The sequence below is a fragment of the Methanoculleus oceani genome, assembly GCF_023702065.1.
Taxonomy (GTDB): domain Archaea; phylum Halobacteriota; class Methanomicrobia; order Methanomicrobiales; family Methanoculleaceae; genus Methanoculleus; species Methanoculleus oceani.
Genome location: NZ_QFDM01000003.1, coordinates 447,472 through 505,142, shown reverse-complemented (window position 1 = coordinate 505,142; position 57,671 = coordinate 447,472). Strand labels below are relative to the sequence as shown.

Here is a 57,671-nt window from a genome sequence, read left to right as displayed (position 1 = left end):
TCGGGCTCGCCCGCTACTGTATCGGCGAGGTCAAAGAAGGGATGGGCGCCGGCGGGGCCCTGACGCTCGCGTACCTCATGGGCCACGAGCCCGGGGAGATCACCCGGAAAGTCTTCGATTTCGTCAGCAAGTATGCCTGAGGGAAGGACTATACCCTTTTACATCCACCTATAAGCAATGCTTCCACTCTATGTGGTCAACAATCACGGACAGTTCAACCACCTGATCCTCCGGACGCTCCGTGATATGGATATGGAGGCCACAATGATCTCGAACGTTACGCCACCGGCCGAGGTCGCCCGGGGCTGCCGGGGCATCATCCTCGGCGGCGGCCCGACCCTGGACCGCGCCGGGGTCGCTCCCGCATACCTTGACCTCGGTCTTCCCGTCCTCGGCATCTGTCTTGGGCTGCACATCATGGCGACGGCCCGCGGCGGTGCGGTCCGCCAGGGTGCGAGCGGCGGGTTCGGTGCGGTCGAGGTTGAGATCCTCGAACAGAATCCTCTCCTCCGGGGCTACCCGGATCGGATGCAGGTATGGGCGTCGCATGCGGATGAGGTCTCGGTGGTTCCTGAAGGATTTATCCGGCTTGCAGAGTCGGCCATCTGCGGCGTGGAGGCGATGGCATCTCCCGGTGAGCGCCTCTATGGTATCCAGTGGCACCCGGAGGTCAGCCATACCGTCAACGGACGGCTCCTCTTTGAGAATTTTGACCGGATATGCTCGGAGTAGACGAAGTTGCGAGCCGGGTCGGGTCCTTCGGGTTCCGCTGCCGGGAGTGCGGTGCCTGCTGCCGGCGGGTCGCGGAGGACTCAAACCTCGTGATCGTGAGCCCGGCCGAGGTCCGGACAATCATGGCGGCGACCGGGATGGCCTGGGACGAGGTTGCCGAGCCCTACCCCGACTTCATCGATGCCGGGAACGGCGGGGCGTACACCCTTGCCTGGTGCATCAGGCGCACGGCCGATGCCTGTATCTTTCTCCGGGACGGGCGGTGCTCCGTCTATGCCCATCGTCCCTGGATCTGCCGCACCTACCCGTTTATGCTGATGGACGATGACCTGCGAGTCTCGGAATGCCCCGGCCTCGGCACGCCCCTCTCCCTTCGCGGCGCGCACGATGCAGCGGCCGACCTCTGCAGGCGGCAGGCCGCCGAGGCGGCAGAGGAGGCCGGTATCCGCGTCGTATACCGGAGAGCGACGGTGCCGCCGGGAAAGCGCGCCGTGATCGACAGCGAAGGCGTGAAGGTACTCCATGACTGAGATCCGTCTCGTCGGGACGGCTCATGTCTCGCAGAAGAGCGTCGAGGACGTCCGGTCCGCTATCGAGGAGTTCCAGCCCGACATCGTCGGTGTCGAGCTCGACCGGGGCCGGTTCATAGCGCTCACAGAGGAGGCGGCCGAGCCCTCGGTCACGGAGATCCTGAAGAGCGGGAACTTCGGCCAGCTCCTTGTCCAGTGGGTGCTCACCTACATCCAGCAGCGGATCGGCGCCGAGACCGGCGTGAAACCCGGTGACGAGATGCTGGTCGCCATCGAGGAGGCCCAGGCCCACCAGAAGCCCCTGGCGTTCATCGACCGGGATATCCGGATCACGCTGGCCCGGTTCTGGGGTATGATGGGGATCTGGGAGAAGATCAAACTCATCGGGGCCCTGATCTACTCTCTTGTGAGTGTCGAGGGCCAGGAGATCGACGTGGACGAGTTCACGAACCAGGACGTGGTGAGTGCCGCGATGGAGGAGTTTCGGAAGTTCTCCCCCCGGGGTGCCCAGGCCCTGATCGATGAGCGGGATGCGTATCTTGCTCACCAGATCCTGATGCTCGGGAGCCGTTATGAGCGGGTGCTGGCGGTCGTCGGTGCCGGGCACATCCAGGGGGTGCAGCGCTACCTTGACGCACCGGAGACGCTGCCGCCGCTCCCGGCCCTGACCGCCGGGGTGAAAGGCCTGCCGTGGGCAAAGATCCTCGGGACGGCGGTCACCGCTCTCTTCCTCCTCCTGATCGTCGCCATAGCCTTCTCCGGCGTGGGGTTCGACGTTCTGCTGACCGCTCTCCTCTACTGGATCGTGATCAACGGTGTCTTAAGCGCCGCGTTCACGCTGATAGCCGGTGGGCATCCCCTCTCGGCAGTCACGGCGTTTGCCGTCTCCTGGCTGACGTCGCTCAACCCGCTGCTTGCGGCGGGATGGTTTGCGGCCATCGTCGAGGCGAAGATAAGGAAGCCTGCTGCCGGCGAGTTGCGGCAGATCATCGAGGCGGAGACCTTCTCGGAGATGCGGAAGATCCCGCTCTTCCGGGTGGTGCTGGTTGCAGCCCTCGCGAACGTCGGGAGCACGCTCGGGACCGTCCTCTACTTCCTGTTCATCTTCCCGGTCCTCGGGATCGATCCGGCCGTGGTCATCGTCGACGGCTTCTCGAACATGCTGCAGATGATACAGGGCCTCTTCTAGGCCCGCTCCTCCGCCGGGGACATCCCCATCTCCGTTTCCCCAAGGTATTTAGGCCTGGAGTGCCCACCATCGTTGCATGAGTCCGATAGGTGGAACGGTTAATCTCGGTGTCACCGTGATACGGAGCAGGCACAGCGTGCGGAAGTACAAGGACAGTCCCGTCGAGGATAAGACCGTCAAAGACGCCCTCGACTGCGCGCGCCTTGCCCCTACTGCGAGAAACGAGCAGCCCTGGCTATTTGGGACCGTCAGGAACCGCGATACGCTGCGGGCGATTGCGGACCTGGCCGAGAATGCCCGGTTCATCGCCGATGCACCCATCTGCTTCGCCGTCTTCGGGAAGAGGGATGCGAAGTACTACCTCGAGGACTGCTGTGCAGCGACGATGCAGCTCCTCCTCGCGCTCCAGGCATGGGGGGTCGGGTCCTGCTGGGTTGCGGGAGAGAAGAAGGACTACGCCGAGGATGTCCGGAAACTCCTCAACGTCCCGGAGGAGTACGCACTTGTATCCCTCGTGCCCGCGGGATACCCCGAGGAGATCAAGATCACGAAGAAGAAGATTCTCGACGAGGTCGCGTTCTTCGAGCGTTATGAAGAAGAATAGGCTGATATAACACGAATTACCTCTTTTATTACGCTTCGGAAGCCCCGGTGATACTTATACTCACCTCTCAGACGTCGCTCTGTTTTGCCGGGCAGTAGGGGCAGAGAGCATTCTCGACGTCGTCGGCCTTCTCCCGGATGGGACAGAGGTACTCCCCGTCCCTGACCTCGACCTCGAGCCCGCCGGGAAACGGCGTGCCCGTCGGGTGGCCGGGGCGCCCGAGGACGAACATGTTGAAGGCGGCGAGAAGGAAGTAGAGGAGTTCGAGGTGCCGCTCACCCTCATCCTGTGTAAGGCACGTCTTTTCGACCATTCGAGCGAATTCCTGGAACTCCTCCGCGAGCGGCTCATCCGACATGTCCGGATTGCCCCGGCGCATGCTGGCGATGAGGGTATGATGCGTCTCAAAGATCATTTCGATCATCCGGGGATAGAGGCGCCGCCGGTATCCGGCGGGAACGGACCGGAGATCCTGCTCCACCCTTCCCCGCACCGCCTGGAGGTCGAAGAGCGAGTAGTCCGAAACCTCCCTGTAGAGAATCTCCGCAAGTTCCGCCCGGGTCGTTGCCGACCGCAGGCGGTCACAGTTCCGGCGGACGTCCGTCTCTCTTCTCCCCGTGCTCATGGCGTCCCAGATGATCTTTGATCGCGGGATGTATCAGTTCTTCCCGTGTGTACGCACCATTTAGAAAAATTTATAAATGTAGGAAGGCAACTTCCTTCCTATGGGTTGCGAAAACATCCTACGGGTTGACCGGAGGCCGGGGTATGATTGATACCGGCGCTACGGCGTTTATCCTCATCTGTACGGCTATGGTCATGCTGATGACGCCGGGAGTAGGGCTCTTCTACGGCGGGCTCGTGCGGCGGAAGAACTTCATCTCCATGCTCGCGCTAGCGTTCATCGCGTTCGCCCTCGTCAGCATCCAGTGGGTCGTCTTCGGCTACAGCCTGGCCTTCGGCACCGATATCAACGGGCTGATCGGGGGCCTGGAGTACGCCTTCCTGGAGGGCGTCGGGATGGAAGGCGACGGGATTCCGGACCTGCTCTTTATGGCGTTCCAGATGGTCTTTGCGGGCCTCACGCTTGCAATCGTGACATCCGGGGTCGCGGAGCGGATAAAGATCAGTTCGTTCGTCGTCTTCGGCCTGCTCTGGACGACGCTCGTCTACGACCCGCTTGCCCACTGGGCGTGGGGCGGCGGATGGGCCGCGCAGTTTGGGGCGCTCGACTTCGCCGGCGGCACGGTCGTCCACATCAGTTCCGGCTTCTCGGCGCTTGCGCTTGCGCTCGTCATCGGAAAGCGTCTCGGGTTCGGTTCGCACGGCATGGAACCGAACAACATCCCGATGGTCCTCCTCGGCGGGGCGCTCCTCTGGTTCGGGTGGTTCGGATTCAACGCCGGTAGCGCTCTCACCGCGGACGGCCTTGCAGCAAACGCGTTTGTCGCAACGAACATCGCGGCCGCTGCCGGGGCTCTCGCCTGGCTCTGCGCTGCCTGGATTCGCGGCAGGCCGGGTTCGGTCGGGATCATCAGCGGTGCCATCGCGGGCCTCGTCGCCATCACTCCGGCAGCCGGATTCGTCACGCCCATGGCTGCCATTCCGATCGGCGCCGCTGCCGGCCTCGTCTGCTACGGTGCCCTGCTCTTCCGGGTCCACAGGGGCCTGGATGAGAGCCTCGATGCATGGGCAATCCACGGTATGGGCGGCATCTTCGGCGCTCTCGCAACCGGGGTCTTCGCCGCCGCGGCAATAGGGGGCGTGGATGGTCTGCTCTACGGGAACCCGGGTCAGTTCCTCATCCAGCTCGCCGATGTGGCCGTGGTCGTGGCGTACTCGTTCGGCGCGACCTACGTCATCGCGAAGATCATCGATGCGGTGATGGGCCTGCGCGTCACCGAGGAGGAAGAGTATGTCGGACTGGACATCGCCCAGCACGGCGAGTCCGTGCGGGTGTGAGGTGGTGCGGATGAAGATGGTTACTGCAGTCATCAGGCCCGAGATGTTCGATGTCGTGCGAGCAGCACTCGAGGTGGAAGGCATAAACGGGATGACCGTGAGCGAGGTGATGGGTCGGGGGGCCCAGAAGGGTATCGCCCTCCGGTTCAGGGGGAAGACGATGCCGGTCGAGCTCATCCCGAAGGTGAAGATCGAGATGGTCGTCCAGGATGCCGATGTCGAGAAGGTCATCAGGACCGTCCGGGCGAACGGCCGGACCGGCAAGCCGGGCGACGGCAGGATCTTTGTTCTGCCTGTCGAGAGCATCTGCAGGGTGCGGACGGATCTCGATGATCCGGCCGACCCGTAACCTTTTTTGGGTTGTTCTGGAGTGGCTTTGGTCGGAGCAGTGTAGCGGAGGTGGGGGCAGGCGAGCAAGTATGGAGACGATATGAGTCGTGATAAATAGCACCCTCAAACGATGAAAAACCCGGTGCAGTGGACCGTGGGAGCATCGCCACGCACTGCCCCCGCCCCTTGGGGCGGGGGAGGAGCGCGAAGCGCGGGAGGGGTGGGGGCGATGGGGAGCGTGAGCATAGTGAGTTTGAGCATCAAATAAATGAGCTGGAGACAGGGGAGGGGGGAGCATCCCCCCTCGAAACTCTTCGAGTTTCTCATGCTCACTCCGTTCGCACCTCGCACCTAACGGTGCTCAAGCTCGCTACGCTCGCACCTCAAAGGCCTTCGGCCTTCTCGTGCTCCGCTCCTGTCGGAACGTCGCACTCCCCGTCAGCCCCACCCCAAAGGGTGATATCCACTGAAAAGCCGTGCGCGAGTTGTGCGATCACGAGTGGTAGGAATGAAAGCACCGTCAGGTGTGAGTGGCAACAGACAGAATGTCCAGAGTCTGAACCTTCTGTGGCACTAACCACCCCCCAGTGCATGGGGGTGAGCGTTAAAGCATGGAGCGGATAGAGGGCCGCTGTCTCTACCCCCGCGGCTTGCCCTCGCCCGGGTTTGTGCCTCCGAAGCCCTCCTGTAACGTCGTCACTCCCGGAAATGCGGCAGGACCTCGTTCGTGTAGAACTCCATGAACTCCCGCTGCTGGTGCCCGATCTGGTGGACACAGACATGATCGAACCCCTTTCGGACGTTCTCCTCGATCTTTTCGATGTGCGCCTCCGGATCGGGACCGCAGACTACGTGCTCCGCCACATCCTCCGGCGTCACCATCTTCGCCGTCTGCTCGTAGTGGACCGGCGTGGGGAGAAGCCGGTTGAGTTCCCCGGTGTTTGCTGCGATGGGCCACTGTTCGTAGGCAGTCGTCTGGCCCTCCTCCTCGGTTTCCGCCCAGCAGACCGAAGTCTCCACATATGCCGGTTTATCCCCGCCCCCGGAGTCGCGGAAGATGATGAGGTTCTCCTCCGCGTCGCTGCCCGGGTTAATGAACCCATCACCGACCCGCGCGGCCATGGATGCGCTGATCGGGCCTTCGGACGCGATATAGATAGGAGGGAGTTTCTCCGGGAGCGAGAAGATCTGGGCGTTCTCCAGGGTGTAGAAAGCGCCGTAATAGTCCTGCATCCCTCCCTTCCAGAGCAGCCTGATCACCTCCACCGCCTCCTCGAGCATCTCAATCCTGACCGGTGCCGGGGGCCAGCGGTCGCCGAAGACGTGCTCGTTGAGGTTCTCGCCAGACCCGAGGCCCAGGATAAACCGCTCCGGCATCATCGCTGCGGCGGTTGCGGCAGCCTGGGCAACGATGCCGGGATGTATCCGTATCGTCGGGCAGGTGACACCCGTCACCAGCCGCAGATCCGCCGTCACCTGCGAGATGCCGCCGATCACCCCCCAGACGAACGGGCTCTGCCCCTGCCGGTTCGTCCAGGGGTGGTAGTGGTCCGATATCATGGCAAACGCAAAGCCGGCATCTTCTGCCTGACGGGCGTTGCAGACCAGGTCAAGGGGTCCGTGCTCCTCACTCGCCAGTTTGTAACCTATTTCGACCATCAGTCATCACATCCGTGCCGCCGGTACGGCCGCCCCTGCCTTCCCTTCTCCGGGGCATGATAGGGGCGGGCGTGGGCGCCGGCTACCTCAAGCATTTCACAGTATATAGGTTTCCCCGGTCCGGCACCTGATAAATACAACCCTTGTCATACTGTACTGCATGGCAACGCCTACTCTCCAGGTGGCGCTCGATCTCCTCGAGCTCGATCGTGCGGTAGAGATCGCGGATGAGGCGGTCCGTGGCGGTGCGGACTGGATCGAGGCCGGGACGCCCCTGATCAAGAGCGAGGGGATGCAGGCCGTGCGGGCGCTCCGGGAGCGCTTCCCCGGGCACGAGATCGTCGCGGACATGAAGATCGCCGATACCGGGGCCGTCGAGGTGGAGATGGCGGCGAAATCCGGCGCCGGCATCGTCTGCATCCTTGCCGATGCAGACGATACCGTGATCGCCGAGGCGGTCCGCTCGGCCCGCAAATACGGCGTCCGGATCATGGCCGACCTCATCAACGTCGCCGACCCCGTCTCCCGGTCGCGGGAACTTGCGGCGCTCGGCGTCGATTACATCAACGCCCACGTAGGCATCGACCAGCAGATGATCGGCAAATCGTCGCTCGACCTCCTCCGCCGCCTTGCCGGGGAAGTGGGCACGCCCGTCGCCGTCGCAGGAGGGCTCGATGCAGAGACTGCATCAGAGGCGGTTGCTGCCGGGGCTTCGATCGTCATTGTTGGGGGCAACATCATCAAGGCTGCCGACGTGACCGGGGCGGCGCAACGGGTTCGGAATGCTATTGACCGGCCCGAGATCAGGCCACGGGAAGAGGAGAGTCGTGATGCCGTCATCCGCCGCCTCTTCGAAGCCGTCTCCGCACCGAACGTCACCGATGCCATGCACCGGAAGGGGGCTATGGCGGGGGTCGTCTCCCTCTGCGGCCGGAAGAAGGCGGTCGGCCCGGCGGTGACGGTTCGTACCGTCGCCGGAGACTGGGCAAAACCCGTCGAGGCGATCGACGTCGCCGGACCGGGAGACGTCCTCGTCATCAGCAACGACGGAAGGAAGGACGTCGCGCCCTGGGGAGAACTTGCCACCCACTCCGCGAAGAACCGGGGAGTCGCAGGTGTCGTGATCGACGGGGCGGCCCGGGACATCGACGATATCAGGGAAATGGGGTTTCCGCTCTTCGCCACGGCGACCGTCCCGAACGCCGGGGACCCCAAGGGTCTTGGGGAGATCAACACAGAGATCGCCTGTTGCGGGCAGGAGGTACGGCCGGGCGACTGGATCGTCGCCGACGAGAGCGGTGTCGTGGTGGTCCCCCGGGAGCGGGCTTATGAGGTGGCACGCCGGGCGATGGAAGTGAAGAAGACCGAGGAGCGGATCCGCGAGGAGATCCGGCGCGGAAAGACGCTTTCAGAGGTCTCTGAACTCCTGAAATGGGAGAAACGGCGCTGACCATGACCCCCGGGCGGGCGTTGCCCATACCCGGACGTATGACACACGTTACATGAGCCCCGTCTCTTTCGGACAGGAAGGAGTCGGGGCCGCGGCTCCTTTCGGACTTTGTAGGGTGAAGAGCGGCCTGAATACCGAGGGCTCGTCTGAAAGCCCGCTTCTACGCCGGATGAGATAGAGTCTCTCAGACAAGCTCATTTCTCCGCAAAAACTCCCGGATCTCCCGCGATTCTATCCATCCCCGGTCAAGTTGCCTGACGCGCGCATTTATCCGCAGGACCTGCTCCCTGATCTTCTCCGCGGTCTCTTTGTCCTCCATCAGATCGGCCCGGGCGAGCAGAACCTGCAGGGGATGGCGGACATGGTCTCCGAGGATTGCAAACTGCTCCATGTTGTGCTCGATCTGCTCAAACGCCCTCTTTCGGAGGGCCTCGTTCTCTTTGCGCCCGGTGATATCCTCGATCATGCCAATAACAAACCGAATCCTGCCTTGCGAGTCGCGAAGGAGGGTGGTGGCCAGGCGGCCCCATACCGTCCGCCCGTCCTTTCCGATATAGCGCTTCTCCAGATGGTCTTCGTCATGTTTTCCTGCAAGCGTCTCCTGAAAGTGCAGACTGGCTGAATCCAGATCCTCCGGATGGACAAAATCGCCGATGTTCTGGCCCTGCATCTCATGGGCCGGGTACCCGAGAAATCTCTGGAACGCCGGGTTCACACGCAGGAACTTGCCTGTTGTGTCTACAAGAGCAATACCGATCCCCGCTCGCTCAAAGACTCCACGGAACCGCTCCTCGCTGTCCCTGAGCGCTCGCTCTGCCTCTTCTCGACCGGTGATATCCTGGAAGACCCCGACCGCACCGAGTATCTCCCCGCTGTCGTTCATGATCGGAGCCGCATTCATCAGGATCTCCCGCCTTCGTCCTCCCGGCAGGATGATCGTCCGTTCACGGGCGGTGACGGCCTCGCCGTGTTTTACCGCCCGTGCCAGAGGAAGATCGTCGGGCTTGCACGGGTTGCCGTCCGTATCACAGACCATCATAGCGCAATAGGCGGCGTAATCCTCTCCCTCAGGGATGGGTCGGGCATGGATCTCCTCTGCAGCCCGATTTGCCAGCCGAATGCGGGCCTGCGCATCGACGACAAGGATCGCCTCGGGTGCGCTGTCTATGATCACCCGTAGCCGCGCCTTCTCCTCCTCAAGCATTCTGATGGTCCGGACCTGCCCGGTGATCTCCTGCCAGACGACGACCGCACCAGAGGTCTGCCCGTCATGGGTGAGGGGGGAGGCCGACGCCAGGATATTGTGGCGTTCCCCTGCTCTGTCCACGGCGTCCATCCTCTCGGCAACCACCTTCTCTCCCTGCAATGCCCGGGTACTCGGCAGATCCTCGACGGATGCCGCCCTCCCGTCGCCTGTCCGGAGCCCTGTACGCCGGATCAGTTCTTCCCCTGTCATGCCGATGGGATTTTGCTCAAAACCCTCGATTGCAGCCCAATTCGCCTGGATAATTCTCCCTTCGTTATCGTAGATGAGCACCCGCTGTATGACTGCCTCAAGAACAGCGTCGCGCTCCCTCTCGATCCGCTCCCCCTTCATCCGGAGTTCACGGTTTTCTTTAGCCTGTTTACGGTTCATGAGTGCGAGTTCGTCGATGCCGGCAGTGAGACGGGAGAGGACTTCATGCCGGGCTGCGGTATCCGTACTCAGGAAGAGGTTGCGCAGATCGCGATGGATCTGCTCGATGCGATAGTCCAGCGTCGTGTCGATCATACGGTCAGCCCTCCTGGATTCTTGTGTTCCTCCGTCTGTGCAGTCGCTCTTTTGCAGCGTGAGCCTGAATGTCGCACCCTCTTCTGGACGACTGGAAACCCGATCTTCGGCCCGGATCCGCCCACCATACCGCTCGATAAGCGTTTTCGTGATATACAGGCCGGGTCCTTTACCACTTCCTTCCTCCTGTCTCCGCTCAAAGCGGCACAAGATCAACTCCCTGTTCTCGTCCGGGACACCCGGGCCGGATCCTGCAACCGTCACCCATACTTCACGACCGTGCTATTCCACAGTCACGGTGACCTGCACTTCCGACCCGCCGAATTTGACCGCGTTGCTCAACACGTTGGCAAAGACCTCGGGGAGCAGCTCGTCTGCCCTGACATGGGCGGATGCTCCCGAATACCGGATCTCCGTATCGGGGTAGGCCTCCAGCTCCGATCGAACGACCTGATCCAGCCTCACCAGTTTGAGCGGAATTAGTTCTTCATGGATCTTTCTGATGGTGGCGACACTCCTTAAGATCTCAGTGTTTTTATCGATTCCGTTCTTGAGGTTTCTCGCATAAGGCTGTCCTTCCCCGGAAAGCGTCTCGATGAGAAGGCTGGCATACATGAGGGCGACGTTGTTGGCGTTCCTGGTGTCGTGAGTGATGATATCCAGACACAGGTTCGCTTCACGATGAGGGACTCAAGCTCCCGGTACAGTCTGTTCGTTCCGCTGCGGCTTGCTTTCGCTCCGTAATATCCCGCATCACCGTCAGGATAATGGGTTCGGCGAGGAGATCCGGCGCGGGCGGACGCTCTTGGGGGTCTCCGAACTCCTGAAATGGGAGAAGCGGCGCTGATCGGCGTCGAGCACCGCTTTTATCTGTGCTTGCGGCAGGGTACCTGACACCCGAAATCGCGAGAGGGATGTATCCTGTGGTGCAGGGTCTCAGAGAAACAGTCTTCGAGGTTCTCCGTGCAGTCCTCTCCATCACCCTCGTCGTCGCCGCCGCCGAACTGGACCGGCCGGGGATGGGTCTCGCATTCGTCATTCCGATCCGGCGCGTCGCAGGAAGGGTTCACATGTTCATCAAAGATGAGGCAGAAGAGCTTGAGGGCCCGGGAGTGCCCCGGAGCCCGGTCTGAGCCCCGGGATTACCGCGAGAGAGACGCTTTAAGGAGTTCTCCGCCGCGACCAAGGATCTGCCTGATGGCGTCCTCGACCTGATCCACGCGCAGGATCAGGACCGCCCCATCCTTCCCCGAGTAGGCGTAGGCATACTCGATGTTGATCCCGGCATCCCCGAGGATCGATGCGATATCCGAGAGGCCGCCGGGCTCGTCGCGCATCTTCACGCCGATGACGTCGGTGAACGAGACGCGGAACCCGAGATCGGTCAGCGTTCGGTGGGCGTCGTCCGGCCGGTCGACGAGCGCGCGGACCACCCCGAACCCGTCCGCCTCGGCGATACTGAACGCAAATATGTTGATCCCGGCATCCCGCAACGCACATGCGACCGCCGCGAGGCGCCCCGGGCGGTTCTCCGAAAAGATCGAGATCTGTTTGACGATATACGACTTCTCCATTACAATGACCTCCTGTCAACAACCTTCTTCGACTTGCCTTCAAACCGCGGCAGGGAGCCCGGTTCGACCAGTTCGACATCCACGCTCACGTTCAGCGAACTCCGCAGGCGGTGCTCCACCGCCCTCTTGATCACCATGAGTTCGGTGATCTTGTCGGAGAACGCCTCCTCGCTCACCTCCACCCGCACGAGCATCGAATCGAGTGCACCTTTCCGGTCGACGACTATCTGGAAATGCCTGCCGACCTGCGGGATCTCAAGCAGCACATGCTCTACCTGCGACGGGAAGACGTTGATGCCCCGGATGATCAGCATGTCGTCCACCCGTCCCCGGATCCGGCCGATGCGCGGATGGGTCCGGCCGCAGGCGCAGGCCCCCTCCTCGACGGCGGTGAGGTCGCCGATCCGGTAACGTATCATGGGGAGGGCTTCTTTCTGCAGCATGGTGATGGTCAGCTCGCCCTGTTCACCGGCCTCTAGCACCTCGCCGGTCGCGGGGTCAACGATCTCCACGAGCGCGAGGTCTCCCCAGACGTGGATCCCCTGCTGCTCGGTGCACTCGGTGAACATCGGGCCGGAGAGTTCGCTCGTTCCGTAGATGTCGTAGGCGCGGATCCCGAGCCAGTCCTCTATCCGGGTCCGCATCTGCTCAGACCAGGGTTCGGCACCGAGGAAGCCCATGCGAAGGTCGGTATCGTTCCTGATCGAGACGCCCATCTTCTCCGCCACCTCGCCCATATGGAGGAGGTAGGAGGGGGTGCAGGCGATGGCGGTGACGTGGAGGTCCTGCATGAGCTCGATCTGCCGCTCCGTGTTCCCGACGCTTGTGGGAAGGACGGTTGCTCCGACGCGTTCTGCACCGTAGTGGGCGCCGAGGCCGCCGGTGAAGAGGCCGTAGCCGTAACTCACCTGTATGACGTCCCCCCGTCCGAGACCGCAGGAAGAGAACCCCCGCGCCAGGGACTCGCTCCAGTTCTCGATATCGCGCTCCGTATACCCGACGACCGTCGGCTTCCCCGTCGTTCCGGAGGAGACATGGTACCGGACCAGTTCGTTCTGTTCGGCGGAGAAGATCCTGTCCGGGTAGCCGTCCCGCAGGTCCGCCTTGTACATGAACGGGAGTTTCGCGACATCCTCAAGCGTCCTGATGTCGTCGGGGTGAACCTCCTGCTCCTTCATCCGGCGCCGGTAGAAGTCGTTGAAGCTGTAGAGCCGGTATACCAGGGATTTTACGAGTTTGAACTGGAGCCGCCGCAACTCCTCGGGCGGCATCTCCTCCATCCGCGGGTTCCAGGGCGCCATCAGATCGCCCCCCGCCGGTCGATGACCCGCTTTGCCTTCCCCTCGAACCGGGGCAGCGACCCCGGCTCCACCAGTTTCACCGCGGTCCTGAGGCCGAGCGTATTGTGGAGCTCGTTGGTAATCTTCTTCTGCATACGGGCGAGATCCTGAAGTTCTCCGGAGAACCCCGCTCTGTTCATCTCCACTTCAATCGTCATCTCATCAAGATGTTTGACGCGATCGATATATACGATGAACTGCTCCCCGACCTCCGGGAGGGCGCGCAGCACGTGTTCGATCTGCGACGGGAAGACGTTGATCCCGCGGATGACCAGCATGTCGTCGCTCCGGCCCGTGATCCGCTCGATCTTCACCCCGCGCCCGCAGGCGCATTCGTCGTCCATCAGCCGGGTCACGTCGCCGGTGCGGTAGCGGACGAGCGGCAGGGCCTCCTTGACGAGCGGCGTGATGACGAGTTCGCCCCGCTCCCCGGGAGCGAGCCTCTCCCCCGTCTCGGGATCGATGATCTCCGTGAGGTAACAGTCGTGCCAGATGTGGAGCCCGTTCCTCTCCGGGCACTCGAACGCCACCCCCGGGCCGTACATCTCCGAGAGCCCGTAACTGTCGTAGGCCGTCACGCCGAGACGCCGTTCGAGCTCCGTCCGCATGCTCTCCGACCAGGGTTCCGCCCCGAATATCCCGGTCTTGAGGGTGTCCAGCGTCTTTCCCATCGACTCGGCCACCTCGGCGAGGTGGAGGGCGTAGCTTGGCGTGCAGTGGATGGCGGTCACCCCGAAGTCCTCGATCATCTCGATCTGGCGGCGGGTGTTTCCGGTCGCGCTCGGGATCACGGTCATCCCGATCTTCTCGGCGCCGTAGTGGAACCCGAGCCCTCCGGTGAAGAGGCCGTAGTTGACCGCGTTCTGAAAGATATCATCCTCTCCAAGGCCGACCATCGACATGTTCCGCGCGATCAGTTCCGACCAGTTCTCCAGGTCCTGCCGGGTGTAGCCGACGACGGTCGGCTTGCCCGTCGTGCCGGAGGTGGTGTGAATCCGGACAATTTCCTTCAAGGGGACAGCAAAGAGGCCGAACGGGTATCCGGCCTGGAGTTCTTTTTTGTAGGTGAAGGGAAGTTTCTGCACGTCGTCGAGCGTCTTGATATCATCCGGCGAGACGCCCGCTTCCTTCAGTTTTCTCTGGTATAGTCCAACTTTCTGCGCCTGATGCAGCGACCATTTCAGCCGCTTCAGTTGAAGATCCGCGAGTTCATCAGGCCGGATCGTCTCCATCGCTCTGTTCCAGAACATAGTATCCCATCGGTGTTTCGCCGGCCGGAGAGAGTATCCTCCGTTCCCGGCCGCATATTGCCCGGCATCGGTTATCCGGTTTCGGTACTCCCGGCGGCCGTCCGATGACATGCCTGGAGCCGCACCGCCGGGCATACGCTACCTCTACATGGGTGGCGGTGCCAAAAAAGGTTTGTCAGTCCGTAGCATGGTACACCGTGGCAGCCCCGGGTTCCTGTCCCATAGGAGTGGGCCATCCTGGCCGCTCTTCATAGAACGCGGCCAGAACAAAGTCCACAAACATCCGCGCTTCTTCCGGGTGGGGTGCATTGCGAGGCACGGTGACGGCGTAGACGATCGGCTGGCCGATCCGTTCGCTTCCGATTGACCCGAATCGCTGGAATCCGAGGGTCACGCGCACCTTCCGGTAATCATCGGTTCGCTCTGCGGAGCTGAGGTCTATCCCGGGTGGGAGGTCGATCCACCGGAGCCCATGCTCTTCGGCGACACTCCGGTATTCGAAGGCGTAGTCGATCCCCCCGGCATCCAGGAGCGAGAGGAGGTAGATACTCCCGTCCCGGATGGCGACCTTCTCGTCAGCAGGTCTCATCAATTCCGGCAGGGCGATCATCGTTACCCCGCCCGCGCGGACAGGTGCGAGCGGCGGATCGAAGGAGCTCCCGATGATGGCTTCAAAAAGGTCTGGCTCACCGTAATACTCCTCGCCAAGCGCCGTCACCATGAGTGCGCGGTAGCCGCAGGCGTCGAGCATGGGGTTTGAGAACCCGACTCGCACGTCCGGGCGGGCCAGGACCCGGTACCAGTTCTCCGCCGTTATTTCTTTCGCCCCGACGCTCCGGTCGGTGTAAGCGATCACGATCTCGTTTCCGGCGAAGGGGACATACCAGTCGGTATAATTCTCGCCCCCCTCGGTCATCGGGACGTACATCATATCCGGAATCAGCGAGGCGTCCGCAACCGCGACGACATCGATCTCCCTCCCGAGGTCCGTCACCTGCCGAACAGCCTGAATGCTCCCGTGCCCTTCGAGCCGGACATCGATATCCGGGTGCCGGCTCTCGAAGGCGGCCTCTATCTCCTCGAGCGGGTGAAGAAGGCTCCCGGCCGGAACCACCGTGAGGACGGTGCGCTCCGGCTCCGTATCGGTACAGCCTGCGGCCGTCGCCAGAACAACGAGGGCGAACATTGCGAGGATCACTGCCTGCCGGGTCATTTTCCACGGACCTCTATCCGGTCGACCCATTTCACCCAGGGGCTACCTTCGGTGATGACGTCGGGGCTCTCGGTGATGACGACGAGGCGGAGCGGCCCGCCCTCTTCGTATGCCAGGGGTTCTCCATCCCGGTCGTAAGCCAGAATCACATTGAGCGGCGGTGCGGGAATCTCCCGGAGGTTCTCGTCGAAGGTGAAGAACTCTTCCCCTCTCAACTGAGCCGTATCGAAGACCCAGAGGTAGCCGTCCTCTGCGGAGACGTAGATCAGGTCGTCCGCGCCGGCTCCGCCCGCTGTCTCGACGAGATCGGAGAGAAGAACGCCTCGGTAGCGGTTCGGGCCATACTTTATCCCGACCGTCGAAACCGAGTAACCGTAGCCCTCGACGGCAGGCAGCGCCCTGATCTCGGCGAGCGTGAGCACCGTCTCCGGGTTCCCGGCAAGCGTCAGGTTCCATGCCACCTCGTCGGCGGCGGCAGTCGGGCCGAGACATCCGGACACGAATGTCGCGGCCCCGATCAGTACCACGGCAAGAAGGATCGGGTAGGTCCGGTGCACCGGGATCATGCTCCTCTCCGGGCACGGAGCGTCGCTGCCCCGAGTGCCGCAGCGAGCGTCGCTACGAGAGAGAGCGGGGCTTTCGCCGGGTCCGTCGTCGCCTCTGCTGCCGGGTCGTCGAGAGATCCCGCAAGGGCCCCCCGCTCGCCGTGGAACCCGCCGGTGTAGACACGGACCTCATCGATCCACTTCACCGTGAGACCGCCGGTTGAGGGGTAGAGGTCGTAGAAGTGCTGGGCGGACTCCGGGAGCGTCTCATGCATGTCCCAGTTCCCGTAGATGTGGAGGCCATCTGCGTTTGTCGAGTTGTCGGCAAAGAAGACGAGGCGCATCCCGGTGTAGTAGTCGGGGACATAGCCGCACCCCTGCCGCTCGCCTGCCCCTGTCTCGGCGCCGTTGTACCAGCAGATCCCTATGGGTCCCTGGCGGGGATCGGGCGTGTAAACGTTCTGGTAGGCAAACTCGACATGGTAGCCGTCGGCCGCCCGGACCATGATCTCGTCCCCGGGTTCGACGCCGCCGACCAGTTCGGCGAGGTCGCGGACATCCGTTCCCTTCACGGCTCCCCTGTCCTTGAAGTTCGTCGTCTCCTCAGGGTCCCACTTGTCCCCCTCGAAGACCGGGCCCTGGTGGTAGTAGTGGGTCACGCCGTCCCCGAGGACCGGGAGGTTCGCCTCCATCCAGCGGTAGTCGACCGTCGTCTCCTCGAGGATCGTCTGCCCATCCGGTGCAATCTTTACGACGTGCAGTTCGGTTGTCGGTGCCGCCGCGGCGGCAACCGCCAGCATGCTCACGCAGAGGAGCGCGAGCAGCACCCATGGTAATCGTGTACGCATAATCTTCATCTCCGTAATCTGGATAGCGCCGCACCGCCGAGGAGGGCTGCCGGCACAACCCACCGCCCGACAGGCGCTTCCGGCGGCGGTGCGGCATCTGCCGGGAGGCGGACGGCGTCGATGACGGTCCCTGCCGGACACATCGTCACCTCGCCGTCCTCTGTGACCTCTGCAACCGCTACCATCTCAAGATCGATCGATTCCGGGCTGACGATGACCCGAACGTAACCGAGGGTCTGCCTGTGGCCCGCAAGGTATCCTTCAGGCTTCTCCTCCGCGAGCGCATAGAACGGCGCCCCGCCGCACCCGACGACAAGGTACTCCGTCCCGCCTGCCCGGTAGCGCTCGTAGGCATGGGTGTGCGCACTGAAGACTGCGTCCACGCCGCTGCGCGAGAGGATATCGCACCACTCGGCCCGGATCGCCCGGTCTCCTCCGGGATGCTTACGGTCGGAGCTGAACGGGGGGTGGTGGAACGCCACGATCTTCCGGGGCAGGGGGGATGCGAGGTCGCTCTCGAGCCATGCGGTCTGGGTGACCATGTCCGCCCATGCCCGGTCGTTGCTGTCGAGAACGGTCACGTGGAGGCTGCCGGCATCGAAAGAGTAGTACGGGGGAAGGTCGAAGACGGCGGAGAACGTCTCCGTTGACCCGTCATGGTTGCCTGCCACCGGCACCAGGGTCGTGTTCCGGAGCACCGGTCCTGCGACCGCGAAGAACTCGTCCCACTCCTCCTCCTCGCAGACGAAATCGCCGGTGTGGACCACGAAGAGGATATCCGCCTCTGCCGCTATCCTCTCCGCCACCAGACCGTGTCGCTCAGTCTGGGTGAAGAAAGGCTTCTGCGCCCGGGTGTCGCCGTATACGATGCAGGTAAACGCCCCGTCCCCGAACGTCCGGAACCTGCAGTCCCCTGTCGTCTCGTTCCCGGTGCCGACCCGGTAGCGGTAGGTGGTCGCCGGGGTAAGCCCCGTGAGCAGCACGTGGTGGATGGGCCCCGCCCCGGAAGAGGGTATGCGGTACGTCTCGCCGCCCTCGGGAGCGTAATCGACCCACCACTCCGCTTCTTCAATCGACTTCCAGGTGACTACCGTCGAGTTCCCGGTAGTGTTCGTGACGTACGGACCCCATACGACGGCGGCATCGGCAACCGGGAGGAGGAGGGCGAGCAGCACGGCAACCGCCGCCATGACAGGGAGTTCCGGGTGATACTTCACGTCACTCACTCCTTCAGGGTCACCAGGCACCGGGTTGTCTCTCCTGGATTCACCAGCACGTCCTCAACCGTCGTGGAGTCGTTCTCAGAGACGACCCGGACCTCGTGGGTGCCGATGCTCATCCCGGAGAAGGTGTGGGGTGTCTTCTCCCCGGTGTACCGGCCATAGAGGTAGATCCTCGCGTCCGGGATTGTGCTCTCGACAAGGAGGTCCCCGTGGGTATACTCCCGGAGTGTACAGGTGATGACGCCGCCGGTACTGCAGCCCTCCGGTATCGTGATGACGTCTCCGGCAGGAAGGTATCCGGGCTTCGATACCTGGATCCGGTGCTGCCCGGGGGAGAGGCCTTCTATCCGGCACGGGGTAAACTCCCCGGTAGGGAATCCGTCGATGAAGGCCGCAGCACCTTCGGGACTTGAGCAGATCCCGATCGAGACGGTATCGGCGCTCCAGGGCTCAACCGTAAACGTCTTGCCGGCCTCAATGGAGTGGGGCGTCCTGTACGACAGGTAGGTCCCGTTCCGGAAGACTGTAATCCAGGACGTTGCCCCTTCTATCTCAGCATCATCCGGGATGGTGCCGGCAGGGAAAAGCCCGTTCACCGTGAATTTCTCACCCAGGTAGGCCTCTGAATCGACCTGGATCGTCTTTTTGTACGAGGGCGTCACCCCGTCGAGCATGACCGTGGCAATCGAATCCGGATAGACCCAGGTCTGAACGGTCTCAAACCGGTAGCCCGAGTCTTCGCCGCTGCGATCAGGATCGCTCTCCTCGACTCTGATGCTGTGCAGACCTTCACGGAGGCCGTAGACGATATGAGGGGTCTGCCATACCAGCCTCCTGTTGTCGACGACGATCGTCATACCCGGAGGGTACGACTCGACGTAGATCCCGCCGGAGTGGTTTTTCGTAATCCAGGTGTCGTCCGGCGTCGGTGCAGGGAGCAGGGGGGTGCCGGTCGGCACGGGGGGTGCGGTATCTCCGCCGGGGGCCGGGGTGCTCTTCTGCCCGGGCGTGCCCGGCAGGTCTCCCTCTGTCCCGAAGAATGGAAACATCACGCTCAAAAAATTGAGAACTGCCGCGATGAACGTCTCCAGGGGATTTTTCGGCACGGGTGCCCGGTGCCCGGCCGGGGTCCCGTTATGGCCTGTGGAGGCGTTCGCCCCGGTTTCACCGCCTGCCTGAGAGAGCACCACATCGAGAATGCTGCACTCCTCCTTCTCAACGACGACGGTGCGGGTGGCGTTCCGGTAGCCCGGTATCCTGAGTTCGATCGTATGTTCGCCGACGGGAACCAGGTCAAGAGTTGCGTCTGTTCGAAGTCCCGTAGCGTTCCCGTCAAGGAAGATGCTCGCGTTCGTCGGAACCGAAGAGATGGCGACGCTCCCGATCCCGGATGCGGGTTCAGCGGGGGTGATCTTGTCAGAAAAGAGCACCACATCGAGGATACTACACTCCTCCTTCTCAACGACGACGGTGCGGGTGGCGTTCCGGTAGCCCGGCATCTCGAGTTCGATGGTATGCTCCCCGACCGGGACCGCATCCAGGGTTGTGTCGGTGAAAAGCCCCGTCACATTCCCGTCGAGGACGATACTCGCGTTGGTCGGGACCGAGGAGACGGCGATGGTCCCGGTCTCGGGGCTCAGGTTGAACTCGACCTCAAGAACGGCGTTCGCCACAACATTGACCCATTCCTCATCCGGTGGGGCGAACCCCTCCGTCTCGACCCGGACAGCATGGCTCCCGGTCTCGATGCCGGAGAGGGTGCAGGGGGTCACGTCACCGGTCTCTTCGTCGTCGACGTAGACAGCGGCCCCGGAAGGTGTTGATGTGATGTGAATGCTCCCGGTCGGCTCTTCGTCGCTGTAAATGACGATCTCACTCACGTACTGCACGGAGAGGCCTGTGGTGGTGGGAAGGCCCGGCTGGAAGAAGTACCAGTAGTCGGGATCGAAGCACTCACGCATATCCGAGACGCCGAATGCGTGGAGCCCATCGGGGTTGGTCGATGTATCCGCGAAGAAGACAAGGCGCATCCCGCTGTAGTAATCGGGGACATACCCCTCGTCGGCCCTGTACCAGGTGATGACAATCGGCCCCTGCCGCGGTTCCGGTTCGTAGACGTTCCTGTACGGGAACAGCCTCGACATCCCGTCCGCCGCCCGGACCCTGACGGTCTCCTCCTCGGCCATCCCGCCGACAAGGTTGCAGATCTCCTTGAGGTCCGTCCCCTTCACCGCGCCCATATCCTTCTCTTTGACATTGACATCCTCCCCGGGGTTCCAGGGATCGTAGGGTTCCCCGGGATGGACCCTCTCCCACTCCAACTCAAAGACCGGCCCCTGGAGGTAGTAGTGGGTCTCGCCGTCTCCCCGGACCGGGAGGTTCCCCTCAAGCCATGTGTAGTCGACCGTCGTCTCGTCGAGGACGGTAACGCCGTCGGCTGCAAGTTTTACGACATGCAGTTCCGTCGTCGGGGCTGCGGCTACCGGGACTGCCAGTACCAGGAGTATGCAGAGCACGAGGATGATTGGGTGCGAGGCCGTACCCCGCTGGTGCGTAAAGGCCATGCGTTGCTCCCTGACATTAGTGAAAAAGGGGGAGGTTACTTCCTCCTCATGAGGAGGGATGCCGCAAGTGCGACGGCCAGCACGACGATGAGGGCCAGCGCCCACGTGGGGAGTGCAGTGGCAGGCCCCTGGGTTGCGGTCTCCTGTGCCTCCGCTATCGCTGTCGGCTTCACGTCCGGGGTAGCCGTGGCGGCGGTCGTCGCAGGCGGGGTTGTTGCCTCTGCGTCGGGGTCATAGGTGAGCTGCGAGCCGGGGTCTTTGGAGGAACCGCCGGATCCGCCGCCGGATCCACCGCCGCCGGATCCGCCGCTCCCGGGAACGCTCAGATCGAGGGCCGTTATCGCTTCTGATGTAAAGACTGAGGTTTGCGGTGCAGCCACTCCGTTGACGGAAAAGGTGATCGTCTCTCCCACCTGGTCTGCGGTCCCCGTCACGATAAGGCGGCCCCCGAGGCGCCGGTCAGGATCGCCGTATTTTCCTGACTCCACTGTCTGGATAGAGCCGCACTCCGTCTCCCCTATCGTCGCCGTGATCACGGTCCCGGCTGGCGCAGGCGATCCGCCGATCGTCACGCCCCCGTAGAACTCCTGAGGGAAGACGGGGGGGGTGTCCCCGGCAGCCGCCGCACCGGCGACGAGCCCGAGGAGAAGGATCAGTACGATACCATGTTGCATCTTCACTCTATCACCTTCAGGCGCTGATGGCAGCGAGCGTGTCTGCTTCGGTCATGTAGATCCAGTAACCCTGCGTGGGCTGCATCGTGTTTTCTTCGCCGTGGCTGCCGCTGGCGCCGCGGATGATCGATACCCCGTACTCCTGCCCCTCTGCGTCGAATCCGATCAGGGTGGTCCAGTGGTCTCCGAGGGAGAGCAGGGTGTTTGCGGCAGATTCGGCTTCGGTGTCCGTGAAGCCGATCGCGTTCCAGCCCTTGCCGAGGCTCTTCGCGGGCGGGAGTTCGGGCTCACCGGGGGCGTAAGTCAGGGAGACGGTGCAGGCCGCGTTCGTGTAGACCCAGACCGCGTCGAGCGGCTGGAAGGAGTCGGTTGAACCCACCGCCTTCCATTCGGACTCCAGCCCGTCATAGAGCAGGATTGAGTGATCGGCGGTATCGACCGCGTCAAAGATCGCGAAGGTGTTGCTGCCGTCGGCAAGCCGCTTCGGGGTCGAGACAAAGTTCCAGCCCGTCTCAAGGGAGATCGTCGCGTCGGATACTACCGGCACCCCGGTCAGCACGATCTCATCGATGCTCCCGACCTTCTGCTTGTTGGACGTCAGGGCGGAGCCGACGAGTTTCAGCGGCCAGGACGGTTTATCGCCGTCGGCCGGCAGCGGTGCGCCGTCGATCTCGTCGGCGACGATGATGTTGTTGTTCCGCGCAACAAACGAACTGTTGAAGGTGGCGGAGAAGTCATCGTCGGTACCCCTGGTGCCGTCCGGACCGTAGTCGATGACGGTCACGTTGTAGCCTGCGTCCGCGAGGTCATCATTGAAGGGATCCGTTCCGTAATCGTGGCTGTTGGTGTCGTCGACATAACCACAGAGGAGCCAGAGCGGCATCCCCGACCAGACCTGGTCCTGGTCGTCGGTCCACGTCGCGCCGTGCCCGGCCATAGCGCAGGCTTTGCCCGACTCGAAGTATGACCGGGTGATGGTCTGGGTGATGGCGCCCGTCAGGACGAGGTTCCAGTCCTCCCGCGGCGCCTGATAGATCTTGATGGTCGCGATGTTCCTGTTGGAGACGCCTCCCGCCGAGGGATAATGGACGCCACCGGAATCGAAGTAGTGCCAGTACGGTTGGGCGAGGCATACCCGCATGTCGTCGGCGCCGAAGATGCCGTCGGGTGCGTTGAAGAAGAGGCGCGGTCCGTCACTGTATGCGGGTGCGTAACCCTGCCGCTCCGTCCACCAGGCGACGATAGCCTCCCCCTGCCGGTCGAGCGGGGTATAGAGATTGGTGTAGTTCAGTTTGGCCTCGTAACCGTCGGATGCGACGAGTTTTACCTCGCCTCCCTCCTGAACCCCGCCTACGAGGTCGCAGAGGTCACGGATCGAGGTCCCTTTCACGACTTCGTCGACCTTGCCGGGGTTTTTGTCCTCCTCCGGATTCCAGAGGTCATCCGGATCGAAGGTGGGGCCCTGGAACCTGAGCCAGACGCCGTCCGGAGCTCCGTAGATATCCAGGTTCCCTTCCATCCACGTGATGGTCTTCGTCGTCTCTTCGACGACGGTCACGCCATCGGAGGCGTACAGAACGATGCGGATGGACGGGGGTTCCGTCGGCTCCTGGAAGTCGACGAGCTGGATCTTCTGGACGTTCCCGACACTCTTGCTCCCGGTTGCCCCCTCGCCGACGAGGCGGAGCGGGTAGGCGCCTCCGGTGATCGCGGTGCCGTTGACCTTGCTCGCGACGATATAGTCGAGCGGGCTCGCCATGATCTCCTGGCTGGTGAACTCCTTGCTGTAGGGGTTCTCCCCGCCGGAGGAGACGATCACCGTGTAGCCTGCCTGGGCGAGAGCGGTGTTGAACGCTCCGGAGCCGTGCATGACGTCGTCGTCAACCCAGCCGCAGAGGACCTTTAACGGGACGCCGGTCCAGGTGCTGACCCCGTCGTTGTAGGTCTTTGTGTGGTAGCCGCACGCTTCGAACTCTTCCTTCGTGAGAAGGTCCGTAACCTTCGGCCCTTCGAGAGCAAGCGTCCACTCGGAATCGGTGCTCTCGTCAGGCAGCCCCTCCAGGGTGATCGACGCGATGCTGCCGATTCTCTGGCTGCCGGACGTCAGGGCGGAGCCGACGAGCTTCAACGGCGCACCGTTATCTGCGGAAAGCGGTGTTGCGTTCATTTTGTCCGCGACAAGGTACGCATCGCTCCGGGCGATATCGGCGCTATTGAACGTAGCGCTAAACCCGTCGCTCGCGGTCACCCGCACGGTGTAGCCGGCGGCCGCCCGCGTATCGTTCAGCGTCCAGTGGTCATCGGCCTCCATATCGTCGACGACGGCCACCAGATACCAGAGAGGTATGCCGGTCCAGACCCGATCGCTGTCGTCGGTATAACTCTCGTCGTGGCATGAGAGCCCGTCCTCAAACTCCGCCTGCGTGAGCGTCCGGTTGAACGCGCCCGCGAGCGTGATTTCCCAGTCGCCGGAGGGCTCGGGAAGTCCGACGAGCTCGATCGAGGCAATGCTGCCGATCTTCTGGCCGGCGCTCACGTCGGGACCGATGAGCTGGAGCGGCCAGCAGGGTTTCTCGCTCTCGCCGATGGTCTCGGGGAGTTCGGTGCCGTTGAGGGTGTTTGCGACGATGATCTCGTCGTTCCTTGCGACGCTTGCACTCTGGAAATTGATCTCGTAGCCGTCGCCTGAGGTGATCTTTATCGAGTAACCCTGCTCGGCGAGAGCGTCGTTGAACGCACCGGACCCGTGGTCCTGGTCGTCGTCTACAAGGCCGATGAGATACCAGAGCGGCATGCCGCTCCACTCACCACCGTTCTCGTCGGTGTAGGTGGCGACATGCCCGCAGGCGATCCCGTCCTCGAAGTAGTCCTGGTCGACGGTCTCGGTCGACGCGCCCGTGAGCGTGATGCTCCAGCCCGACGGGGTCGGGGTGGGAGTCGGTGTCACCGGCGACTCGTCCAGAGTCACTTCGATCTGGATCAGCACCGTTGCGTTCTCCTGCGTCGTGTCGTTGCCGTAGCAGAAGAGGACCTCATCGCCTTCGGCAAGCGCTACAACGTTGAGGCCGTCGTCGTGGTTGCCGTACCCGTCCTTGAAGACGTCGTTGACGTAGCAGGCCCATTCGGCCCCGCCCTTTACGAACTGGTATTCGCCGATATTATCGAGCAGGAGGACTCCATCCGTGCCCCACCTCTTGTCGGTTACATCGTAGGTGAAGCTCTCGAGCTCCGCTACCGCCTGGAGTGCCCCGAGCGGGGTCCGGTTCTGAATTGTGTAGGAACTATCGGAGTTGTAGGCCGTACATTCGAACGTGCCGTTCGTCAGTGCAACCGTCCCGTTAAAGAGCAGCACGGGGTCGTCGAGTGCCTCTGCCGGTGATGCCAGCAGCAGGCAGGCTATCAGTACAATCGGAATGTAATGGATTCTTTTTCCCAAAATGCCCATGATATCACCCTATTTCTGTTCATACTCTTTCCCAGAACCCTGTCTGGAAAAGTAATGTTTTAGACTAGGTTATGGGTATGTAAAAACGTTACAGTTAATTAACCCGGTTAAGTTAACATAAGTTGATTTATCTGCATCAGGTCCTTTCCCCGTACTCTCCTGACTGCCCGGTATCCGGAAGATCACACCGGATCCGGCTAATCGATGCATTAATCACCAAAAACCGCCCAATATTCATTTCCAGAGTGATTGGATGACAGCGACCGAACCCTGGCTTCCCGTCTTCGGCTACGGGGGTCACATCAAGGCGACGACACAGGAACTGGTCATCGCGCACGGGAGCGATACCCGGCGTTACCCCCTCCAGGCAGTGAAACACCTCCTGGTCGTCGGCGGCCATACCCTGCACACCTCGGCGGTGACAAACCTTCTCAAAGCCGGTGCTGCCATCACCTTCTTCGATATCGACGGCACGCCCGTCGGACATCTCTACCCCTACGGCTACCGGCCGGACGAGGCGGTGCGCCTCGCCCAGGAACAGGCGGCCCCTCACCGGTTCGCACAGCCGCTTGCGCGAGCCGGCCTCCAGTCGAGGCTCCTCCTCCTCGAGGAACTCTACGACCGCGCCGGGCACGACATCTTCTACGCCGGAGAACTCGACTTCCTCCACGAGGCCAGAGAGGAACTCGCGATCTCGGTCACCATGGAGGATCTGCGGAGGCTCTCCCGCCTGACCGCCGATATGTACTACGAGATCCTCTCCCGCACACTCCCGCCGGAACTCGGGTTCCGGCGCAGGACGAGCCGCCCTTACCTCGACCCCGTCAACGCCATGTTCTCGCTCGGATACGCGATGCTATATGGCAACTGTTGCGTCTCACTGGTCGGCGCCCATCTCGACCCCGACCTTGGCATGCTTCACGAGGGGGCCGGGAGTTTCGTCCACGACCTCATCGAACCGCAGAAAGCGGCGATGGTGGACCGTGCCGTCATCCGGTTTGCCCGGGAGGAAATCCTGGACGGGGATTACGAATGCGGTGAAAAGAGATGCTATCTTGACGGGAACCTCTCGGCCCGGCTTGTCGCGGCGCTCCGCGACTCCATAGACCAGTCCCGTATCGATGCCCAGGTGCGCATCCTGCGGGATGCGCTCCTCACGAACGCCGAATTTCACGTGCTGTACTGGTAACTGCCCCGCTGGATGGTGAACTCGGGGTAGGCGGCATGGGGGATCTCCTGCTGGGTGATGTCCCTGATGACGACCCGCGGGCACCCATACAGCATGGAGACGAACTTGTCGAGGATGACGGGTTCGGCGGTTGCGGTAATGAACACCCTCCCGTCGGGGAGGTTCATCGCCTCGCCGCCGACGCCGAGGTTGGTGGCGATCCTTTTGATACACGCACGAAACCCGACGCCCTGCACCCTTCCCGAGATCCTGATCTCGATCGTCTTCACAGCCAGTGCTCCTGGATGATCCGCATGGACATATCCAGTTCGTCGTATACTTCGTCCCGGATCGTCGCGTCGCGGATGTTGAGGGCTTCGCTCACGGCCATGTCGAGGATCTCCCTTGAGCGGTCTTCGTAGCGCTCTGCGTAGATCCGGCACGCCATATCGCCGAGCACGAAAGCCCGCCGCGAGAGCGGCCTGATGATCCGTGCTTCTTCGAGCGCACAGAGCAGCATCCTGTCCGCAACTTCATACTGTCCTGCGTTCCTGGAGATGAGGTAGAGTTCGGTGTAGTAGGTCGCCCGCTTTGCCCGGTCGGGTGCCGCCCGTATCGCCCGGTCAAGCGTGACCATGTCCTTTGTGGTGTAATCGCCGCTCCGGATCTTGTCCCGGCAGTCGAGGATCCTGCCGTAGACCGTGCTCTTCCATGACTGGGGCATGGCCTGCTCGAGCTGGACCGTCAGGCTGTACCGGATCCTGTCGTCGTCGATGGTCGAGACGATATCGGCAGCGCGCTCCCGGGCGGTCGGTCTCCCGCTCGCCCGGTAGAACGAGAAGAGCATCCGGGCCATCCGCTGCTGGGTCATGGCGGTGATGAACGGGATCTGAATGTAGCCGGCGGTTCTCTCCATGCCGTCCAGCAGTTCGTTGATCTCCTCTTCGTCGCCGTAGGTCTCAGCGAACTGCGCCACGTCAAAGAGCATCGAGAGCCGGACGTAGGGGGAAGGAATGCTCACCACGGTATGGCACATTGCCGAGAGGATCTCCTTTCTCTGTGCAGGCTCGTTGACCATGTCGAAGACCGCTGCCAGGGCATCCACGTACTCGACCGGATCCTCGATCCTGCCGACCTGCTCCATCGCCCAGTCGACGTCTTTGTCCTGCCTGTTTACGGCGCTGAGGCTTCTTGCGGCGTAGATCAGGTTCTTCCTGACGAATGCTTCACGTTCCTGCCCCACGAACTCAAGCGTCCCCTGCGCCTCGGAAAGGTAGCCTCTGGCTGCGTTGTGGTCGATCCCGGCCATGAGTCCGGCGAGGTCGGAGAGCATGATTGCACGGATGGACGGTTCGGAGATGGTGCCGATGGTCTCATGGAGCCTCCGGATGATCGTCTCGGCCCGCTCTTCGTTGCCGAGGACCGAGTAGGCGCTCACGATCCGGTACATCCCGGAGTACCGCGCATAGACGTCGCCCGTGTGCTCGAAGAGGCGGTACATCAACTCGAGGACCGGCGGTGCTGCTGCTCCTCCTTCGATCCCCTCGAGCAGGTAAGCCGTCACCTCATAGGGATCGGCCGAGTCGAACTCCTTCGTGTAGCTGGTGAAGAAGGTGAGGATCCTCTGGATCATGGCGGTCCGTTCGTAATCCCCTTCGATCTCCAGGGAGAAGAGCGTCATGGGGACTGCAAAGATAGGGCTCCTGTAGACCTGCGTGTACTCGAGCATGATGTCGACGTAGCTTGCTATCTTGATCGAGATCTCTTCGCGCGGGGTGCTGGTATGGAGGAGGGTCAGCGCGATCTCGAACGGCTCCATCATACCGTCGAAGATCCGCCCCATCCCCCGCGAGAGCTGGTCTGCCGCCTGCAGGCTCCCGACGCGGACGTACCCCTCGATGAGGGGGTCGGCCAGCTGCCGCTGCAGGGACGGGTCGCTGATCTGGGAGAGGATCTGGGCTGCTTCATCCAGCGCCTGGAGCGAGAGCTGCTCGATCCCGTACATGATCAGGCCATGGATGACCTTCCCCATCGCAAAGAGGCAGTAGTCCCGCTCCAGCAGGGACGTGGAGAGGACCCGCATCCCGTGGAGCAGGTCGAGGTCGCCGTCCTCGACGGCGAGCACGGCCGCCTGATCCACGATGCCGCCCATGGCCTCGGCTCGTGCCTGCTGATCCATGATCTCGCAGGTGAGCCCGGTCGCATGCCGGAGGAGATCCCGGTCTTTTCGGGCGACGCCGATCCGTGCCATCTCGACGGCGATGGTCGAGATTGCCTGCTCGCGCAGGGCCTGTTCTCCGATCTGGCCCACCAGGTCTACGAGGGCCGACGGGTCTTTCTGAAGGACGAACCCCCGCTCGATCAGGATGGTGTTGCACTCAAGGAGCAGGTGGTCCTGTGCGCGGTGCGATCCCGCGAGTTCCTTTATGGCCGGTATGTGCCTGATGACTTCGTCAAAGTCGTACTCCTTGCAGAAGTCGGTCACCGCCTGGTGTACCAGCGAGTCGGCAATATCGATATCCAGTGTGGCGAGGATGTTCTCGCGGACGAGCCTGATCTCGTCGCGCCGGACACCCTCCTTGATCAGGCGGACACTGGTGTCGAAAAATTGGGCGTTGATCCTCTGTGTGCTGGAGCTGGCTTTCTTCATGACCTCGATCGCGTGGTAGAAGTCGCCCATCCGGGAGAGTGCGTCGGTGATCTGCCGGTAGAGCTGGGCCGCCTTCGCGGCGTCGCAGGACTCGTCGATCAGCGGCGTAATGTCGAGGAGGATGGTCGGGTTGCCGCTCTTCTCGACGACCGCAATCCCGGAGAGGACGATCTCCTCCATCGGGAGCTGGGTCTCGCCTGTGCCCCGAGCATTGAACTCGAACGCCTTCTCGAGGAACCAGCGTTCGCCGCTCCGTTCTGCCTTCTTCAGGAGTTCAAGGACGATGGTCTGGCCCGCCCATGCCTTTTCGTCATCGATCCGGAGCAGTTTGGTGTATATCTGTTTCTTGTCCCGCTGGCGGTCGAGGAGTTGCTCGGTCAGGATCGCGAGGACTTCGGTGAGCCGTTCTTCGGGAATATCCGGGAGAGAGTCTATGATATGTTCGACGTCGGAAATCTCCTTCTTCAACGAGGATTTCCAGGCGGCATCCACAATATCGGCGATCGAGTTGGTGCGCCGGATCTTCTGGTTGATCTCGGTAGCACTCGAAAGCCCGCTGATCACAAGATTGATGTCGCCGGATTCGATGCCGGAACCGGCGATCGCCCGGGCCACGTCGGCATGGAGTTGGGACTGTCTTGATATGTCGCCGATCTCGGGGAGCATCTGGAGAGCATACTGCATGATATCGACGTTGTGGTGTTTCTGCCCGTACAGGATGAAGAGCGGGATGATCTCGGAGAGGATTGCTGAGCGGTATTTACGGATGCTGATCTTATCGAAGGCTTCTCCTCCTCTCTCGATATAGTGGATGTCCCCGGTATCGACCCCTGCCTGGACCAGATCGCGGGAGATCCCGGCAAGGATATCGGACTGGTGGCTCTTACGGTCGAGTTTGTCCACCAGGGAAAATATTGCGGAGAACCATGTTTCGTCCTTGCTCTCGCTATAGAGCGCGGCGGCACGCCTGGAGAGGGCGAATATCTCTTCTCTGGTCGGTTCGACGAGCTGGCTTAAGAGTTCGGGCTGGCCTTCTTCGAACGCCGCTTCGACCAGGGCGGCATTCATCTGCTCGTAGAGTGATTTCTTCTCCTTCCTTGTCTGCGTCTCCGATATGTCCGAAACTACCTTTTCAAGCTCACGCAGATCGCCAGAAGAGATAGCGGAGTTAATCTTCTGTTTCATCTGTAGTTTTCCATCCATTTTGATCAGCGCCCTCCCGTGGGTACTGCATCATGCATATCCATTATCAGATATATAGATTGCCCCCCTCTTACAAGAATGTTTTTCAGTGGGATTCAGAGAGTTCCTCGAAAATATTGAGGATATGGTAGATGGTAGGAGTCTCTTGCAGCACTCAGGATGGAATGCTTCATGGGGGGTCGATCTCACTTAGAGAATCAGGCAGGTGAGGTGCTCATACCTGCCTGACCACCCGCATAATCTCCTGATACATGGCATCAGCGACGGCCGGGTCCTCTGCCTCTATCATGATCCTGATCATCGGTTCCGTGCCCGATGCCCGCACAAGTGCCCAGGCATTGTCCCTGACGATCTTGATGCCGTCGATCTTCTCGATCGTCTCTCCCGCGAACGCCTCTTCGACGGCACGGACCAGTGCGGCCGGGTCGGCGGTATGGTGCTTCTCCTTGACCAGGTGGTATGCAGGAAGTTCGTCGAGGATATCCGAGAGCTTTCTGCCGTTATGACTTGCGAGAACCGCCACCATCATGGCGGCCGTCATGCCCCCGTCCCGGCAGAACTGGTGGTCGGGATAGATCAGGCCGCCGTTCCCTTCGCCCCCGAACGAGACCTTCTCTCCCTCGTCAATCAGTTCGATCATTCTCCTTGCGACATAGATGCTCCCTACGGGGGTATAGTCGACGGTGCATCCGTGCTTCTCCGCGATATCCCGGATCAGCCGGGAGGTGGCGACCGGGGTGACGACGAGCCCGTCGCTGTTTCTAGCGCAGACATAGTCCTCGACCAGACCGAACTCATAGTTCTCTTCTATATAGCGTCCTTTGGTATCGACGAAGACCGCCCGGTCGGCATCGCCGTCATGCGCCACCCCGAAATCGGCGCCCGTGGCGATGACCATCTCCGAGAGGGGCTGCAGCCCTTCGGGGGTCGGCTCGGGCATCCGGCCCGGGAACGTGCCGTCGAGCCGGGCGTTGATGGTATGGACCCGGCATCCCATCCTCGAGAGGATGCTCGGGGTGGTGAGCGCCGCGGGGCCGGAACCGGGGTCGACGACGACGGTCATGCCCTCGCCGATGCCTGCCGGGAAGTGCCCTACGACCGCCTGGATATACTCCTCGATCCGGTCGGGTGCGGCGGCCTCCGTGCCGACACCGTCCCAGGGAGCCACGTCGAATTCCTCCGTAAAGAACCGGTCTTCGAGCCGGATGATCTCGTCGTCGGACATCTCGGTGCCGTCGGCCTCGATGATCTTCACGCCGTTGTACTCGGGCGGGTTGTGGGACGCGGTGATCATCGCGCCGCCGTCGAACCGGTTGGTCTTTATGATATACTGCAGGGCCGGCGTGGGGAGGATGCCCATGTCCACCACGTCGCACCCGGTCATCAGGAGCCCGGCTTTGAGGGCGTGGGCCAGGGCTTCGCCGGACGTCCGTGTGTCCCTGCCGACCGCGATGGTGCCCTTCCTCATCGATCCGAGCGCGGCGCCGATCTTGAGGACGAGGGCAGGCGTCATCATCTCTCCGATCACGCCCCGCACGCCGTTCGTTCCGAACATCTGTTTTCCGTTTCGCATCTTATGTCACTTCTCCGCGTCGTGTAGTTCCCGTTTGAGCCTATCGATTGCACTGCCGGCGGCGGCGAACGCCTCCTGTCTGTGCTCTGCAAGTATAGCAAGATAGGTTATATCTTCTCCGGCATGGAGCCGTCCTTTCCGGTGGTGGAATCGTGCGCCGATGATCCCCGGGACTGCTTTCACCTCCTGCAGGATACTCTCCGTCACGGCATCGACGCTCTCGTCGAACTCCAGGTATTCTGTCCGCTCGGTGCCGGTCCACTCCCTGACGAGCCCGTTGAACGTGAGGACGGCCCCGGCATGCGATACATCGCACTCGCGCCGGAGCTCCCTGACCAGTCCCTCGACGGTATAGTAATCCTCGAACTTCGGAAGTGCGGTGATCACGTCGTCGACGGTGGGGTTCCGGAGCACGACGTTCTCGCTTGGAAGGTCGCCTATCACGACCCTCGGGAACGGCCGGGACTTGAACCCCTCGAGTATGGCGTATTCGACCCCGGCGTTGCAGAGGATCTCCAGGGTGGAGTCGAGGTCGTTCTCGCGCCTGATGATGACCGACTTCTCTGCATCGACGCCGCCGGATATAGCAGCATGCGATTCATAGTATACGGTGGTGTCTTTTCCGGGCTCGAGCGAAAAGCCATGGTGGCCCACATGCTTGATCGCTCCGACGGTTCCGTGTGCGGAAAGCGCCCCGATCAGGCTCTTTATGAATGTGGTCTTTCCGGTGTTCGAGCGGCCGACAACCTGTATGATCTTCATATCTCCGTGTCCTCTCCTTCTTCCTGGCTCTGCACTTGCTGGCTTCCTTCGTCCTGATCCTGTACTCCCCGGCTTCCCTCTTCCTGGCCGGGCCTTGACTTTAAGATGACCGACGCCGCCTCGGCGACGCCCCGCATCACCTCGGTTATCCGGTCCTCGACGTCGATCTCCTCGTCGAGGTTCAGGCTCGTCCCTTCCACCTCCAGCAGGAACCGGGCAACCTCGCTTGCCTCGAAGAGGATCTCGTCGAGTTCTTCTGCGGTGAAAAATCCGCACATGGCCCCGTAGAAGAACGTGGCTCCTGCCTTCTTCACCTTCTTCTTGAAGGAGCTCCTCGCCTGGTTGACCGCCTGCGGGGTATACGAATCGACCATGAACGGACAGAGTTCGGGGAGATTTTCACCGATAAACGTCATCTCCGAGCCGCTGGTGGTCTTGAAGTCTGCGCAGAGGCGTGCGATCGCCCACTCGCGGGCGGTGATGTGGGTGTGCTTGCGCAGGAACTGGTTGACCCGCTGGTAGGTGGCGCCATCCACCTTCTTGAATTTCTGGTACTTGTTCGGGTCTTTGATGCTGTCAGGCTCTTCCATTTTACCTATCCCTCTTGTTGGTTTTGATATTTCAATAGGGGTGATCGAACGACGGTGCCCCGGGCGTCCTGGATGGCGATTTTGGGGACGACGCTCCGGAGAACGACTGCCCGCAGGTGTCACGATCGTCCCTCACTGAACATATAGCAGCATATGGTTTATGCCTGCCTCTTTGGTCCCGGGTCCGGGGCGGTTATCCGGGCACCCGGATCGGGCGATGTCATGATCGGGGCGTATTGTGCAGGGATCTGGCCATGTGGGGGCGCTCTTTCGCGGGTGGTGCACGCGGAGCGGGCGTCACGGCCTGGCCTCCCCCATGGGCTGGCGCCCTCCCTGTTGCTGGATTGAAGCGGCTGAAGAGGTTTTACAGCACCGGATCTCCCAGAGCCGCTCATAATGCCGCAGTTTCACGCGAAGGCGCGAAGTGCGGGGTAGCGTGAGGGGGGGCCGCAAAGTCCGCGTGAGTGTTGGCGGGCGAGAACGCATCGTCGAAATGTCTCGCGTAATCCTGTGTGAAGCACTTCTACGGGGGTACGGGTTCCGGCATCCGTTGGGGCGTGACGCTCTGTCGAATGGGTGGGTCGAGATTTGGGGCCTTCATATCGCGGTTTTGAGCCCGGATCGCGCCGCCGTCTGTGGTGATGGTTGCCGGCGGGGGCGATCGGGCGCCTGTGCCCTTCTGTGAGGGTCATTTATATGTGGGCGGGGGATGCAGGCCACGTGGCACCGGTGCTGTCCCTGGAGCGTTCACTTTCCCCCCGCGCGGTAAGGGGTTCATATATCCGGAAGAGAACGTATTCGACAGGGTTTGCCCCCCTCCCGTCCACCCGGGACGGCAGCCCCATACCTCCTAACTCCGACACTCCATGCATCACCGCAATATCCTTTTTTGGAGTCCGGGGTTATACCGGCCTTTCTACGTTTTCCGGGCACACTTCCGGCGATATCTGCGCCGGGGGTGTGCGCCGGGAACCGGGGCCGCCTGCCGCCACGGCACGGTTCCGGCAAGGTCGATCTCCGGTTTCTGTTCGGGGGATCGGGCTCATACCTGCGGTATCGGGCCCCCGGCGGGCTCCCGGGGCCGGGGGTAAGCCTCCCTTCCGCAGCGGGCCTTTCGATGCGGGTGCATGCCGACCGTGGCCTGCGGCTCTGGCCGGGCCCGGCACGGGTTTCCCCGGGGTGCAACTCATTGCGGGGAATAGGCATTTACCGCAATTTTGATATGCTCCGTTATTCTATTCTTTATACGATGGAAAACGCTTCCTTCTCGGAATGGCTGGAACGCTTCAGCAGTTACCTCCGGATGCGGAACTACTCGCCCCGGACGATCGAAAAATACCTGCAGACCATCCGGCGTTTCGCCCGGTACGCCTGGCTCCGGCAGCATTCGGATCCCGGAGGGGTTTCGTTCGACGAGGCCGCACTCGAGAATGCTCCTCTGGATGCGGACGTGAATGTCTCTGCGGCCCTCGTCACCGATTTCTTCTCCTGTCTTGCGGAGAAGCAGGACTACAAGCCCAAGACCCTCCACCGGATGATCTCGACGCTCTCCTCGTTTTACCGGTATCTCTACGTGCAGGGGATCGTGGTCGCCGACCCGATGCCCGGGGTGGAGCGGCCCCGGATCAAGAATCAGGAACTGAAATATCTCAAACACAGCCAGGTGACCCGCCTGATCAATACCATCGAGAACGAGCGGGACCGGCTGATTGTTCGCCTCATTTACGCCACGGGCGTCCGTGTTTCGGAACTCTGCGCGATGAACGTCGAAGATATCGATTTCGAGGAGCAGACGATACGGGTGAAGGGAAAAGGGGACAAGATCCGGACGGTTTTCGTCGACGAAGAGACGCTCGAAGAGATTAACCGGTTCATCGGCAATACTATCGAGGGTCCGCTCTTTTTGGGCCAGCAGGGCAACCATCTCTCCCCGCGAACCGTCCAGCATCTCTTCAGGCAATACGCTCCCGCCGGGATTACGCCGCATAAAATCCGGCATTCTTACGCGAGCGAGCTCTATCGCCGGTCGAAGAACCTCCGCGTCGTGCAGGAGAACCTGGGGCACTCCTCTATCAAGACGACCGAGATCTACCTCCATACCGACATCGATGAGCGCAAACGCGTCTATCAGCAGTATTTCCCGCTCTCAAACGGGAACGGGGGGGAGCGATCGGGCCGGTCGGACGATGCTTGATAAACTGCATGACGCTATATCGGCGTGGGCTGGCGGAGGACTTCCGGGCCCCACCCTCCCTGTCCTCCGGGCGGTGCCGGACTTTGCTCAGGAACCGGCGGCGGGACTTTTCCAGTGCCCGGGCGTTATCCTATGCTGCGGCCTGCTCCGGCCATACTACGGTGTTTGACCGGCCGTGCGTGGCATTCCCGGGACCTCTATCCTGGCCTGTCCCGGGCCCCTTCCGGCAACGCTCAAATCACTGGAGTGCCTATCAATCCATATGCGTTACATCGTCACGGGCGGGGCGGGGTTCATCGGCTCCAACCTCGCAGAGCGGCTGGCACGCGACGGCCACGAAGTCGTGATCATCGACGATGTCTCCACCGGGCGGCACGAGAATATCGAGCACCTTTCCGCCCATCACCGGGTGACATTCATCGAGGGGAGCGTCACCGACCTCGCCCTGCTCGTCGACGCCTGTGCCGGGGCGGACGGCATCTTCCACCAGGCGGCCGTCGCCTCTGTTCCCCGTTCCGTGGCAAACCCCCTGGAGACGAACGAGGTGAACGTGACCGGGACCTTAAACGTTCTATCGGCCGCAAAGGAGTGCGGCGTTCCGGCGGTCGTGGCGGCTTCCTCCTCGGCGATCTACGGCGACGACCCGGTCTTCCCCAAACGCGAGGCGATGGCGCCGAGACCGCTCTCCCCCTATGCGGTCTCAAAACTTGCGGGTGAATACTACGGGAAGGTCTTCTCCGACCTCTACGGCATCCGGACGGTATTCTTGCGCTACTTCAACGTCTTCGGCCCCCGGCAGGACCCGAACTCCGAGTATGCGGCGGTGATCCCGAAGTTCGTCACCCGTCTGCTCGATGGGAAGCCGCCGATCGTCTACGGCGACGGGGAGCAGACCCGGGACTTCATCTTCGTTGAGGATGTCGTCCGGGCGAACGTTCAGGCGATGGGGGGCGACGCCTCCGGTGTCTTCAACATCGCCGGGGGCCGCCGGATCAGCCTCAACGAACTTGCCGCGACTCTCTCGGAGATCACCGGCATACACCGCCGGCCGGTATACGAACCGCCGCGGTCGGGAGATGTGCGTGACTCGCTCGCCGACATATCCCGGGCCCATGAAGCCTTCGGTTTTTCTCCCCGTTGCACGCTTGAAGCGGGGCTCCGCGAGACGGTGACCTGGTTTGGGGATGGCGGTCGATAACAACTTCCCGGGTCCGGGACCGGGTCCGGTCACCCTGCCGGCCGATCCCGCTTCGTCCCGCTCCCGGGCGTGATAGGTTCAGGAACTTATATATCGTCACCCTGCATTAAGGGGTGCGAGGTACCAACGTATGCCCCGATTGGTTACACCGGAGATACCCGGTAAGGGTGATGACAGAACTGCGTCCCGGGCGTACACCGACGTCATTGTAGAGAACCTGCAGGACCCGGCGGCCCTGAACAACAGGGGCGTGGCGCTTGAGAGGCAGGGTCGCTACGAGGAGGCCCTCGCTGCATTCAGTGCGGCGCTTCTCTACGACAACGATGACGTCTACGCCTGGAACAACCGGGCAGTGATCCTCACCCGGCTCGACCGCCCCCAGGAAGCGGTGCTTGCGTGCAGACAGGCGCTCGCGATCGACCGGTCGTGCATCTTCGCCTGGGTTACCTACGGCATGGTGCTCGGCAGGCTCGGGAATTACCAGGAGGCCGAACACGTCCTTGCGGTGGCAGAAGACCTCGACCCGCAGGCCCGTGCGCTCTACCCCGGGAATTCGACGATGACCCGGGCTTAGGGACACTCACTTTTTTCGGAGACCGGATGAAGCGGCCGGCAGCCCTTCCACACCTCCGCGATGCTGTATTCGAGAGTCGATACACCCTCAGGTGCGATATGGATGGTCCTGCGTTCCTGTTTGGGTCCCGCATGCACCCCTGCCCGGCCGGCCCCGGATCGTTCCCCCATCGGGACCGGCGGGTTCCGGGGAACACGGCGGAGACCTTACGTTTTTATCCCCCTTACCGCAATAGAGTATACAATCGAGTGCCCCTCAGCGGCACGGAGTCGATCCCATGAAGACGCTCATTCTTGCAGGCGGGAGCGGCACCCGCCTCTTCCCGCTCTCGAGGGAACACTACCCGAAACAGTTCATCCCGCTGATCGACGATGAGTCTCTCTTCCAGAAGACCGTGAAGAGATCGCTCCTCTTCTCCTCCCCGCAGGAGATCGCCATCGTCACGAACACCGATCATCGGTTCCTGGTCCGGGACCAGCTCGCGACCATCGGGTGCGACTGCCGGGTCCTCGTGGAGCCGGTGGGCAGGAACACCCTGCCGGCGATCTACTACGGCGTCCGGGAGGTCACCCGGGAGGACGGGCTCGATACGGTCGCGGTGCTCCCCTCGGACCACCTGATCACCGCGACCGGGCCGTTCCGCGAGGCCTTCCGCCGGGCGGAGCGGCTCGCGAAGGACCACCTGGTGGTCTTCGGGGTGCGGCCGACCTCGCCCCACACCGGATACGGCTATATCCGGCCCGGAGAGACTCTCGGGGACGGCTCAACCGTGGACGCCTTCGTCGAGAAGCCCGATCTCGAGACCGCCGGGAGGTATGTCGCCGACGGCTACCTCTGGAACTCCGGTATGTTCTGTTTCGATGCCGCTCTCTTCCTTTCCGAGTGCGAAACGTGCGCACCGGAGGTGGCCAGGGCGTTCGAGCAGCCCCTCGAGGAGGCATACGGTGCAACTCCGGCCCTCTCCATCGACTACGGGATCATGGAGAAGACCCGGCGGGCGGCGGTCGTGCCGCTTGAGACCGACTGGAGCGACGTGGGGAATTTCGACGCCCTCTACGCCGCCCTCCAGAAGAACGGGAACGGCAACGCGGTCAGGGGCGAGCATATCGGGATCGACTCCTCCGAGAACCTGATCATCGCCGACCGGTTGATTGCCACCGTCGGGATTCACGACCTTGCCATCGTCGAGACGAAGGACGCGATCCTGGTCGCTGCCCGGGACGAGGCCCAGCGGGTGGGCGAGATCGCAAAGGTCCTCCGCGAGAAGGGGGACTCTCGTGCACTCTTCCACACGCAGGTCCACCGGCCCTGGGGCTCCTACACGAACCTCGAGGAGGGACAGTCGTATAAGATCAAGCGGGTCACCGTCCCCCCGAACCGCCGCCTCTCCCTCCAGATGCACCACCACCGCTCCGAGCACTGGGTGGTCGTCACCGGGTGCGCCGAGGTGACGATCGGCAACGAGACCTCACTCCTCCGGAACGGCGAGTCGACCTTCGTCCCGGCGGGAACGGTCCACCGGCTCGCGAACCCCGGCCTTCTGCCGCTCGAACTGATCGAGGTCCAGATCGGGGAGTATACCGGCGAGGACGACATCATCAGGTTCGAGGACGATTTCGAGCGGACGTGAGTGCGGGCCGGCGGTTCGCCGCCTCTCTCCAGCTCCCGTCTGCCCGCGACCAAACCGATATAATCCCACGATGCATAGAATATAAGAGCAGATACCGCAGGTATCAGCCGTAGGTTCATTTCTGTCACCCCCGTAGTGTAGCGGTCAATCATGCAGGACTTTGGATCCGGCGACGGCGGTTCGAATCCGCCCGGGGGTACTGCATTCATCTGGCCTTCACATTGCCGCACGTGAATATTTCGCAGTCACCCTCATCCCATCGGCGGCGAAATCGAAAGAGACTTCCCGGCGTACGATGAGCATACGAGAATGAGCCACCTCTCCCCTATCCTGATCGCCCCCTGCGGTATAAACTGCGGGCTCTGTATCGGCTACCTGCGGGAGAAGAACAGATGCCCGGGCTGCCGGACGGAGGATGCCGGCAGCCTGAACGCGCATTGCGCACGGTGCAGGATCCGGCAGTGCGAAGACCGTACGGGGGAGTACTGCTACGAATGCACCGGATATCCCTGCACGCGGCTGAAACGCCTGGATAAGCGCTACACAAAATACCGGACGAGCGTGCTCGACAACCTGCGCGAGATACGGGAGCGGGGAGTCGCAGGGTTCGTCGAACAGGAGAAGGTCCGCTGGAGATGCCCGCAGTGCGGACATACCCTCAGCATGCACAGGGATCGTTGCCTGCACTGCGGCCGGACGTGGTGAGGAGGGAGTATCACCCGCACCGCCGTCACCCGGACGAGCACGGTGCCGTCGATACCTTTTTTGCGCTCGATACCCTCCCGCCTCCTGGTGCGATCGAGCATGACCGAAATTGACACGAGGATACGATCAGTCCATGCCCGCGAGATACTGGACTCGCGGGGGAACCCGACCGTCGAAGCGGATATCACGCTTGCCGGTGGGGCGTCCGGGCGTGCCGCGACCCCGTCCGGCGCATCGACCGGCAAACACGAAGCCGTCGAGCTCCGGGACGGCGTAAAAGACCGTTACGGCGGAAAAGGGGTGCAGAGACCTGTCAGCCAGATCAACGGCAAGATTGCCGGCACCCTGCAGGGCATGGACGCCCGCGATCAGGCAGCGGTTGACGAGGTGCTCATCGAACTCGACGGTACACCGAACAAGCGGAACCTGGGCGCCAACGCCACGCTTGCGGTCTCCATGGCCGTCGCCCGGGCTGCCGCCGCCGCAGAGGGTCTCTGGCTCTGGGAGTACCTGGGAGACCCGCTAAAGCCGTTCCTTCCCGTCCCCATGATGAACATTCTCAACGGCGGAGTTCACGCCAACTGGCAGGGGCCCGACTTCCAGGAGTACATGATCGCCCCGTACAGCGCTGCAAGCATCGCGGAAGCGGTCCGGTGGGGTGCCGAGACCTACCATGCGCTCAAAGATACCCTCAAGGCGCGGGGCTACACGACCGGCGTCGGCGACGAAGGCGGGTTTGCCCCCGCGGTTTCCACGAACACCGAGCCACTCGACCTGATCGTGGAAGCGATCGAGCGTGCCGGGTATGCGCCCGGCGGGGAGATCGGCATCGCTCTCGACCCGGCATCGAGCGCGTTCTATGAGGACGGCGCCTACCACCTCAGGACCGAGGGGCTGACCCTGACCGCTGCCGAGATGGTAGACCGATACCGCGACCTTGTGGCGGCATACCCGGTCATCGTCATCGAAGACGGCCTTGCCGAGGACGACTGGGACGGCTGGCGGCTGCTGAACAAAGCGATCGGCGACCGGGTGGAACTCGTCGGTGACGATCTCTTCGTCACGAACGTCGAGCGGATCGAGGTGGGTATCCGGAAGGGGGTCGCCAACGCCGTCCTGATCAAGCCCAACCAGATAGGGACCGTGACCGAGACGATCGCCGCGGTACGTCTGGCGCAGCAGCAGAACTGGGGTGCGATGATCTCCCACCGGAGCGGCGAGACCGTCGATACGTTCATCGCCGACTTCACCGTCGCCATGCAGACCGGCCACCTCAAGACCGGTGCACCGGCACGGGGCGAGCGGGTGGAGAAGTACAACCAGCTCATCAGGATCGAAGAGGCGGCCGGGGATACGGCCCGGTATGCCGGGCGGGGCGGTTTTGTCCGGTAGGGCGACGTATGGCCGCATGTCCGTGCTGCGGGGCGGAACTGACCGGTTACGAGCGAATCGCCGCCTTCGGGAAGGGGAGCCTTCGTACCGAGACCGTCCTCTGCTGCCGCTATTGCCGGTGGCAGGGGACGTGCCGGGAGTACACAACGTTATGTTCGAACTCCCTGCAAATGTAATCCGGACTCTTTTTCAGGCGCACCATGAGATGCTGGAGACCCGGGGAGGCATCCTTCACTCCTGCCAGGGGTCCCGCTCTCTGATATACTCCTTCAGCCGGCCGGCGTTGGGCGATGCCACCATGACCGTGTCGTAGTCCAGGATCTGGTTATTCAGATACTGGAGGGTGAGGAGATCCTCGCCGGTGGAGGTGAGGTGCAGTCCGGCAAAGAAGAAGCCGAGGTTCTCGATTGCGTCCACTACGGCAGCGGTTGCCGGAGCGGTGAGCGGGAGGTGGATGTAGACGGCCTCGATACGTCCGGCACGGAGGCGGTCGAGTTCGCGCCTGAGCCGGGGGATGAGATCGGTGCCGATGGACCGGATACGGATCTGAGCCGTCTGGTAAATCTCTTCAACGATGATAGAGCATTCGCTCTTCTCCGGAAGGCCGGCTGACGCATCGCCGATACCGAAGGGCGGGTGCACGCCGAGGTGATCGTAGATCTCTCTCATTATGCCGGCATGGTGCTCCGGCGGGTAGAGAACCGGATGCTCCGGCGGTGAGAGGTAGCGGAAGACCGCAAGGATACTCTCCCTGACCCGGTTCTCATCGGCTATCCCGGTGAACCGGAGCGGGGTGTAACGGGAGAGGAGGAGTGCGCACTCGCCCATCCCGAAGGCCCGGGCCGACCGCTGCGAGTAAAGATGGGTGCAGACCGCCTGCCCGGAGAGTGCTGTCAGGTGCCGGCGTTCGGCCTCCGCAACGACGGTTGCCATCAGGTCTGAGAAGACCCGTCGGCTCCGGTAGGGCGGGTTCACGAACCCGAGCGCGATCTCGGCTACACCCGGGTCGTCGTAGAAGAGGAGCCCGGCATGGCCGACCACGGTATCGCCATCGACCGCGACGAACGAGATAAGGTCACCCGATCGTATCAGGGCTTTGAGCACGTCCGGATGGTAAACCTTCTCGTAACCGTAGGAGTAGCCGTAGCTGAAGTAAGCGCATCGTGAGATCTCCACCGCCTCATCGGGCAGGGTCGGGCGGATCAGCACGGATCCGGTGGATGCGGGCGGCACCGGAGGGCGGGAGAAGTGCGGGGGCACTCTGCAGTCCTTCGCCAGCAGGGTCTCCTTCCCGGCCCACCCCCTGTTTGTAAAGGCGATCCGATCCATGACCGCCCGGCACCGGGGTAGTGTCGGGGGAGCCATCTCCGGGTCGAAGGGGATCCCGTGTTCGACGATCCGTACCTCAAATCGGTCGGTGGTGATCGAGCAGGTGAGCGTGATCTCGCCCTTCGTGTTCGGCGGGAAGGCGTGGTCGATGATCCAGAGCACAGCCTCCTCGGCGCCAAGGGCGAGCTCCCTGATCGTGCCGGCGGGAAGACCGCCAAGGGATGCCATCCGGGAGACCGCCGACCGAACAATACCGAGGAAAGCCGGATCGCTCTGGATGGTCACCTGTACCTGCTGTTCCATCTATAGTGGAGATTTGCAGTGGAAGGTCTTGAAGGTAGTGTACCCATAACGACTCTTGAAAGCGGGTTATTTTTGCGTTTGGGAGTGTATTTCCATTTTTCGGCTGGAGAGGCGGAGAGAGCCCCGCTCATCCAACGGTTAGTGTTTCCATCCGGCTACCATCGGACATGGCCGGCATGCCTGCCTATGGGGGTGGGCCGGGGAGAACCCGTCGTGCAGCGTTCTCTTCCTGCCTGAAGCGGTGAGGGTGAACGACCCGATTACGCCTGCCCTGCACCCGGCGAGATGCGGCCGTTGTTCTCCTGCAGTCCCCCTGCAACCCCCGTACGTTGCATACATTTCTTAAGGCCTCCCTCCCCAGATCATGGGCAACAATGGAAAGTGCCGCCCTATCTATCGAGTTCCAGATGAGCCTTCTCCTCTTCCTCGCGCTCGCCGGCTACCTCCTGGCATCCAGGATCAACCAGTCGGCGACGATCGGGGCCATTCTCGTGGGGCTCCTCGTAGGCCCGAGCATGCTCGGCCTGATCACCTACACGGACTTCGTCCGGAGCCTGGCGCATCTCGGGGCAATCATCCTTCTCTTCGTTATCGGTTTCGAATTTAACGTCAGGGATATCCTGAAAGCAAGTTACGGCGTCATCGGGATACTCGGCGTTATCATACCATGGATAGGCGGCTACGCCACCGCCGTTCTCTTCGGGTTCGACTTCGCCAGCGCAGTCTTCGTCGGCACGGCGCTGACGGCGACGAGTATCGCCATCACTGCAAATGTCCTCAAGGAGATCGGCATGCTCCAGACCGGCGCGGCGAAGGCGATCATCGGCACCGCGGTCATCGACGATATTCTCTCCCTGGTGGCACTCTCCATCACGACCGATCTGGTCGCCGGAGACGTCTCGGCGGTCTCGATCGGCCTGGTCCTTGCCAAGGCGCTCGGGTTCATCGTCATCGGCGGTGCCGTCGGGCTCTTCGGCGTAAGCCGGTTCATCGAGCGGATGGATAGATCAAAGCTGGCGCGGAAGTACCCGGAGTTCGTCTTCATCTTCGCCATGATGATCGCGTTCCTCTACGCGATGCTCGCCGATCTGATGGGTTTATCGGGGATCGTCGGTGCGTTCATCGCCGGGGTCGCATTCGAGGGAGTCGGGCTCCGGAACAGCAAGGACGTCAGGGAAGGCGCCGAGTACCTCCAGATCATCTTCGCCTCGATCTTCTTCGTATCGCTCGGTATCCTTGCGGACTTCCAGGCGCTCACCCCCGACATCATCATCTTCCTGGTGGCGCTGACCCTGGTCGCCATCGCCACCAAGGTCATCGGGTGCGGCCTGCCCGCGCGGGCGATGGGAATGTGCCGGGAGGACTCCCTCATCATCGGGTTCGGGATGGCGCCGCGGGGGGAGGTGGCGATGATCGTCGCCCTGATCGGGCTGGACTCGGGGCTCATCGGCCAGGGGGTCTTCGTCGCGATCGTGTTGATGAGTCTGCTGACCACTATCGTCACTCCGATCGTCTACCGGAACTGGTTCTTCAGGGGCGCGTACTGCGCCGTAGAGTGATGCAGCAGGGGAGCCTGCACACTTTCCTCAACAATCTCTCCCCTCTTTTGCGGGAAAAAAACGGCGGAACCGCGAGGCCCGCCTTCACCAGGCTTCCGGAAACGCCATGTTGGTGTAGATGTCCTCGAGACGCGCCTTGTGGCCCCGCTCCATCGAGGCCAGGCTCTCGAATAACGCCATCTGATCGGGATCGACGCTCAGGCTCGCAAGCTGGGTGTACATCTGCATCGCGTCGAGCTCCTTCCTGATCGCGATAACGAGGCCGTCGAGCGGTTTTAAGTCGGCGGAGAGCGGCGGGGTCTCCAGGGCGTCGGCGACCTTGTAGTCTCGCTTCGTGTCGAAACCGAGTTTCCCCGGCTCTTTCATCTGGAGGCCCTCGAGGGTCTTTCTGTGGTTGCTCTCCTCCCCGGCAAGCTCGTTGAAGAGATTTTTTAAGTTCTCGTCCGTGACCTTCTCCCTGACTGTCCGGTAGAAGGTGTAAGCCTCGACCTCCCGGTCGATGGCGTTCGATATGATTGAGCGGTACTCTTCGGCATTCATGGTTTCATGCACCGGTGGACAGTAGCATCTGAGGCTCTTAAATCTTGTTAGGGGCGGGCTTTGGTATGGTGTTGGACAAGGTGTGTGTGAGAGGCCTGCAGGTTTTCATGTGTGGCTGTCAGGGCAGCGATGATTGGGGAGGAAATCGGGGGGGTTCGAAGAGGCTGAGAATCTTCGATTTGCGACAAACAAAGTGACTGAATCGAGGGAAAATCCGGATGCAGTGGACCGTGGGAGTATCGCCATGGGGGGTGGGGACAGGGGAGGGGGGTCTCCCCCTCCCCGTCAGCCCCTCCCCCGCGTGGCGATATGCGACTGGCCGAAGGGCAGGAGCACAAGCACCGCAGGTGCGCAACCCGGTGGAAAGCCGTAGATTGAGTTTGTGGCGTTTCTAAGAACGGTAGGTGGGATATCCCCTGTTTGACATCGTCAGGTGCGAGGCACGACTGAAAGGAGCGTGCGAACCATTTGGTGCGAGTTGCAGCAGCGTAGCTTCGTGCTTTGCAAAAAAAGAGATTAAATAAACCGGGGCTTCCTGGAGAGGGCCTTCGGGGTGTAAAGCGGCCGGAAGGGCTTTCCGGCGGTCTCGAGCTTGACCGCCTGGATGAGCTCGGTCTCGCTCATCGTCTCCTTGTAGGGCTTCTTCTTCTCCGAGAGCTTCCGGATGGTGACCATGAGCCGGCCGGTCTCGGCTTCCTGGTCGCCGATCACCGCGACGTAGGGCACCCAGTCCATCCCGGCCTCGCGGATCTTCTTGTTCACGCTCTCGTCCCGGTCGTCGACGTCTGCCCGGATGCCGGCTGCGTTCAGCCGGGTGCCGATCTCCTCGGCAAAGCAGACGTGCCGCTCCGCCACCGGCACCAGCCTGACCTGGGTCGGGGCGAGCCAGGTCGGGAACGAGGGGACTTCCTGTGCAGCGGTGCTCTCGAGCATCGCGCAGATCACCCGCTCGATCGAGCCCGTCGGCGAGCAGTGGAGGATCGGGGGGTGAACCTCCGTCCCGTCCGGGGCGTAATACTTGATATCGAACCGGTCCGCGCTCTCGACGTCGATCTGGACCGTCGGGTTCTCGATCGGCCTGCCCTGTGCGTCGATCGCCGCGAGGTCGACCTTTGCGATCCAGTAGTGGACCCGCTCCGAGAGGACCTCGATCAGCATCGGCACGCCCGACTTCGCGACGATCTCCTTCACCCAGAGTTCGTACTGGTCGAAGAAGTCCCGGGTGCACCGGAAGACTCCCACGAGCGGGGTTTCGAGGTCTTCGCCGCTCTTCCAGCCTATCACGAGCTGCTCCTCAAAGGCCTTCAGCGCGCCGTCCACGTCCCGGCAGAGGGTGTGCATATCGGGCATCGTGAAGGCGCGGAGGCGCTTCAGCCCGATCACCTCGCCCTTCTGCTCGTGCCGGAACGAGTAGGTCGAGAGTTCGTAGAGTTTCATCGGAAGGGTGTTTGGAGAGATGTGCATGTCGTGCATGATCGAGAACATCCCGAAACACGCCGCGAACCGGAGCATCATGTCGCGGTTGCCGCTCTTGAACCGGTACTGCCGTTCCCCGAACTTGGCGGCGTGCTCCGCGATCGCCTTATCGCCGAGATCGTACATCACCGGGGTCTCCACCGGCATCCCGCCGTAATCGAGCACCCGTGCGAGGACGTAATCGGAAAGAAGGTCCCGGATCAGCTTGCCCCGGGGCATCCAGCGGTGGTGCCCGACGTCCGAGCGCGGCTCGTACTCCACGAGTTCCTTCGCACGCATCAGGTCGACGTGAACCGGCTCGACCCCGTCAGGCCCCGGATACCCGAGTTCCTTCCGGACCAGGGAAGCGAAGGGGGTGTTCTCCTTCGCGTAGTCGGCCGCGTCTCTCCGCTCCCCGTTGGGGGTGAAGACGAAGAACTCGTGCAGGATCTCCTTCTTTTCGGCGGCCGCTCCTTCGCCCGGGACGATCGTCCGGGAGAGTTCCGAAAGCGGGTGACCCTTGCAGGAGAGCGAGAAGGCCTTGTACCAGCCGAACGGCGCCCGTTTCACGACAAAGCCGTCCTTCCCGACGAGCCCCTCCTCGATGCCCTTAAGAGCGCTCACAGCCGCTTCCGGCGATGCAAGGTCGGAGGAGAGGTGGGCGTAGGGGTAAATCATGATATTGGTAGTGCCGAGCTGCCGGGCGGTGGTGACGATCTCGTCCACCGCCTGCCTGACGGCGTCCTCGATGTTCTCCTCGTCGACGGACTCAACCGCGCAGAAGACGGCGAGCGCCTCATCGAGGGCGTCCTTTGGGACGGCATCCTCTTCGGCGACCTTCGTCTTCTTCCGGGTCTCGTATTCGATATGATCAGAGTGGATCAGAAGAAGTCGCATTGGTATCCCCAGTTGAATCGTTCAATATCTGTTTTCCTGCTATATAGTGCATAACGCTCTACGGGCGGGAGCAGATGGCACCCCGCCCGCCTCCCTCACCGTCGGACGGTGGGGTGCGCGAGATTTGCCGGATTGCCGGCGGCCCGCATCACGCGCGGCGCGCATTATCGGGGTAGCGGGAGAGGGTCGCCTGCCGCTGGTCCATGTACTTTGCGTCGCACTTCATGTTGTACGGGCGCGCGGCGCGATCCGTGCGGTAGAAGACCAGCTGCCCGATCGGCATCCCCGCGTAGACCCGGACCGGCCGGGAGTTCACGTTGCACATCTCGAGCGTGATCGTCCCCCTGAATCCCGCATCGATCCAGCCTCCCGTCTGGTGGAGTTCGACCCCGAGACGCGCGATGCTGCTCTTCCCCTCGATGCTTGCGACGATGTCGTCGGGAAGCTCGATCGATTCCAGGGTCTCGGCAAGGAGGAACTGCCCGGGAGCAAGAACGATCGAGTCGGCCACCGTCTCCTCCGTGTTCAAGCAGACGGTCTCCTTCTCGAAAGGATCGATCACGGTATCTCCCGGAACGTACCAGACGAAGTGGGAACCGAGCCTGATATCCAGGGAGTTGGGCTGGATCAGGCCGGGCTCGAAGGGGTCAACCTTGATGTGCCCGCGTCTGATGCGGTCTTCTATCTGCCAGTCGACAAGAATCATTCTCCTATATCTCTCCTGCAAACTATTCTTTGTTTTCGAGGTGCCACTCGGTCCGGCGCATCAGCCCGTGAAGCGTACTTGCCTCGCGGATGGTCAGTTTCGTCCGGCCGAGCACCCGGCGGATCAGGGTCATCGTGTTCTCCCGCTTGAAGTCCGGGTGGTCGATCCGATCCAGAAACGCGTCGATGTGCCGGTAGAGCGAATCCATCTCGACGGGGCTCGCGAGCGGGTAGGTTCCGCGCGGCAGGTTCGCAAGTTCGTAGCAGAGGATGCCCACCGCGTGGGAGAGGTTCAGGATAGGGTAGATCTCCGAGGTCGGGATGGTGCAGATGAGGTTCGCCCGCTTAAGTTCGGTGTTTGCGAGCCCCCAGTTCTCCCGCCCGAAGAGGACCGCGACCGTCCCGTCGATCTCGCCGACAGTCTCCCGGACCTCCGCCGGTGCGTAGTAGGGCATCCGCATCGGGGTGCAGACCGACTTGCTCACCTCGCCGGTCGTCGCGACGACGAAGTCGAACTCCCGATAGACCTCTTCGACCGTCATCCGGCGGGCGTTATCGAGGACGTCGCGGGCGTGGGAGGCGCGCATGACGGCGTCGTCGCCGAGCGCGCAGGGATTGACCAGTACGAGCCGGGTGAACCCGAAGTTCTTCATCACCCGGGCGGTAAACCCGACGTTCCCCTCGTAGAGAGGTTCGATCAGGACGATTGAAATCTCAGGCATGCCTCACTGTACCGCCCGGACCGTCGCCCGGAGCACATCGATCCCTTCCTCGTAGACCGCGTTCCCTACGACGATCGTGTCGGCGATGCGGCCCATCTCCGCCGCCTGCTCCGCCGAGCGGATCCCGCCGCCGTAATAGAGGGTGGCGTTCTCGACCGCTTCGGACGCCGCCTGCACGATGCCGGGGTCTCCGTAAGTCCCGCTATACTCGATGTAGACGATCGGGAACCGGAAGTAACGGTCCGCCACCTCCACGAACGCGGCCACGTCCTCTCCCGAGAGGGTGCAGTCCGCGCCCGTCACCCGCCCAACGGCCGAATTCGGGTTGAGGACGATGTAGGCCTCGGGTACCACCATCTCCCAGTCGATGCTGCTCGCGTGGCGGAGCCAGGCGTAATGCTTCCCGACAATCCAGCGGACGTCGTTTGTGTTCATCACGCTCGGCACGAAGAGGTGGTCGACCGCCCCGTCGAATATGGCGCAGTCGGGGCTCGCCGGTTCCACAACCAGCGGCAGCCCGTAGGCAGAGACCAGCTCCAGGAGTTCGTGGAGGTTCTCCCGCGTCACGTTCAGGGTGCCCGAGAGCATCAGGGCGTCGGTCCCGCTTGTCACGATCTCCTCGACGGCTTCCTGCGGAAGGTGTTTATCGGGGTCCAGTTTCGTTACGTGTGCCCAGGTCTTCCAGTTCGCGTGCATGGTGTCACTTCAGATGGCCGATGTAGTCGTGGAGCCTGGCCTTCGGGATGCCGGTGATGGAGGAGACCTCTTCCGGATCGGCTTCACGAAGCGTGGCAGCGTCGTAGATACCTGCAAGGTAGAGCCTCTCCACGGTCACCTCGCCGATGCCGGGGATCTCCAGGAGTTCCTTTTGCCCGCGCTCAAGCATCGCCCTGGAGACTTTCGCCGGGGTGGGGCGCCCGAGATGCCTGCAGACCATGTCCACATGTTTATGTACGGTTTCCGGATTAATGCCGGTTTTGCTTGAGAGGTAGGGGATGGGGAGGTAACAGAAGTCGTCGGGGGTTGCGACGCCTCCGGCCTGGTACTTCTTCAGGCTGACCGCGGGAACCCCGGCCTCCCGGAGGGCGCGCTCGTTGCAGAGCCCGCGGGCTGCCCCAAGGAGTTCCGTTCCGGCAGCCTCCGGGATGCCCGCTTTCTTGAGCGCCGCAGGCTCGGCCAGCGAGAGCGCATGGATATCCCCGATCCCCTGCTCGAGGAGACTCCTGATGATCTTCGCGTGACTCCGGCCTTTCCTCGGGGGAACGATCTTCCGGACGAACTTCCTGAGTTCCGAACGGCGGCGGAGGACCTCGAGCGCATCCTCCGCCTCCCCGGCAAGCTGCCCGGCCTTCCCGGCGTCGACGCCGACGGCCTTCGCGAGCTCCTCGGGCTGCATGCCTGCAATCTCGGAGACCGTGTAGATATGGTGCGCGTGGAGGCGCTGTATGAGGTCGTCGGTCATCGAGGGCATCATCCGGAGCGCCTCGACGTTCGAGGCGATGTGGCTGCAGAGCGGGCAGCCTATGTCCCACGGGCGAGAGCCCTTCCGGATCAGGCGGACGTGGGAGAGGTTGTGCTTCTCGCAGGTCTCCTCGACCCGGATCGCCCGTCCCCAGGTGCTGCCGGGCAGGCTGATGTTGAACCGGCACTCCGGGTACCCGGTACACCCGATGAACTGGGAGACGCCGATGTGCCGGATCCGGAGATCGTGGCCGCAGACGGGGCAGGGGCCGACGGTGTGCTCCTCGGCGGTCTGCTCCATGATCTCCTCGCCGATCTCCTTCTCGTGCGCTTCGAGTTTGTCAAAGACCCTATGAAGCATCTCGCGGGACTCGGTGACGACGTCGTCGCGGGAGCGTCGGCTCTGCTTGATGAGCTCCATGTGCTCCTCAAGCGTCCGGGTCATCTCGGGCTCGGTGATCGTCTCCGCGTGGTTGTCGAGCGCGTCCGTGACGGCTCTCCCGACGAGCGTCGGGCGGAGCGGGTTCCCCTCCACGTAGCGGCGGGAGACGAGCTTCCCTATCACCTCGTGCCGGGTGCTCTTCGTGCCGAGGCCGAGCTCCTCCATCACCTGGATGAGCCGGCTCTGGGAGTAGCGTGCCGGGGGCTGCGTCTGCTTCTCTTCGAGGTTCACGTTCTTGATCGGCAGGCGGTCGCCCTTGGCGAAGACCGGGAGGATATTCTCCTTCGCCTCCGAGTAGGGGTAGACCCGGCGCCATCCGGTGGAGAGGAGCCTGCCGCCCGTGGCCGTATAGGGTTCGCCGGACGCGTCGAAGATGCACTTGGTGGTCGCCCACGTCGCGTCGGGGGAGAGGGTCGCAAGGAATCGCCGGACAATGAGCTCGTAGACCTTCCACCGGTCCTGTCCGAGGGCCTCGCGACTCGCTGCCCCCGCGGGGTGGATCGGCGGGTGATCGGTGCTCTCCTTCTTGCCCCTGGTCGGGACCTCTCGTCTGTGCTGCTGCACCCAGGCGACGTCCTTATCGAACGCCCCTCCTTTGAGCGTCTCGAGGATCCCGTTCAGGTTCAGCGACTTCGGGTAGACCGTGTTGTCTGTCCTCGGGTAGGAGATGTACCCGTTCATGTAGAGGTCTTCGGCTATCCGCATCGCGTTCGCCGCCGAGAGGCCCAGGCGGCTCGCCGCGACGATGAAGGTCGTGGTGTCGAACGGCGCCGGCGCCCGGTCGTTCTTCTGCCCCTCTTTCACGTCCGTGACCACGAGCGGCTCTCTGGTCCCCGCTTCCGCGGCGAGGGCCGCTTCGTGGTCGGTGAACCGCCCGGCGGTATGCCGCGCCTCCACCGGCACTCCGTCCTTCTCGGTCGCAAGCGAGAGCATCCAGTAGGTCTGGGGAACGAAGTTCTCGATCTCGCGTTCACGGTCGACGATCATCGCAAGCGTCGGACTCTGGACCCGGCCAACGGAGAGGATGTTCGTGCCGCCCCGCCGGGCAGCGAGGCTGATGAACCGGGTCAGCGCCGCCCCCCACATCAGGTCGACCGCTTGGCGGGTCTCGCCGGCAGCCGCGAGCGCGAAGTCGAGATCGGTCAGGTTTGCAAACGCGGACCGGATCTCCGCGGGGGTTATCGCGGAGAACCGGGCCCGGTTGATCTTAACCCCGGGATTCACCGCACGGACGAGTTCGTAGGCCTCCTTCCCGATCAACTCCCCTTCGGTATCGTAATCTGTGGCGATGGTGACGAGGTCCGCCTTTTTTGAAAGTTTCTGTATGATATTGACAATCTTCTTCTCGGTCGGCTTCTTGATGGTCCCCGCATCGATGAGGCTTCTCGGGGTGTGGACCTCGCTTCGCCAGTTCGTGTAGCCGGGCTCGAAGTCCACCTCCACCACGTGCCCCTTGAGGCCCACCACCGTCTTCGTATCGAAAGAGTAGGTGGACACGCTCCCATCCTTTGTCGCCCTCACCTTCTCGTTGCCGGCGAGGAGCTGCGCGATCCGGTTTGCCGATATGTTCTTCTCTGCGATGATCAGATGCACTGCGGGTTACACCCCCCCTGTATCGAGACACTCGGATACGATTCGCCCGAGCTCCCGCGGGTCCGCCCTGCCGCGGGTCTCCTTCATCACCTGCCCCACGAGGAAGTTCAGGGCTCCTTTCTTACCGGTCCGGTAATCCTCCACCGCCTGCGGGTTCGCGGCGATCACCGCCTGCACGATCGGGGTGAACTCGCCACCCGTGGCCCTGGCGAGCCCCTCGCGTTCCACGATCACGGCGGGAGGTTCGCAGGGCTTGCCGGCGGCGCAAGCATCGAGCATCTCTCTGAGCACCTGGACGCCGGCTTTGTCGGTGATGGTCTCGGACTTGAGGAGGTCGAGGAGTTCCGCGATGCGGTCGGCCGGGACGGCGGCGATGCTCATGTCGCGGTAGTTGAGTTCCCCGAGCAGGGTATCGGCCACCCAGGTGGCGGCGAGAACCGGGTCGACGCCGGCGACCGCCTCAAAGAAGTCGGCGAGTTTCGGGTCGCCGGTCAGGGTCCGGGCGTGGTTGAGCGATATACCGTACTGCGCCATGAACCGGTTCTTCCGGGCGACGGGCAGTTCGGGGAGGTCGATCTCCGCCACCCGGTCCGCGACCCGGAGCGGCCGCAGATCGGGCTCCGGGAAGTAGCGGTAGTCGTGCTCCTCCTCCTTGCCCCGGGCGGAGGTGGTGATACCCCGTCCTTCCATGAAGTGTCGGGTCTCTCTCGTCACCGTCTGCCCGCGCCGGAGCAGGTTCTTCTGCCGGGTCACCTCGAAGGTGAGGGCTTTCTCGACGCCCTTGTAGGAGGAGATGTTCTTGACCTCGACCCGCTCGGAGCCCTCGAGCGATATGTTTGCGTCCACGCGGAGGGAGCCCTCCCGGTCGCCGTCGAAGACCCCGAGGTACTCGAGGATCGTCCGGAGCTTGTTGAGGAACCGGCGGGCCTCCTGCGGAGACCGCATATCCGGTTCGGTGACGATCTCAAGGAGGGGTATCCCCGACCGGTTATAGTCGACGAGCGAGTACTTCGAGGCGCCCGCGACGTGGACGAGCCTTCCCGGGTCCTCTTCGAGGTGCACCCGGGTGATCCGGACGATCTTTTCGTGCCCTTCGTCGTCCTCGATCTCGACCGTCCCCTCGACCGCGAGCGGTTTGTCGTACTGGGTGATCTGGTAGGCCTTCGGGAGGTCGGGGTAGAAGTAGTTCTTCCGGGCGAACTCCGACTCTTCCGGGACCCTCATATCGAGGGCTTTTGCCACCTTAAGGCCGTACTCGACTGCCTTTCTGTTCAGGCGCGGGAGCGCTCCGGGCAGGCCGAGACAGACCGGACAGCAGTGGGTGTTGGGCTCGTCGTCGCGGTAGTCCGTCGAGCATCCGCAGAAGAGCTTCGTTCTGGTCGCGAGCTGGACGTGGATCTCGAGCCCGACGATCGTCTTCATGCCCTCACCTCCTGCTCGTAGGCAAAGGCAGCGTCGACGACGCGCTCGTCCTCGAACTGTCTTCCCATCAACTGGAGGCCCACGGGGAGGCCGTCCACCCTGCCGCACGGGACCGATATCGCCGGGATTCCGGCGAGGTTCGCGGGCACCGTGAGGATGTCCGAGAGGTACATCGAGAGCGGGTCGGTCTTCTCGCCGAGGCGGAAGGCCACCGTCGGCATCGTCGGGCCGGCGATGACGTCTGCGTCGCAAAACGCCCGCTCGAAGTCCTCCTTGATGTTGCGGCGTGCCACCTGCGCCTTCGCGTAGTACCTGCCGGCGTAGCCCGCCGAGAGGGCGAAGGTGCCGAGCATGATCCGGCGCCGGACCTCGGTGCCGAACAACTCCAGCCGCAGGTCCTGGTAGGCCTCGTGCCATGACTTCCTGGTGTCGACCGCCGGGCCGTAACGGACGCCGTCGAACCGCGCGAGGTTCGAGGAGGCCTCGCTCGTGCAGATGACGTAGTAGGCCGCGAGCGCGTGCCGCATCCCCGGTATGCTCACCGGGACGGTCTCGGCCCCGAGCTCCTCGAGGACCCCGATGGCGTCCCGGACCGTCCCGGCAACACGGGGGTCCACGCCTTCGCCGAAGTACTCCTCCGGTATCCCTACCCGGAGCCCTTTGATCTCTGCCGAGGGCTGGTGGTCGTACGGCCGATCGAGCATCGTCGAGTCGTGGGGGTCGTACCTCGCGATCACCGACATCAGCCTCGATACATCCTCCACCGTCCGTGCCATCGGCCCGATCTGCTCGAGGGAGTTTGCGTAGGCAACGAGGCCGTAGCGGGAGACCCGGCCGTAGGTGGGTTTGAGCCCCACGATCCCGCAGAATGCCGCGGGGCACCGGATCGAGCCGCCGGTATCGGTGCCGAGCGCCATCGGGACGAGGCCCGCGGCAACCGCGGCGGCGCTCCCGCCGGACGATCCGCCGGGCACCCTTGACGGGTCCGCCGGGTTCCTGGTGGGGCCGAACGCGCTCGTCTCGGTGGTGGTGCCCATGCCGAACTCGTCCATATTGGTCTTGCCGACGATCGCGGCCCCCTTCTCTCGGAGGAGTCCCACGACGTGGGCGTCGTACGGCGGGACGTAGCTCTCGAGGATCCTCGATGCGCAGGTTGTCCGGATACCCGCCGTCGAGATGTTATCCTTGACCGCGACGGCGGTGCCGGCGAGCGCCCCGTCACCAAACGGCGCTTCACGGCAGGTGGTGATGAAGGCGTTGTACCGGTCGTCCGGCGAGAATTGGAGGGTTCCCGCCACTCACATCACCCTCGGTGCCTTGATAAACCCGTCCTCGGTCGACCCTGCGTTGGCGAGGGCCGCCTCCTGCGGGAGGCAGGGCCGGGGCTCGTCGTCCCTAAAGACATTCGTGATCCCGACGGCCGGGGCGCTTTCGCCCTGTACGGTGTCGAGAACCTCAAAGTAGTCGAGGATTGCGTTGAACTGGGTGGTGAACTCCGGCACCTCGTCTTTCGATATGCCGATATCCGCAAGTTCTGCTATATGCTCTATATCGCTCTCAGTTACCATGTTCCGCCCTACTGATCTCCGTTAAGTACCCTTGTACCGACTTTTTATAACCGTTTTGACGTGCAAGCCGTTGTATTGTCCGCCAGATCCCGCTCCCGTATTGCATTGCTTTCTTCTCGGCCCGGGCGATTTCTGCGGGAATGTGACGTTCTGCGACCACCCGCAGGGGGTGCTTTCTCACCCCCCCGCGCACCCTCTCTCTCGCCGGGATCGCCTGCGCGGCGCGCACCACCCGGGCGTCGAGGTAAGGTGTCGAGAAGTATGCCCCATGAAGCGCCGCCACCGCCTGGTCCCGTGTCCCCTGGCGTTTGAGGTCTGCAAAGTCCCGCTCGAGTTCCGCCGCGAGGTCCGGGGAGGTGAGGTAACGCGCGTAGCCGCCGAAGAGCTCGTCCGCCCCCTGCCCGGCGAGGATCCGGGTATGCCCGTGTTCCTCCGCCCAGGCGGCGACAAAGGAGAGGGTCGTTGCGATCGATGCCTCGACAGGGTTTGTCGGATCGGGGATCACCCGGACCACCCGGCGGATGGCCTCCGCGACCTCGTCTTCGGCCGGGGAGACGATCGTGAGGTCGAGCCCCATCATCCGGGCAGCTTTTTCCGCCCACGCGATGTCGTGCGACCCGTGGAGTCCCACCGTCACGCAGGGAAGGTGAGCAAGCCCGGCGATGAGGCCCGAGTCCACGCCGCCGGAGAACGCCACCACGCCTTCGTCGCTTCGGAGACCGACCGCGGTGACGATCGCCTCTTCGAGGGTGCAGGGTGAAGGGTCGGGGGCTATCCGGGCCACCTCCCGCCCCCCGCAACAGACGGTCCCGGGCGGGACCGGGCCGGGCATGACGCCGAAGGCGTCGCGGGCGATGCAGTCGTCCCAGACAAGCAGGAACTCACCGCCGCATGGGGCAATGGCTTCCGGCCCGTCTTTCAGCATCCGCTCCACGTCGGCAGGGGAGAGCAGTACCCCGTCACGTTCCATCCAGCCCTTCAGGTTCATGGTCGGCATATTTTGTAATCCGGCAGGTTATTGCCATGAGGAGACCGGGGTCTCCGGCCCCCTCAAAAAGCGGATCAATGAAAGTGTTTGCACTGTTAAACTATAAATGTGTGTACACCTGCCGGCGCAAAATGCGGGCTATTCGGGCGATTTCAGCGGAGTTTGCGCCCTCTAATCGACCGGGAGGCGGCAGCTGCCGGGGTATCACGCTCTCCTCTATCCGGGGTTTCCGTCTCTTCATCGGTCATACCATTGCAAGCAGGGGGTGGCGGAGGCCGGTATCGGCACCTGGGCAGAATACGTATCTTAGTTTCATGCCCTTTATTTGCAGAACGCGAATAGATAGATAGACCGGTGAATACCTCCATGCACGAATCAGCACTCGTCCGGTTCAGAAGTGAGATCCGGAACTTCTATGTTATTATCATCGCGAACATCGTCTTTGCCGCACTTGTGATGGCGTTCGGCATCAGCGTGCTCATCGGGCAGGCGGTCTCCATGTACGAGACCTTCTCTACCGCGCTGTACGTGATCTATTCCCCGGTCATCCTGTTCGTCGCACTTGTTGCCGCTCTTACGGGATTTTACTGGCTTCTCACCAGCGTCAGGATCTTTGAAGGGATCGAGACGATCAAGGACGACCTGGATGAGAAAGGAGAGGTCACGGACGAGGCTCTCACCCGTCTCATCGTACGGATGCTCTCCCACTACCGCGACAACCGCGCAACCATCCGCACCATGATCCTGGTCTGCACGCTCGGCGGCGTCAGTTCATTTGTCCTCGGGGTCCTCGGCAGCCTGGAACACCTGTCCGTCTCAACAGACGGTATCGTCTTCACCCTCAACAACTACCTGGTCATCCCTTTCATGCTCCTCACGCTCGGGGTCGCCCTCATCAGCCTTACCTCCTCGTACTACTTCTCCCGGTTCGCAAGGGTCTGGGACGAGCGGCTTGACGAGATCGAGGAGTCCGAGGCTCTCCTGAAAGAAACGCTGGAGTTGGATCGGCGATGAGCGGGCGCAGGACGGCGTTTGAGATCTACTGGGAGATCCTGGTCTTCTGCAGAACGCCGCAGTCGTTTACCGGCATCATCAACCGGTGCGACCTGAACTCAAAGACCGGCCAGGAGTATCTTACGTTTCTCGTGGAAAAAGAGTATCTCGTTGAAGCGGCTGAGGGAGATAAGATCCGGTATGTCTCCACCGAGAGGGCCGGGGAGTACACCGCACTCTTCAGCTCGCTGTATCGCAAACTCTTCGATACCCCTCCCCGGTTCAAATTATGAGGGCCGCCGGTCGGGATGCGGCGGCGCACCCCGCCCGAAATCCCTTCACCGGCAGAGCGGCGCGAGTTTCTCGACCAGGCGCTCCACCTGCCTGACGGCCGTCCCGACATACGCGTCCGGGTCGAGGAGCCGGTCGAGATCCTCGCGGGTGACGAACGCCGTGACCCCGGCTCGCTCGCCGAGCACCTCGGCGAGGTCCCGGTCTTCGGCGAGCGCCTGCATGCTCGCCGTCCGCATCGCCTCGTGGGCATCCTGCCGGTTCATGCCGCGCCTGGTGAGATCGATCATCACCGACTCGGCGAGATTTACCCCTCTGAGAAGCATCAGGTTCTTCCGGATGTTTGCCCTGTTGAACTCGAGGCCTTCCATCACGCCGATCATCACGTTGAGAATGTGATCGGTCAGCACCGACGCCTCGGGGAAGAGCACCCGCTCGGGGGAGGAGTTCGTCAGGTCGCGCTCGTCCCAGAGGACGTTGTTTTGCAGGGCCGGCTCGACCGCGGAGCGCACGATCCGCGCAAGGCCGCAGACCTGCTCGCTCTTGATCGGGTTTCTCTTGTGGGGCATCGTGCTCGAGCCGACCTGATTCTTCCCGAACGCCTCCGCAAGCTCCCCGATCTCCGAGCGCTGCATCAGCCGGAGTTCAAGGCCGATCTTGTCGAGCGTGGTCGCGACGTTCGCGAGGAGCATGAAGTACTCCGCGTAGCGGTCCCGGGAGACGAGCTGGTTCGAGACGTCCACCGGCCGGATCCCGAGGAACTCCATCATCGTCTCCTGGATCTCGATACCGGCATCGCCGAGCGCCGCCTGGGTGCCTACGGCACCGGTGAGCTGCCCGACGACGACCCGTGGACGCATC

The 57,671-nt window shown here is 62.6% G+C and carries 50 protein-coding genes, 1 tRNA gene and 1 pseudogene (2 of these 52 only partly in view); 20 read left to right on the top strand and 32 right to left on the bottom strand.

Features of this window, described 5'->3' with window-relative positions; genetic code table 11:
* The 5 genes from cobT to DIC75_RS12150 all read left to right on the top strand — a co-directional run.
* Positions 1-140, top strand: partial view of a nicotinate mononucleotide-dependent phosphoribosyltransferase CobT gene (cobT, locus tag DIC75_RS12170; protein WP_250988305.1) — the final stretch only. 877 nt of this gene lie to the left of the window's left edge; the window shows 140 of its 1,017 coding nt (coding positions 878-1,017); its start codon lies beyond the left edge, outside the window; its stop codon occupies positions 138-140.
* 37 nt (positions 141-177) lie between these two features.
* Positions 178-732: a GMP synthase subunit A gene (locus tag DIC75_RS12165; protein WP_250988304.1), complete on the top strand. Its 555-nt coding sequence runs from the start codon at positions 178-180 to the stop codon at positions 730-732.
* The gene (locus DIC75_RS12160; RefSeq protein WP_250988303.1) at positions 720-1,262 is read left to right on the top strand and encodes a YkgJ family cysteine cluster protein; all 543 of its coding nucleotides are present in this window, start codon (positions 720-722) and stop codon (positions 1,260-1,262) included. Before DIC75_RS12165 ends, DIC75_RS12160 begins: the two co-directional genes overlap by 13 nt.
* Complete coding sequence (locus DIC75_RS12155) at positions 1,255-2,451, top strand: TraB/GumN family protein (RefSeq protein ID WP_250988302.1); 1,197 nt, start codon at positions 1,255-1,257, stop codon at positions 2,449-2,451. The genes DIC75_RS12160 and DIC75_RS12155 overlap by 8 nt, the downstream gene beginning before the upstream one ends.
* 76 nt (positions 2,452-2,527) lie before the next feature.
* Positions 2,528-3,055: a nitroreductase family protein gene (locus tag DIC75_RS12150; RefSeq protein ID WP_250988301.1), complete on the top strand. Its 528-nt coding sequence runs from the start codon at positions 2,528-2,530 to the stop codon at positions 3,053-3,055.
* Positions 3,056-3,122: 67 nt separating this feature from the next.
* Here the strand turns inward: DIC75_RS12150 and DIC75_RS12145 are convergent, their stop codons facing one another.
* Positions 3,123-3,680 carry a DUF2115 domain-containing protein gene (locus DIC75_RS12145; RefSeq protein WP_250988300.1) on the bottom strand — a complete coding sequence of 186 codons (558 nt, stop codon included), beginning with the start codon at positions 3,678-3,680 and terminating at the stop codon, positions 3,123-3,125.
* Between the two features lie 143 nt (positions 3,681-3,823).
* Between DIC75_RS12145 and DIC75_RS12140 the strand changes: the two genes are divergently transcribed.
* Positions 3,824-5,017: an ammonium transporter gene (locus DIC75_RS12140; RefSeq protein ID WP_250988299.1), complete on the top strand. Its 1,194-nt coding sequence runs from the start codon at positions 3,824-3,826 to the stop codon at positions 5,015-5,017.
* 10 nt (positions 5,018-5,027) lie between these two features.
* Positions 5,028-5,366 (top strand): P-II family nitrogen regulator, encoded by a 339-nt coding sequence (locus tag DIC75_RS12135; protein ID WP_250988298.1) that lies wholly within the window; start codon positions 5,028-5,030, stop codon positions 5,364-5,366.
* Positions 5,367-6,043: 677 nt separating this feature from the next.
* Here DIC75_RS12135 and DIC75_RS12130 read toward each other — a convergent pair.
* Positions 6,044-7,006 carry a TIGR03557 family F420-dependent LLM class oxidoreductase gene (locus DIC75_RS12130; RefSeq protein ID WP_250988297.1) on the bottom strand — a complete coding sequence of 321 codons (963 nt, stop codon included), beginning with the start codon at positions 7,004-7,006 and terminating at the stop codon, positions 6,044-6,046.
* 160 nt (positions 7,007-7,166) lie between these two features.
* Here DIC75_RS12130 and hxlA point away from each other — a divergent pair, with 160 nt between their 5' ends.
* Positions 7,167-8,456 (top strand): 3-hexulose-6-phosphate synthase, encoded by a 1,290-nt coding sequence (gene hxlA, locus DIC75_RS12125; RefSeq protein ID WP_250988296.1) that lies wholly within the window; start codon positions 7,167-7,169, stop codon positions 8,454-8,456.
* Positions 8,457-8,640: 184 nt separating this feature from the next.
* Here the strand turns inward: hxlA and DIC75_RS12120 are convergent, their stop codons facing one another.
* From DIC75_RS12120 to DIC75_RS12115, 3 genes and pseudogenes are all read right to left on the bottom strand, one after another.
* Positions 8,641-10,227, bottom strand: a complete 1,587-nt coding sequence (locus DIC75_RS12120) for a PAS domain S-box protein (protein WP_250988295.1) — start codon at positions 10,225-10,227, stop codon at positions 8,641-8,643.
* A gap of 60 nt (positions 10,228-10,287) precedes the next feature.
* A pseudogene (locus tag DIC75_RS12365) lies at positions 10,288-10,491 on the bottom strand (ATP-binding protein); the annotation flags it as partial.
* Positions 10,492-10,509: 18 nt separating this feature from the next.
* Positions 10,510-10,842 (bottom strand): ATP-binding protein, encoded by a 333-nt coding sequence (locus DIC75_RS12115; protein ID WP_250988294.1) that lies wholly within the window; start codon positions 10,840-10,842, stop codon positions 10,510-10,512.
* 308 nt (positions 10,843-11,150) lie between these two features.
* Between DIC75_RS12115 and DIC75_RS12110 the strand changes: the two genes are divergently transcribed.
* Complete coding sequence (locus DIC75_RS12110; RefSeq protein WP_250988293.1) at positions 11,151-11,360, top strand: hypothetical protein; 210 nt, start codon at positions 11,151-11,153, stop codon at positions 11,358-11,360.
* A gap of 9 nt (positions 11,361-11,369) precedes the next feature.
* Here the strand turns inward: DIC75_RS12110 and DIC75_RS12105 are convergent, their stop codons facing one another.
* The 10 genes from DIC75_RS12105 to DIC75_RS12060 form a co-directional block, all read right to left on the bottom strand.
* Positions 11,370-11,801 carry an ACT domain-containing protein gene (locus DIC75_RS12105; RefSeq protein ID WP_250988292.1) on the bottom strand — a complete coding sequence of 144 codons (432 nt, stop codon included), beginning with the start codon at positions 11,799-11,801 and terminating at the stop codon, positions 11,370-11,372.
* Entirely contained in the window at positions 11,801-13,102 is a 1,302-nt protein-coding gene (locus DIC75_RS12100) for a phenylacetate--CoA ligase family protein (RefSeq protein ID WP_250988291.1), read from the bottom strand. The genes DIC75_RS12105 and DIC75_RS12100 overlap by 1 nt, the downstream gene beginning before the upstream one ends.
* A complete protein-coding gene (locus tag DIC75_RS12095; RefSeq protein WP_250988290.1) occupies positions 13,102-14,391 on the bottom strand; it encodes a phenylacetate--CoA ligase family protein in 1,290 nt (429 codons plus the stop codon). The genes DIC75_RS12100 and DIC75_RS12095 overlap by 1 nt, the downstream gene beginning before the upstream one ends.
* 175 nt (positions 14,392-14,566) lie before the next feature.
* A complete protein-coding gene (gene wtpA / locus DIC75_RS12090; protein WP_250988289.1) occupies positions 14,567-15,604 on the bottom strand; it encodes a tungstate ABC transporter substrate-binding protein WtpA in 1,038 nt (345 codons plus the stop codon).
* Positions 15,601-16,170, bottom strand: a complete 570-nt coding sequence (locus DIC75_RS12085) for a molybdopterin-dependent oxidoreductase (RefSeq protein WP_250988288.1) — start codon at positions 16,168-16,170, stop codon at positions 15,601-15,603. The genes wtpA and DIC75_RS12085 overlap by 4 nt, the downstream gene beginning before the upstream one ends.
* On the bottom strand, positions 16,167-17,006 hold the full coding sequence (locus DIC75_RS12080) for an argininosuccinate synthase (RefSeq protein ID WP_250988287.1): 840 nt from the start codon (positions 17,004-17,006) through the stop codon (positions 16,167-16,169). The genes DIC75_RS12085 and DIC75_RS12080 overlap by 4 nt, the downstream gene beginning before the upstream one ends.
* On the bottom strand, positions 17,003-18,214 hold the full coding sequence (locus DIC75_RS12075) for a purple acid phosphatase family protein (RefSeq protein WP_250988286.1): 1,212 nt from the start codon (positions 18,212-18,214) through the stop codon (positions 17,003-17,005). The genes DIC75_RS12080 and DIC75_RS12075 overlap by 4 nt, the downstream gene beginning before the upstream one ends.
* Before the next feature lie 5 nt (positions 18,215-18,219).
* Positions 18,220-20,784, bottom strand: coding sequence for a PEGA domain-containing protein (locus DIC75_RS12070; protein WP_250988285.1), 2,565 nt, complete (start codon positions 20,782-20,784; stop codon positions 18,220-18,222).
* A gap of 35 nt (positions 20,785-20,819) precedes the next feature.
* Positions 20,820-21,464, bottom strand: a complete 645-nt coding sequence (locus DIC75_RS12065; protein WP_250988284.1) for a hypothetical protein — start codon at positions 21,462-21,464, stop codon at positions 20,820-20,822.
* Positions 21,465-21,474: 10 nt separating this feature from the next.
* A complete protein-coding gene (locus tag DIC75_RS12060) occupies positions 21,475-24,903 on the bottom strand; it encodes a molybdopterin-dependent oxidoreductase (RefSeq protein WP_250988283.1) in 3,429 nt (1,142 codons plus the stop codon).
* A gap of 253 nt (positions 24,904-25,156) precedes the next feature.
* On the opposite strand from DIC75_RS12060, the gene cas1 reads away from it, so the two are divergent.
* Positions 25,157-26,092 carry a CRISPR-associated endonuclease Cas1 gene (gene cas1 / locus DIC75_RS12055; protein WP_250988282.1) on the top strand — a complete coding sequence of 312 codons (936 nt, stop codon included), beginning with the start codon at positions 25,157-25,159 and terminating at the stop codon, positions 26,090-26,092.
* On the opposite strand, the gene DIC75_RS12050 is transcribed toward cas1, so the two are convergent.
* The 5 genes from DIC75_RS12050 to DIC75_RS12030 form a co-directional block, all read right to left on the bottom strand.
* Positions 26,074-26,361: an acylphosphatase gene (locus DIC75_RS12050; RefSeq protein WP_250988281.1), complete on the bottom strand. Its 288-nt coding sequence runs from the start codon at positions 26,359-26,361 to the stop codon at positions 26,074-26,076. The genes cas1 and DIC75_RS12050 overlap by 19 nt on opposite strands.
* Positions 26,358-29,906 (bottom strand): hypothetical protein, encoded by a 3,549-nt coding sequence (locus tag DIC75_RS12045; protein ID WP_250988280.1) that lies wholly within the window; start codon positions 29,904-29,906, stop codon positions 26,358-26,360. The genes DIC75_RS12050 and DIC75_RS12045 overlap by 4 nt, the downstream gene beginning before the upstream one ends.
* Positions 29,907-30,138: 232 nt before the next feature.
* Complete coding sequence (glmM, locus tag DIC75_RS12040; protein WP_250988279.1) at positions 30,139-31,497, bottom strand: phosphoglucosamine mutase; 1,359 nt, start codon at positions 31,495-31,497, stop codon at positions 30,139-30,141.
* Positions 31,498-31,503: 6 nt separating this feature from the next.
* The gene (gene mobB / locus DIC75_RS12035) at positions 31,504-32,259 is read right to left on the bottom strand and encodes a molybdopterin-guanine dinucleotide biosynthesis protein B (RefSeq protein WP_250988278.1); all 756 of its coding nucleotides are present in this window, start codon (positions 32,257-32,259) and stop codon (positions 31,504-31,506) included.
* Positions 32,256-32,849, bottom strand: a complete 594-nt coding sequence (locus DIC75_RS12030) for a DUF5806 family protein (protein ID WP_250988277.1) — start codon at positions 32,847-32,849, stop codon at positions 32,256-32,258. Before DIC75_RS12030 ends, mobB begins: the two co-directional genes overlap by 4 nt.
* A 1,249-nt stretch (positions 32,850-34,098) precedes the next feature.
* Here DIC75_RS12030 and xerA point away from each other — a divergent pair.
* The 7 genes from xerA to eno all read left to right on the top strand — a co-directional run bounded on the left by xerA (position 34,099) and on the right by eno (position 40,542).
* The gene (gene xerA / locus DIC75_RS12025; protein ID WP_250988276.1) at positions 34,099-35,043 is read left to right on the top strand and encodes a site-specific tyrosine recombinase/integron integrase; all 945 of its coding nucleotides are present in this window, start codon (positions 34,099-34,101) and stop codon (positions 35,041-35,043) included.
* Between the two features lie 262 nt (positions 35,044-35,305).
* Positions 35,306-36,241, top strand: coding sequence for an SDR family oxidoreductase (locus DIC75_RS12020; RefSeq protein ID WP_250988275.1), 936 nt, complete (start codon positions 35,306-35,308; stop codon positions 36,239-36,241).
* A 130-nt stretch (positions 36,242-36,371) separates the two neighbouring features.
* A complete protein-coding gene (locus tag DIC75_RS12015; RefSeq protein ID WP_250988274.1) occupies positions 36,372-36,815 on the top strand; it encodes a tetratricopeptide repeat protein in 444 nt (147 codons plus the stop codon).
* Between the two features lie 277 nt (positions 36,816-37,092).
* Entirely contained in the window at positions 37,093-38,445 is a 1,353-nt protein-coding gene (locus DIC75_RS12010; protein WP_250988273.1) for a mannose-1-phosphate guanylyltransferase/mannose-6-phosphate isomerase, read from the top strand.
* A 126-nt stretch (positions 38,446-38,571) separates the two neighbouring features.
* Positions 38,572-38,644 (top strand) — tRNA-Gln (locus tag DIC75_RS12005).
* Positions 38,645-38,754: 110 nt separating this feature from the next.
* A complete protein-coding gene (locus DIC75_RS12000; protein WP_250988272.1) occupies positions 38,755-39,150 on the top strand; it encodes a DUF3795 domain-containing protein in 396 nt (131 codons plus the stop codon).
* A 99-nt stretch (positions 39,151-39,249) separates the two neighbouring features.
* Positions 39,250-40,542, top strand: a complete 1,293-nt coding sequence (eno, locus tag DIC75_RS11995; RefSeq protein ID WP_250988271.1) for a phosphopyruvate hydratase — start codon at positions 39,250-39,252, stop codon at positions 40,540-40,542.
* Positions 40,543-40,773: 231 nt separating this feature from the next.
* On the opposite strand, the gene DIC75_RS11990 is transcribed toward eno, so the two are convergent.
* Complete coding sequence (locus DIC75_RS11990; RefSeq protein ID WP_250988270.1) at positions 40,774-42,174, bottom strand: GNAT family N-acetyltransferase; 1,401 nt, start codon at positions 42,172-42,174, stop codon at positions 40,774-40,776.
* Between the two features lie 374 nt (positions 42,175-42,548).
* On the opposite strand from DIC75_RS11990, the gene DIC75_RS11985 reads away from it, so the two are divergent.
* Positions 42,549-43,733, top strand: coding sequence for a cation:proton antiporter (locus DIC75_RS11985; RefSeq protein WP_250988269.1), 1,185 nt, complete (start codon positions 42,549-42,551; stop codon positions 43,731-43,733).
* Between the two features lie 84 nt (positions 43,734-43,817).
* Here DIC75_RS11985 and DIC75_RS11980 read toward each other — a convergent pair whose 3' ends face one another.
* The 10 genes from DIC75_RS11980 to DIC75_RS11935 all read right to left on the bottom strand — a co-directional run bounded on the left by DIC75_RS11980 (position 43,818) and on the right by DIC75_RS11935 (position 55,535).
* On the bottom strand, positions 43,818-44,273 hold the full coding sequence (locus DIC75_RS11980) for a ferritin-like domain-containing protein (RefSeq protein WP_250988333.1): 456 nt from the start codon (positions 44,271-44,273) through the stop codon (positions 43,818-43,820).
* Between the two features lie 516 nt (positions 44,274-44,789).
* On the bottom strand, positions 44,790-46,625 hold the full coding sequence (locus DIC75_RS11975; protein ID WP_250988268.1) for a threonine--tRNA ligase: 1,836 nt from the start codon (positions 46,623-46,625) through the stop codon (positions 44,790-44,792).
* Between the two features lie 148 nt (positions 46,626-46,773).
* Positions 46,774-47,331 carry a dCTP deaminase gene (gene dcd, locus DIC75_RS11970; RefSeq protein WP_250988267.1) on the bottom strand — a complete coding sequence of 186 codons (558 nt, stop codon included), beginning with the start codon at positions 47,329-47,331 and terminating at the stop codon, positions 46,774-46,776.
* Between the two features lie 22 nt (positions 47,332-47,353).
* A complete protein-coding gene (locus tag DIC75_RS11965; RefSeq protein WP_250988266.1) occupies positions 47,354-48,052 on the bottom strand; it encodes an RNA methyltransferase in 699 nt (232 codons plus the stop codon).
* Between the two features lie 3 nt (positions 48,053-48,055).
* Positions 48,056-48,748: a phosphoglycerol geranylgeranyltransferase gene (locus DIC75_RS11960; RefSeq protein ID WP_250988265.1), complete on the bottom strand. Its 693-nt coding sequence runs from the start codon at positions 48,746-48,748 to the stop codon at positions 48,056-48,058.
* 4 nt (positions 48,749-48,752) lie between these two features.
* Entirely contained in the window at positions 48,753-51,548 is a 2,796-nt protein-coding gene (locus DIC75_RS11955; protein WP_250988264.1) for a DNA topoisomerase I, read from the bottom strand.
* 6 nt (positions 51,549-51,554) lie between these two features.
* A complete protein-coding gene (gene gatB / locus DIC75_RS11950; protein WP_250988263.1) occupies positions 51,555-52,970 on the bottom strand; it encodes an Asp-tRNA(Asn)/Glu-tRNA(Gln) amidotransferase subunit GatB in 1,416 nt (471 codons plus the stop codon).
* Positions 52,967-54,268 (bottom strand): Asp-tRNA(Asn)/Glu-tRNA(Gln) amidotransferase subunit GatA, encoded by a 1,302-nt coding sequence (gene gatA / locus DIC75_RS11945; protein WP_250988262.1) that lies wholly within the window; start codon positions 54,266-54,268, stop codon positions 52,967-52,969. The genes gatB and gatA overlap by 4 nt, the downstream gene beginning before the upstream one ends.
* Positions 54,269-54,538 carry an Asp-tRNA(Asn)/Glu-tRNA(Gln) amidotransferase subunit GatC gene (gatC, locus tag DIC75_RS11940; RefSeq protein ID WP_250988261.1) on the bottom strand — a complete coding sequence of 90 codons (270 nt, stop codon included), beginning with the start codon at positions 54,536-54,538 and terminating at the stop codon, positions 54,269-54,271.
* Positions 54,528-55,535: an asparagine synthase C-terminal domain-containing protein gene (locus tag DIC75_RS11935; RefSeq protein WP_352151817.1), complete on the bottom strand. Its 1,008-nt coding sequence runs from the start codon at positions 55,533-55,535 to the stop codon at positions 54,528-54,530. Before DIC75_RS11935 ends, gatC begins: the two co-directional genes overlap by 11 nt.
* A 357-nt stretch (positions 55,536-55,892) precedes the next feature.
* Between DIC75_RS11935 and DIC75_RS11930 the strand changes: the two genes are divergently transcribed.
* On the top strand, positions 55,893-56,540 hold the full coding sequence (locus tag DIC75_RS11930; protein ID WP_250988260.1) for a hypothetical protein: 648 nt from the start codon (positions 55,893-55,895) through the stop codon (positions 56,538-56,540).
* Positions 56,537-56,812, top strand: a complete 276-nt coding sequence (locus DIC75_RS11925) for a winged helix-turn-helix domain-containing protein (RefSeq protein ID WP_250988259.1) — start codon at positions 56,537-56,539, stop codon at positions 56,810-56,812. Before DIC75_RS11930 ends, DIC75_RS11925 begins: the two co-directional genes overlap by 4 nt.
* 45 nt (positions 56,813-56,857) lie before the next feature.
* On the opposite strand, the gene purB is transcribed toward DIC75_RS11925, so the two are convergent.
* Positions 56,858-57,671, bottom strand: partial view of an adenylosuccinate lyase gene (gene purB / locus DIC75_RS11920; protein WP_250988258.1) — the 3' portion only. It continues 527 nt past the right edge of the window; the window shows 814 of its 1,341 coding nt (coding positions 528-1,341); the start codon falls outside the window, past its right edge; the stop codon is at positions 56,858-56,860.

Bases quoted from the DNA above. Each gene is read 5' to 3' on its own strand.
- DIC75_RS12165 (WP_250988304.1), top strand. From the start codon at position 178: ATGCTTCCACTCTATGTGGTCAACAATCACGGACAGTTCAACCACCTG.
- DIC75_RS12160 (WP_250988303.1), top strand. From the start codon at position 720: ATGCTCGGAGTAGACGAAGTTGCGAGCCGGGTCGGGTCCTTCGGGTTC.
- DIC75_RS12155 (WP_250988302.1), top strand. From the start codon at position 1,255: ATGACTGAGATCCGTCTCGTCGGGACGGCTCATGTCTCGCAGAAGAGC.
- DIC75_RS12150 (WP_250988301.1), top strand. From the start codon at position 2,528: ATGAGTCCGATAGGTGGAACGGTTAATCTCGGTGTCACCGTGATACGG.
- DIC75_RS12145 (WP_250988300.1), bottom strand. From the start codon at position 3,680: ATGAGCACGGGGAGAAGAGAGACGGACGTCCGCCGGAACTGTGACCGC.
- DIC75_RS12140 (WP_250988299.1), top strand. From the start codon at position 3,824: ATGATTGATACCGGCGCTACGGCGTTTATCCTCATCTGTACGGCTATG.
- DIC75_RS12135 (WP_250988298.1), top strand. From the start codon at position 5,028: ATGAAGATGGTTACTGCAGTCATCAGGCCCGAGATGTTCGATGTCGTG.
- DIC75_RS12130 (WP_250988297.1), bottom strand. From the start codon at position 7,006: ATGGTCGAAATAGGTTACAAACTGGCGAGTGAGGAGCACGGACCCCTT.
- hxlA (WP_250988296.1), top strand. From the start codon at position 7,167: ATGGCAACGCCTACTCTCCAGGTGGCGCTCGATCTCCTCGAGCTCGAT.
- DIC75_RS12120 (WP_250988295.1), bottom strand. From the start codon at position 10,227: ATGATCGACACGACGCTGGACTATCGCATCGAGCAGATCCATCGCGAT.
- DIC75_RS12115 (WP_250988294.1), bottom strand. From the start codon at position 10,842: ATGTATGCCAGCCTTCTCATCGAGACGCTTTCCGGGGAAGGACAGCCT.
- DIC75_RS12105 (WP_250988292.1), bottom strand. From the start codon at position 11,801: ATGGAGAAGTCGTATATCGTCAAACAGATCTCGATCTTTTCGGAGAAC.
- DIC75_RS12100 (WP_250988291.1), bottom strand. From the start codon at position 13,102: ATGGCGCCCTGGAACCCGCGGATGGAGGAGATGCCGCCCGAGGAGTTG.
- DIC75_RS12095 (WP_250988290.1), bottom strand. From the start codon at position 14,391: ATGTTCTGGAACAGAGCGATGGAGACGATCCGGCCTGATGAACTCGCG.
- wtpA (WP_250988289.1), bottom strand. From the start codon at position 15,604: ATGACCCGGCAGGCAGTGATCCTCGCAATGTTCGCCCTCGTTGTTCTG.
- DIC75_RS12085 (WP_250988288.1), bottom strand. From the start codon at position 16,170: ATGATCCCGGTGCACCGGACCTACCCGATCCTTCTTGCCGTGGTACTG.
- DIC75_RS12080 (WP_250988287.1), bottom strand. From the start codon at position 17,006: ATGAAGATTATGCGTACACGATTACCATGGGTGCTGCTCGCGCTCCTC.
- DIC75_RS12070 (WP_250988285.1), bottom strand. From the start codon at position 20,784: ATGGCCTTTACGCACCAGCGGGGTACGGCCTCGCACCCAATCATCCTC.
- DIC75_RS12060 (WP_250988283.1), bottom strand. From the start codon at position 24,903: ATGGGCATTTTGGGAAAAAGAATCCATTACATTCCGATTGTACTGATA.
- cas1 (WP_250988282.1), top strand. From the start codon at position 25,157: ATGACAGCGACCGAACCCTGGCTTCCCGTCTTCGGCTACGGGGGTCAC.
- DIC75_RS12045 (WP_250988280.1), bottom strand. From the start codon at position 29,906: ATGAAACAGAAGATTAACTCCGCTATCTCTTCTGGCGATCTGCGTGAG.
- glmM (WP_250988279.1), bottom strand. From the start codon at position 31,497: ATGCGAAACGGAAAACAGATGTTCGGAACGAACGGCGTGCGGGGCGTG.
- mobB (WP_250988278.1), bottom strand. From the start codon at position 32,259: ATGAAGATCATACAGGTTGTCGGCCGCTCGAACACCGGAAAGACCACA.
- DIC75_RS12030 (WP_250988277.1), bottom strand. From the start codon at position 32,849: ATGGAAGAGCCTGACAGCATCAAAGACCCGAACAAGTACCAGAAATTC.
- xerA (WP_250988276.1), top strand. From the start codon at position 34,099: ATGGAAAACGCTTCCTTCTCGGAATGGCTGGAACGCTTCAGCAGTTAC.
- DIC75_RS12020 (WP_250988275.1), top strand. From the start codon at position 35,306: ATGCGTTACATCGTCACGGGCGGGGCGGGGTTCATCGGCTCCAACCTC.
- DIC75_RS12015 (WP_250988274.1), top strand. From the start codon at position 36,372: ATGCCCCGATTGGTTACACCGGAGATACCCGGTAAGGGTGATGACAGA.
- DIC75_RS12010 (WP_250988273.1), top strand. From the start codon at position 37,093: ATGAAGACGCTCATTCTTGCAGGCGGGAGCGGCACCCGCCTCTTCCCG.
- DIC75_RS12000 (WP_250988272.1), top strand. From the start codon at position 38,755: ATGAGCCACCTCTCCCCTATCCTGATCGCCCCCTGCGGTATAAACTGC.
- eno (WP_250988271.1), top strand. From the start codon at position 39,250: ATGACCGAAATTGACACGAGGATACGATCAGTCCATGCCCGCGAGATA.
- DIC75_RS11990 (WP_250988270.1), bottom strand. From the start codon at position 42,174: ATGGAACAGCAGGTACAGGTGACCATCCAGAGCGATCCGGCTTTCCTC.
- DIC75_RS11985 (WP_250988269.1), top strand. From the start codon at position 42,549: ATGGAAAGTGCCGCCCTATCTATCGAGTTCCAGATGAGCCTTCTCCTC.
- DIC75_RS11980 (WP_250988333.1), bottom strand. From the start codon at position 44,273: ATGAATGCCGAAGAGTACCGCTCAATCATATCGAACGCCATCGACCGG.
- DIC75_RS11975 (WP_250988268.1), bottom strand. From the start codon at position 46,625: ATGCGACTTCTTCTGATCCACTCTGATCATATCGAATACGAGACCCGG.
- dcd (WP_250988267.1), bottom strand. From the start codon at position 47,331: ATGATTCTTGTCGACTGGCAGATAGAAGACCGCATCAGACGCGGGCAC.
- DIC75_RS11965 (WP_250988266.1), bottom strand. From the start codon at position 48,052: ATGCCTGAGATTTCAATCGTCCTGATCGAACCTCTCTACGAGGGGAAC.
- DIC75_RS11960 (WP_250988265.1), bottom strand. From the start codon at position 48,748: ATGCACGCGAACTGGAAGACCTGGGCACACGTAACGAAACTGGACCCC.
- gatB (WP_250988263.1), bottom strand. From the start codon at position 52,970: ATGAAGACGATCGTCGGGCTCGAGATCCACGTCCAGCTCGCGACCAGA.
- gatC (WP_250988261.1), bottom strand. From the start codon at position 54,538: ATGGTAACTGAGAGCGATATAGAGCATATAGCAGAACTTGCGGATATC.
- DIC75_RS11935 (WP_352151817.1), bottom strand. From the start codon at position 55,535: ATGCCGACCATGAACCTGAAGGGCTGGATGGAACGTGACGGGGTACTG.
- DIC75_RS11930 (WP_250988260.1), top strand. From the start codon at position 55,893: ATGCACGAATCAGCACTCGTCCGGTTCAGAAGTGAGATCCGGAACTTC.
- DIC75_RS11925 (WP_250988259.1), top strand. From the start codon at position 56,537: ATGAGCGGGCGCAGGACGGCGTTTGAGATCTACTGGGAGATCCTGGTC.